The sequence below is a fragment of the Bosea beijingensis genome (assembly GCF_030758975.1).
Classification (GTDB): Bacteria; Pseudomonadota; Alphaproteobacteria; order Rhizobiales; family Beijerinckiaceae; genus Allobosea; species Allobosea beijingensis.
This window is the reverse complement of the sequence record NZ_CP132359.1, coordinates 4994969-5050100: the sequence shown is the minus strand read 5'-3', so window position 1 is coordinate 5050100 and position 55132 is coordinate 4994969. Positions and strand designations below refer to the sequence as shown.

The 55132-nt window shown below is 62.2% G+C and carries 59 protein-coding genes and 6 pseudogenes (2 of these 65 cut by a window edge); 30 read left to right on the top strand and 35 right to left on the bottom strand.

The features are described from left to right. The 4 genes in view from Q9235_RS24240 to Q9235_RS26935 are tightly spaced (at most 26 nt apart) and all read left to right on the top strand, a layout consistent with a single transcriptional unit that may run on beyond the window. Positions 1–543, top strand: the 3' portion of a protein-coding gene (locus Q9235_RS24240; protein ID WP_055727173.1) for an ABC transporter substrate-binding protein. Its footprint begins 423 nt before the window's first position; only the last 543 of its 966 coding nucleotides appear in the window; its start codon lies beyond the left edge, outside the window; its stop codon occupies positions 541–543. Positions 544–569: 26 nt separating this feature from the next. Continuing rightward, a complete protein-coding gene (locus Q9235_RS24235; protein WP_248308754.1) occupies positions 570–1385 on the top strand; it encodes an ABC transporter permease in 816 nt (271 codons plus the stop codon). Continuing rightward, entirely contained in the window at positions 1378–2334 is a 957-nt protein-coding gene (locus tag Q9235_RS24230) for a DMT family transporter (RefSeq protein ID WP_055727174.1), read from the top strand. Before Q9235_RS24235 ends, Q9235_RS24230 begins: the two co-directional genes overlap by 8 nt. A gap of 3 nt (positions 2335–2337) precedes the next feature. After that, a complete protein-coding gene (locus Q9235_RS26935) occupies positions 2338–3198 on the top strand; it encodes a CoA transferase subunit A (RefSeq protein WP_422678235.1) in 861 nt (286 codons plus the stop codon). On the opposite strand, the gene Q9235_RS26930 is transcribed toward Q9235_RS26935, so the two are convergent. From Q9235_RS26930 to Q9235_RS24205, 4 genes are all read right to left on the bottom strand, one after another. Continuing rightward, positions 3117–3437: an alpha/beta hydrolase family protein gene (locus Q9235_RS26930; protein WP_422678404.1), complete on the bottom strand. Its 321-nt coding sequence runs from the start codon at positions 3435–3437 to the stop codon at positions 3117–3119. The two genes, Q9235_RS26935 and Q9235_RS26930, sit on opposite strands and share 82 nt — an antisense overlap. Then, positions 3349–3735, bottom strand: a complete 387-nt coding sequence (locus Q9235_RS24215) for a dienelactone hydrolase family protein (protein ID WP_422678403.1) — start codon at positions 3733–3735, stop codon at positions 3349–3351. Before Q9235_RS24215 ends, Q9235_RS26930 begins: the two co-directional genes overlap by 89 nt. 170 nt (positions 3736–3905) lie before the next feature. Next, complete coding sequence (locus Q9235_RS24210) at positions 3906–4145, bottom strand: DUF2171 domain-containing protein (RefSeq protein WP_306224354.1); 240 nt, start codon at positions 4143–4145, stop codon at positions 3906–3908. 161 nt (positions 4146–4306) lie between these two features. Continuing rightward, positions 4307–4528 carry a hypothetical protein gene (locus tag Q9235_RS24205; RefSeq protein WP_306224353.1) on the bottom strand — a complete coding sequence of 74 codons (222 nt, stop codon included), beginning with the start codon at positions 4526–4528 and terminating at the stop codon, positions 4307–4309. A gap of 473 nt (positions 4529–5001) precedes the next feature. Here Q9235_RS24205 and Q9235_RS24200 point away from each other — a divergent pair, with 473 nt between their 5' ends. The 3 genes from Q9235_RS24200 (at position 5002) to Q9235_RS24190 (ending at position 8506) form a co-directional block, all read left to right on the top strand. Further along, the gene (locus Q9235_RS24200) at positions 5002–5514 is read left to right on the top strand and encodes a DUF1993 domain-containing protein (protein WP_306224352.1); all 513 of its coding nucleotides are present in this window, start codon (positions 5002–5004) and stop codon (positions 5512–5514) included. A gap of 201 nt (positions 5515–5715) precedes the next feature. Next, positions 5716–6573, top strand: a complete 858-nt coding sequence (locus Q9235_RS24195; RefSeq protein WP_306224351.1) for a hypothetical protein — start codon at positions 5716–5718, stop codon at positions 6571–6573. Positions 6574–7420: 847 nt separating this feature from the next. Continuing rightward, positions 7421–8506 (top strand): 5-(carboxyamino)imidazole ribonucleotide synthase, encoded by a 1086-nt coding sequence (locus tag Q9235_RS24190; RefSeq protein WP_306224350.1) that lies wholly within the window; start codon positions 7421–7423, stop codon positions 8504–8506. A 10-nt stretch (positions 8507–8516) separates the two neighbouring features. Here Q9235_RS24190 and Q9235_RS24185 read toward each other — a convergent pair whose 3' ends face one another. Further along, positions 8517–8762, bottom strand: coding sequence for a hypothetical protein (locus Q9235_RS24185; protein ID WP_306224349.1), 246 nt, complete (start codon positions 8760–8762; stop codon positions 8517–8519). 163 nt (positions 8763–8925) lie between these two features. Here Q9235_RS24185 and treZ point away from each other — a divergent pair, with 163 nt between their 5' ends. Both treZ and treY read left to right on the top strand, forming a co-directional pair. After that, positions 8926–10728, top strand: a complete 1803-nt coding sequence (gene treZ / locus Q9235_RS24180; RefSeq protein WP_306224348.1) for a malto-oligosyltrehalose trehalohydrolase — start codon at positions 8926–8928, stop codon at positions 10726–10728. After that, complete coding sequence (gene treY / locus Q9235_RS24175) at positions 10725–15596, top strand: malto-oligosyltrehalose synthase (RefSeq protein ID WP_306224347.1); 4872 nt, start codon at positions 10725–10727, stop codon at positions 15594–15596. The genes treZ and treY overlap by 4 nt, the downstream gene beginning before the upstream one ends. 30 nt (positions 15597–15626) lie before the next feature. Here treY and glgB read toward each other — a convergent pair whose 3' ends face one another. The 3 genes from glgB to Q9235_RS24160 form a co-directional block, all read right to left on the bottom strand. Then, a complete protein-coding gene (gene glgB / locus Q9235_RS24170; RefSeq protein WP_306224346.1) occupies positions 15627–17822 on the bottom strand; it encodes a 1,4-alpha-glucan branching protein GlgB in 2196 nt (731 codons plus the stop codon). After that, complete coding sequence (gene treS, locus Q9235_RS24165; protein ID WP_422678401.1) at positions 17815–21042, bottom strand: maltose alpha-D-glucosyltransferase; 3228 nt, start codon at positions 21040–21042, stop codon at positions 17815–17817. Before treS ends, glgB begins: the two co-directional genes overlap by 8 nt. A gap of 86 nt (positions 21043–21128) precedes the next feature. Beyond that, a complete protein-coding gene (locus Q9235_RS24160) occupies positions 21129–24341 on the bottom strand; it encodes a maltotransferase domain-containing protein (RefSeq protein ID WP_306224344.1) in 3213 nt (1070 codons plus the stop codon). A gap of 166 nt (positions 24342–24507) precedes the next feature. Here Q9235_RS24160 and Q9235_RS24155 point away from each other — a divergent pair, with 166 nt between their 5' ends. The 5 genes from Q9235_RS24155 to Q9235_RS24135 all read left to right on the top strand — a co-directional run bounded on the left by Q9235_RS24155 (position 24508) and on the right by Q9235_RS24135 (position 26436). Further along, positions 24508–24711: a DUF3606 domain-containing protein gene (locus Q9235_RS24155; protein WP_306224343.1), complete on the top strand. Its 204-nt coding sequence runs from the start codon at positions 24508–24510 to the stop codon at positions 24709–24711. Then, complete coding sequence (locus Q9235_RS24150; protein ID WP_306224342.1) at positions 24708–24923, top strand: hypothetical protein; 216 nt, start codon at positions 24708–24710, stop codon at positions 24921–24923. Before Q9235_RS24155 ends, Q9235_RS24150 begins: the two co-directional genes overlap by 4 nt. After that, entirely contained in the window at positions 24904–25110 is a 207-nt protein-coding gene (locus Q9235_RS24145) for a hypothetical protein (protein WP_306224341.1), read from the top strand. The genes Q9235_RS24150 and Q9235_RS24145 overlap by 20 nt, the downstream gene beginning before the upstream one ends. Positions 25111–25248: 138 nt before the next feature. Beyond that, positions 25249–25473, top strand: coding sequence for a hypothetical protein (locus Q9235_RS24140; RefSeq protein ID WP_306224340.1), 225 nt, complete (start codon positions 25249–25251; stop codon positions 25471–25473). A gap of 357 nt (positions 25474–25830) precedes the next feature. Then, a complete protein-coding gene (locus Q9235_RS24135; protein ID WP_306224339.1) occupies positions 25831–26436 on the top strand; it encodes a Clp protease/crotonase-like domain-containing protein in 606 nt (201 codons plus the stop codon). A 745-nt stretch (positions 26437–27181) separates the two neighbouring features. Here the strand turns inward: Q9235_RS24135 and Q9235_RS24130 are convergent. The 11 genes and pseudogenes from Q9235_RS24130 to Q9235_RS24085 form a co-directional block, all read right to left on the bottom strand. Then, positions 27182–27517 (bottom strand): antibiotic biosynthesis monooxygenase family protein, encoded by a 336-nt coding sequence (locus Q9235_RS24130; protein ID WP_306224338.1) that lies wholly within the window; start codon positions 27515–27517, stop codon positions 27182–27184. A 299-nt stretch (positions 27518–27816) separates the two neighbouring features. Beyond that, positions 27817–28434, bottom strand: a complete 618-nt coding sequence (locus Q9235_RS24125; RefSeq protein ID WP_306224337.1) for a hypothetical protein — start codon at positions 28432–28434, stop codon at positions 27817–27819. A gap of 579 nt (positions 28435–29013) precedes the next feature. Next, positions 29014–29238, bottom strand: coding sequence for a hypothetical protein (locus Q9235_RS26925; RefSeq protein ID WP_422678400.1), 225 nt, complete (start codon positions 29236–29238; stop codon positions 29014–29016). Continuing rightward, entirely contained in the window at positions 29141–29737 is a 597-nt protein-coding gene (locus Q9235_RS24120; protein WP_306224336.1) for a hypothetical protein, read from the bottom strand. The genes Q9235_RS26925 and Q9235_RS24120 overlap by 98 nt, the downstream gene beginning before the upstream one ends. A gap of 175 nt (positions 29738–29912) precedes the next feature. Beyond that, complete coding sequence (locus Q9235_RS26920; protein WP_422678234.1) at positions 29913–30026, bottom strand: phosphatase PAP2 family protein; 114 nt, start codon at positions 30024–30026, stop codon at positions 29913–29915. A gap of 26 nt (positions 30027–30052) precedes the next feature. Beyond that, positions 30053–30466, bottom strand: coding sequence for a phosphatase PAP2 family protein (locus tag Q9235_RS24110; RefSeq protein WP_306224334.1), 414 nt, complete (start codon positions 30464–30466; stop codon positions 30053–30055). Between the two features lie 261 nt (positions 30467–30727). After that, complete coding sequence (locus tag Q9235_RS24105) at positions 30728–30802, bottom strand: hypothetical protein (RefSeq protein WP_422678398.1); 75 nt, start codon at positions 30800–30802, stop codon at positions 30728–30730. Positions 30803–31056: 254 nt separating this feature from the next. Beyond that, on the bottom strand, positions 31057–31281 hold the full coding sequence (locus tag Q9235_RS24100; RefSeq protein ID WP_306224333.1) for a GFA family protein: 225 nt from the start codon (positions 31279–31281) through the stop codon (positions 31057–31059). Positions 31282–31683: 402 nt separating this feature from the next. Continuing rightward, positions 31684–32477: pseudogene (locus Q9235_RS24095) on the bottom strand (SDR family NAD(P)-dependent oxidoreductase). 10 nt (positions 32478–32487) lie between these two features. Further along, complete coding sequence (locus tag Q9235_RS24090) at positions 32488–33660, bottom strand: zinc-dependent alcohol dehydrogenase (RefSeq protein WP_306224332.1); 1173 nt, start codon at positions 33658–33660, stop codon at positions 32488–32490. Between the two features lie 242 nt (positions 33661–33902). Further along, positions 33903–34451, bottom strand: coding sequence for a cysteine hydrolase family protein (locus Q9235_RS24085; protein WP_422678397.1), 549 nt, complete (start codon positions 34449–34451; stop codon positions 33903–33905). A 229-nt stretch (positions 34452–34680) separates the two neighbouring features. Here Q9235_RS24085 and Q9235_RS24080 point away from each other — a divergent pair, with 229 nt between their 5' ends. Continuing rightward, positions 34681–35970 (top strand): GGDEF domain-containing protein, encoded by a 1290-nt coding sequence (locus Q9235_RS24080; protein ID WP_306224330.1) that lies wholly within the window; start codon positions 34681–34683, stop codon positions 35968–35970. A gap of 419 nt (positions 35971–36389) precedes the next feature. On the opposite strand, the gene Q9235_RS24075 is transcribed toward Q9235_RS24080, so the two are convergent. Continuing rightward, on the bottom strand, positions 36390–36719 hold the full coding sequence (locus Q9235_RS24075; protein WP_306224329.1) for a DUF6894 family protein: 330 nt from the start codon (positions 36717–36719) through the stop codon (positions 36390–36392). Positions 36720–36753: 34 nt separating this feature from the next. Between Q9235_RS24075 and Q9235_RS24070 the strand changes: the two genes are divergently transcribed. Further along, complete coding sequence (locus tag Q9235_RS24070; RefSeq protein WP_306224328.1) at positions 36754–37908, top strand: sensor histidine kinase; 1155 nt, start codon at positions 36754–36756, stop codon at positions 37906–37908. Between the two features lie 78 nt (positions 37909–37986). After that, positions 37987–38316 (top strand): hypothetical protein, encoded by a 330-nt coding sequence (locus Q9235_RS24065; RefSeq protein ID WP_306224327.1) that lies wholly within the window; start codon positions 37987–37989, stop codon positions 38314–38316. A gap of 50 nt (positions 38317–38366) precedes the next feature. On the opposite strand, the gene Q9235_RS24060 is transcribed toward Q9235_RS24065, so the two are convergent. The 3 genes from Q9235_RS24060 to Q9235_RS24050 all read right to left on the bottom strand — a co-directional run bounded on the left by Q9235_RS24060 (position 38367) and on the right by Q9235_RS24050 (position 39676). After that, positions 38367–38585, bottom strand: a complete 219-nt coding sequence (locus tag Q9235_RS24060; RefSeq protein WP_306224326.1) for a hypothetical protein — start codon at positions 38583–38585, stop codon at positions 38367–38369. A 185-nt stretch (positions 38586–38770) separates the two neighbouring features. Then, complete coding sequence (locus tag Q9235_RS24055) at positions 38771–39340, bottom strand: general stress protein (protein ID WP_306224325.1); 570 nt, start codon at positions 39338–39340, stop codon at positions 38771–38773. A gap of 36 nt (positions 39341–39376) precedes the next feature. Continuing rightward, positions 39377–39676 (bottom strand): PepSY domain-containing protein, encoded by a 300-nt coding sequence (locus Q9235_RS24050; protein ID WP_306224324.1) that lies wholly within the window; start codon positions 39674–39676, stop codon positions 39377–39379. Between the two features lie 206 nt (positions 39677–39882). On the opposite strand from Q9235_RS24050, the gene Q9235_RS24045 reads away from it, so the two are divergent. From Q9235_RS24045 to Q9235_RS24035, 3 genes are all read left to right on the top strand, one after another. After that, complete coding sequence (locus Q9235_RS24045; protein ID WP_306224323.1) at positions 39883–40284, top strand: response regulator; 402 nt, start codon at positions 39883–39885, stop codon at positions 40282–40284. Between the two features lie 73 nt (positions 40285–40357). Then, positions 40358–40861, top strand: a complete 504-nt coding sequence (locus Q9235_RS24040; RefSeq protein WP_306224322.1) for a YciE/YciF ferroxidase family protein — start codon at positions 40358–40360, stop codon at positions 40859–40861. Positions 40862–40863: 2 nt separating this feature from the next. Then, positions 40864–41325: a DUF3597 domain-containing protein gene (locus tag Q9235_RS24035; protein ID WP_306224321.1), complete on the top strand. Its 462-nt coding sequence runs from the start codon at positions 40864–40866 to the stop codon at positions 41323–41325. Between the two features lie 166 nt (positions 41326–41491). On the opposite strand, the pseudogene Q9235_RS24030 reads toward Q9235_RS24035, so the two are convergent. Both Q9235_RS24030 and Q9235_RS24025 read right to left on the bottom strand, forming a co-directional pair. Next, positions 41492–42143: pseudogene (locus tag Q9235_RS24030) on the bottom strand (SDR family oxidoreductase); the annotation flags it as partial. A gap of 115 nt (positions 42144–42258) precedes the next feature. After that, a complete protein-coding gene (locus Q9235_RS24025) occupies positions 42259–42675 on the bottom strand; it encodes a low affinity iron permease family protein (protein ID WP_306224320.1) in 417 nt (138 codons plus the stop codon). 42 nt (positions 42676–42717) lie between these two features. Between Q9235_RS24025 and Q9235_RS24020 the strand changes: the two genes are divergently transcribed. After that, entirely contained in the window at positions 42718–43134 is a 417-nt protein-coding gene (locus Q9235_RS24020; protein ID WP_306224319.1) for a low affinity iron permease family protein, read from the top strand. 287 nt (positions 43135–43421) lie between these two features. On the opposite strand, the pseudogene Q9235_RS24015 reads toward Q9235_RS24020, so the two are convergent. Further along, positions 43422–43712, bottom strand: a pseudogene (locus Q9235_RS24015) (integrase core domain-containing protein); the annotation flags it as partial. Between the two features lie 143 nt (positions 43713–43855). On the opposite strand from Q9235_RS24015, the pseudogene Q9235_RS24010 reads away from it, so the two are divergent. Beyond that, positions 43856–45119: pseudogene (locus tag Q9235_RS24010) on the top strand (IS110 family RNA-guided transposase); the annotation flags it as partial. Positions 45120–45365: 246 nt separating this feature from the next. Here the strand turns inward: Q9235_RS24010 and Q9235_RS24005 are convergent. Continuing rightward, positions 45366–46174, bottom strand: a pseudogene (locus Q9235_RS24005) (IS3 family transposase); the annotation flags it as partial. A gap of 450 nt (positions 46175–46624) precedes the next feature. On the opposite strand from Q9235_RS24005, the gene Q9235_RS23995 reads away from it, so the two are divergent. Together Q9235_RS23995 and Q9235_RS23990 are read left to right on the top strand one after the other, a co-directional pair. Next, the gene (locus Q9235_RS23995; RefSeq protein WP_306224317.1) at positions 46625–46921 is read left to right on the top strand and encodes a hypothetical protein; all 297 of its coding nucleotides are present in this window, start codon (positions 46625–46627) and stop codon (positions 46919–46921) included. Then, on the top strand, positions 46905–47255 hold the full coding sequence (locus Q9235_RS23990; RefSeq protein ID WP_306224316.1) for a hypothetical protein: 351 nt from the start codon (positions 46905–46907) through the stop codon (positions 47253–47255). Before Q9235_RS23995 ends, Q9235_RS23990 begins: the two co-directional genes overlap by 17 nt. 15 nt (positions 47256–47270) lie before the next feature. Here Q9235_RS23990 and Q9235_RS23985 read toward each other — a convergent pair whose 3' ends face one another. The 5 genes from Q9235_RS23985 to Q9235_RS23965 all read right to left on the bottom strand — a co-directional run bounded on the left by Q9235_RS23985 (position 47271) and on the right by Q9235_RS23965 (position 50612). Beyond that, a complete protein-coding gene (locus Q9235_RS23985) occupies positions 47271–47510 on the bottom strand; it encodes a DUF6894 family protein (RefSeq protein ID WP_306224315.1) in 240 nt (79 codons plus the stop codon). A gap of 5 nt (positions 47511–47515) precedes the next feature. Then, entirely contained in the window at positions 47516–48346 is an 831-nt protein-coding gene (locus tag Q9235_RS23980; protein WP_306224314.1) for a Crp/Fnr family transcriptional regulator, read from the bottom strand. 344 nt (positions 48347–48690) lie between these two features. After that, positions 48691–49200: a ferritin-like domain-containing protein gene (locus Q9235_RS23975; RefSeq protein WP_306224313.1), complete on the bottom strand. Its 510-nt coding sequence runs from the start codon at positions 49198–49200 to the stop codon at positions 48691–48693. A gap of 766 nt (positions 49201–49966) precedes the next feature. Then, complete coding sequence (locus Q9235_RS23970) at positions 49967–50284, bottom strand: DUF2934 domain-containing protein (RefSeq protein WP_306224312.1); 318 nt, start codon at positions 50282–50284, stop codon at positions 49967–49969. 19 nt (positions 50285–50303) lie between these two features. Further along, positions 50304–50612 (bottom strand): DUF982 domain-containing protein, encoded by a 309-nt coding sequence (locus tag Q9235_RS23965; protein WP_306224311.1) that lies wholly within the window; start codon positions 50610–50612, stop codon positions 50304–50306. Between the two features lie 192 nt (positions 50613–50804). Here Q9235_RS23965 and Q9235_RS23960 point away from each other — a divergent pair, with 192 nt between their 5' ends. From Q9235_RS23960 to Q9235_RS23950, 3 genes are all read left to right on the top strand, one after another. Then, entirely contained in the window at positions 50805–51101 is a 297-nt protein-coding gene (locus Q9235_RS23960) for a con-10 family general stress protein (RefSeq protein ID WP_306224310.1), read from the top strand. Positions 51102–51223: 122 nt separating this feature from the next. Further along, entirely contained in the window at positions 51224–51607 is a 384-nt protein-coding gene (locus Q9235_RS23955) for a hypothetical protein (RefSeq protein ID WP_306224309.1), read from the top strand. Between the two features lie 123 nt (positions 51608–51730). Then, positions 51731–52033 (top strand): hypothetical protein, encoded by a 303-nt coding sequence (locus Q9235_RS23950; protein WP_306224308.1) that lies wholly within the window; start codon positions 51731–51733, stop codon positions 52031–52033. Positions 52034–52397: 364 nt separating this feature from the next. Here the strand turns inward: Q9235_RS23950 and Q9235_RS23945 are convergent. Further along, positions 52398–52884: pseudogene (locus Q9235_RS23945) on the bottom strand (YciE/YciF ferroxidase family protein); the annotation flags it as partial. Beyond that, positions 52821–53018, bottom strand: coding sequence for a hypothetical protein (locus Q9235_RS23940; RefSeq protein WP_306224307.1), 198 nt, complete (start codon positions 53016–53018; stop codon positions 52821–52823). The gene Q9235_RS23940 and the pseudogene Q9235_RS23945, both read right to left, overlap by 64 nt. A gap of 160 nt (positions 53019–53178) precedes the next feature. Between Q9235_RS23940 and Q9235_RS23935 the strand changes: the two genes are divergently transcribed. The 3 genes from Q9235_RS23935 (at position 53179) to Q9235_RS23925 (ending at position 55094) form a co-directional block, all read left to right on the top strand. Beyond that, a complete protein-coding gene (locus tag Q9235_RS23935) occupies positions 53179–54288 on the top strand; it encodes a YihY/virulence factor BrkB family protein (protein WP_306224306.1) in 1110 nt (369 codons plus the stop codon). Positions 54289–54371: 83 nt separating this feature from the next. Then, positions 54372–54632 (top strand): hypothetical protein, encoded by a 261-nt coding sequence (locus tag Q9235_RS23930; RefSeq protein ID WP_306224305.1) that lies wholly within the window; start codon positions 54372–54374, stop codon positions 54630–54632. Positions 54633–54635: 3 nt separating this feature from the next. Continuing rightward, a complete protein-coding gene (locus Q9235_RS23925) occupies positions 54636–55094 on the top strand; it encodes a hypothetical protein (RefSeq protein WP_306224304.1) in 459 nt (152 codons plus the stop codon). Here the strand turns inward: Q9235_RS23925 and Q9235_RS23920 are convergent. Continuing rightward, a protein-coding gene (locus Q9235_RS23920) for an NAD(P)/FAD-dependent oxidoreductase (RefSeq protein WP_306224303.1) crosses the window boundary here: on the bottom strand, positions 55091–55132 show its end. The gene runs 870 nt beyond the window's last position; the window shows 42 of its 912 coding nt (coding positions 871–912); the start codon falls outside the window, past its right edge; the stop codon is at positions 55091–55093. The two genes, Q9235_RS23925 and Q9235_RS23920, sit on opposite strands and share 4 nt — an antisense overlap.

Here is a 55132-nt window from a genome sequence, read left to right as displayed (position 1 = left end):
GGGTCCTCGACGCATGGCGTCGTCAACGCCTTCGTCAAGGAAAACGGACTGAAGGCGAAATTGACCGCCACCGGGGGGCCGGCTCCGACGCTCACGCAGGTCATGTCGGGCCAGATCGACGTCGGCTGGGCGGCGCCGCCCTTCGGCCTCGAACAGCTCAGCAAGGGCGAAATCCGCGTCATCGCGACCGGAAACAACACCCAGGCATTCCGGGACCAGACCGTCCGTCTGCTGATCACGAACACGTCGGTGCTTCAGTCCAAGAAGGAGCAGCTCGATCGCTTCATGCTCGCCTACCGGGAAACCGTGGACGCAATGTATGCGAACGACGAGGCCCTCAAGGTCTATGCCGATTTCGTCGGCGTGCCTCTCGAGATCGCCAAGCGTACCCGTGATGAATTCTTTCCGAAGAAGGCGCTCGATCCCGATCGCATTGTCGGGCTGGACACCATCGTGCCGGACGCCGTGACGCTGAAGTACACCGCGCAGCCGCTCACCAAGGAACAGCTCGGCGAACTGATCCAGATTCCGCCGCGCCGCTGAGACCCCAAGTGACGAGAGTCCGAGCCATGAACCAGGCCGCCGGATCCATGCCGTCTCGTACGACGCCGTGGAAACGCCCTTCGGAAGGGCAAGCAGTCATGCTGACGCGCATCGCCATTGTGCTGGCGATCGTGATCGGATGGGAGAGCCTGGCCCGCTCGGGTCTGCTGTATCGCGACGTGGTGCCGCCGCTGCCGCTCATCGGCCGGGAGTTGGCGATGCTGCTGATCGATCGCGGCTTTTACCACAACCTCGCGGTGACCTTCTGCGAGGTTGCACTGGCCGTCGCCATCGGCGGCGGCGCGGGAGTTATTGTCGGCATTGTGCTGGGACGCGACCGCTTCCTCAGTTCAGCATACGAGCCGCTCCTGCATTATCTGGGTCCGACGCCGAAGATCATCTTCTTCCCGATCATGATCATGTGGTTCGGCGTCGGCCCCGGTTCCAAGGTCGCGATGGGTGCCCTGTCTTGCTTCTTCCCGGTGGCCGTCAGCGTAGCCGCGTCCATGCGCGAGATCGATCGGGTCCTGATCCGTGTGGGGATGACCTTCAGACTCACCTCGGCCCAGATGCTGACCAAGATCTATATTCCGGCGATGCGACTGCCGGTGATCAACGGCATCCGCATTGGCCTCGGCGTCGCCATCGTGGGTACGTTGCTGGCAGAGACCAAGCTCGCAAACCAGGGGCTCGGCTACGCCGTCATCCAGACTTACACGACTTTCAACATGCCCCGCATGTACGCATTGCTGCTGATCGTTTTTCTGCTGGCAGTTGGTGTCAACTCCGTACTCGGCCGCTACACCGAAGTGCGCATGGCGAAGAAGCGCAGCGATGGCTGAACTCGACAGGGGCAAGCCGGCCGCCTCCGCGGCAAGCCCCATCCCGCTGGCCTATGTCGTCGCCGCACTACCCCCGCTGTTCTGGGCAGGTAACTTCCTGATCGCGCGGCTGATGCGCGACGACATTCCGCCGATCCAGATGTCCTTTTGGCGGTGGGTGCTTGCTTTGGCTATCCTGCTACCCTTCGCCTGGTCCTCGCTGCGGCTCGATCGGTCGCGGCTGCGTGAGGAGTGGGCCTTCCTGGCCCTCCTAGGCGCAATCGGCGTGACCGCATTCAATTGCTTCATCTACACCGCGCTGCATCATACGACAGTCATCAATGCGGCCCTTGTGAACTCGCTCCTACCTGTCGCGACGATCCTTTTGGCCCGGCTTCTGTTGGGCGAGCGGATCGTTCCGCTCCGGGCACTCGGCATCGCCGTTTCGCTGATGGGTGCGGTCCTGGTCATCGCACGCGGCGACCTTTTCGCTCTCGGCAATCTCATGGTGGGACGGGGTGACATCCTCGTCGTCCTAGGGATGAGCTTTTGGGCGTTGTATACGGTTCTCGTTCGCCGCCGGCCGCTCGGCTTAAAGCCGCTGTCCTTGCTCGGAGCGACGACCGCCTTCGGCATCGTGTTTCACCTGCCCTTCGTGCTGATCGAGGCAACGCAGAGCAGAATCTTCGTGCCGACACTGAACAGCCTGCCGGCTCTGGTCTACTTCGCGGTTTTCCCGTCGATCCTGGCATACATCTTTTGGAACCGCTCGATCGCGACGCTCGGCCCGGCAACGACCGGCATGTTCATGCACCTCATGCCGATTTTTAGCGCCATTCTGGCCGCTGCATTCCTCGGCGAGCGACTCGCATGGTACCATCCGGTCGCTTTCGTCGTGATCGTGGGGGGTATCCTGCTCGCTACGCGGCGTCCGCCCTCAACACCTCATCCAAGTCACCAGAAGCGATAAAAGATGCGCAAGATCTATGACGGCCCGGCGGCGGCGCTGGAGGGCCTGCTTTTCGACGGCATGACGATCATGTCGGGCGGCTTCGGCCTGTCGGGCAATCCCGAGAGCCTGATCCCCGAGATTCGCGATTCCGGCGTGAAGGACCTGACCGTCATCTCGAACAATGCCGGCGCCGACGGCTTCGGCCTGTGGATGCTGCTGCAGACGCGGCAGATCAAGAAGATGATCGCGTCCTATGTCGGCGAGAACAAGCTGTTCGAGCAGCAATATCTCGCCGGCGAGCTGGAGCTGGAGCTCAACCCGCAGGGCCCGCTGGCCGAGCGCATCCGCGCCGGCGGCGCCGGCATCCCGGCCTTCTACACCAAGACCGGCGTCGGCACCGTCGTCGCCGAAGGCAAGCCGGTCGAGGAATTCGAAGGGCAGCTCTATGTGCGCGAAACCTGGCTCAGGGCCGATCTAGCCATCGTCAAGGCCTGGAAGGCCGACACAGCCGGTAACCTGATCTATCGCCGCACGGCGCGGAACTTCAACNCCGTCGTCGCCGAAGGCAAGCCGGTCGAGGAATTCGAAGGGCAGCTCTATGTGCGCGAAACCTGGCTCAGGGCCGATCTAGCCATCGTCAAGGCCTGGAAGGCCGACACAGCCGGTAACCTGATCTATCGCCGCACGGCGCGGAACTTCAACCCGAACATGGCGACCGCCGGCAAGGTGACCGTGGCCGAGGTCGAGGAGATCGTCCCGGTCGGCTCCTTCGATCCGGATACGATCCAGACGCCCGGCATCTATGTCGACCGCGTCATCGAGAGCACCATCAACGAGAAGCGCATCGAGAAGCTGACCGAGCGCAAGAGGGAGGCAGCCTGATGGAATGCTTGCGTCCTCGCGATCGCGTCGGGCCAGCTCGCCAAAGACAGGCGATGTCCTTCGCCGGGATAGATATGGCTCTGGACAGAGCCCCCACTGCTCTTGACCAGTCTCTCGATGGCTTCGGCGTTGGAGACTGGCACCACTCGGTCAGCATCCCCATGCAGAATAAGCGTAGGGGGCAGCGAAGCTCGCTCCAGGCCCGGCGGCAGAAATNACTGGCACCACTCGGTCAGCATCCCCATGCAGAATAAGCGTAGGGGGCAGCGAAGCTCGCTCCAGGCCCGGCGGCAGAAATCCGAAGAAGTCGACAACGGCTTTGATCCTGCGATCGCGCGCCGCCAGAGCCAAGGCCAATGCGCCGCCAAGCGAAAAGCCCACCACGGCGAAACGGGCCTGCTGATCGCCCGTGATCGTCTCGATCGCTTCCAGCCAGACCGGAAACTTGCTTTTGATTTCGCCGTAGCGGGCCCGCTGATCGCCGGTGGCCTCGAAGTACCGCGGTAGCAGGACGTTGTAGCCAGCTCCCGCGATCATGTTCGCGGCGAACTGATATCGGCCACTATTCGTCAAACCGTCCGAACCATGGAGGAGGATGACGCTGCCTCCGGAAACGCTCGGACCAAAGCGGTCGACTGTGACGCTCGCCTGAGCTGGCCCAGACACGATGGTCGCGCCAGCTCCAGCAACGAAATGGCGTCGGTCCATTACTCGGCCGCCTCCGACCATCTCTCTTTGGCTTCAGCCGCTGGGACGATCAGCTTGATCGTATCGTCATCGAGCGCAACGACGAGCGCGAGGTCGAGGTAATGATGGGCTCCCCCCGACTCGGGATCATTCTTCTTCAGCTTGATGAGCTGGCCGCTCAGAGCGTCGACGGTTCCGACATGCCCTCCATCGGAGCCGATGACGCGCTGGCCTTCCTTGATCTGCTCTACGAACATCATGGCTTGCTCTCCGTCCAGCCCCCCACTGATCGGCAACGGACCGTCAGGCGCCCAGGTTCCAGTCGGAATGGCGCCATGGTCGCACTGCACGATCTCGCGCCGCGATTGACGAAGAGGGGTCGCCCGACTTCGGGAATGATCGGTGTTGCAAAGGCGTCGCTTTAGGCGGCTACGTCACGCTCCAGCTGGAACAGGACGTTGCGGGTAAGATCATCCTCGTCGAGCGCGAGGGGAGCAAAGCCCGCTACCAAATAGGCAATTCTCTCGCGCTCCTTCTCGTGCTCGCTCGGCGGTACGGAAGCCTTCACCTGGCTCCAAACCGCTTCAAGCGAAGCAAAAGCCCGCGCTAAATCGGTCGGGTCGGTCAGAGATGAAAAGGGCATGCCATCGTCTCCTCGTTAGCTCCGGCAGAGGTTGATTTAGGTGAGCTTCGAGCCTCTGCAAGACTCCTTGAAAACGTCCGGCGTGCCTTCCTAAAACAGCCGGATTCAGGCGTCCGCGGGGGACCAGACTATGTTGCCACGAGGAAAATGTGGCTATGGCATTGACGGCGTCCGACGAATTCGAACGCCCCGGGTCATTCTGACCGGCCTTGGACATCCCATAACAATTCGCTCGGCTTGGAGGCTTGCATGTTCCTCGCGGATTGGCCGAATGTCGCAGCGAGACGCCGCACATGCTTTCGGATTAAAGCGAGTCCACCGGGTGTCTCTTGGCGGCTCGGCAACGAGCGTCTTTCTGGTTGGTCCAACGGTACCGTGGCCTTGCCGACTTACAGACGGTCCGAAGATCAGACGATCATCGGACGCCGACGGCGGTTGTGGCGCCGCCCGCAATGACATGCGATTGGTTGGCCATGTCATACGCTCGATCCGCGCACGTCACCTTCGCCAACATGCTCGGTACGCTCGACCATCTTGTCGACAGGGCTCAGGATGCTGGGATTGAGGACTCCATCTTGGGAGACAGGCTGACGGAGGACATGTTTACGCTGGAGTTGCAATTCCGCGTCGCCGTCAATCAAGTGTTGCTGGCCCTGAACCAGGTCGCCGGAATGTCGCTGTCCCTCGAGGAGTCGACTTACCGATCCTTCGCGGAGATACGTGAGCGAATCGCGACTGTACGCTCACATCTCGGTCAGTCGGACCCCGCAAAATGGGCACGCGCCGACGATCCCGTAGACCTCACTTTGCCCAACGGGGTGCGTTTCGTGATGTCTTCGGAAGAGGATATTCGAGACTGGATCATGCCGAACTTCTATTTTCACGTGACGATGGCCTATGCGCTTTTGCGCCACGCTGGTTTAGCCGTCGGCAAGATGGATTTCCTGCCTCACATGATGCGCCACCGCCGTGCTTCGGATTGTTGAACGCCGGCTTCGGGGAAATGTGGGTCATTCATCCCGTTAGCTCAGAGTGTACGCAAGCGGAACCCAACGACCGATCGGCCGTTACGCCCTCACTTTCGTGGATTTTAGGAGGGGCTGATGAACGGTGTCATTTATCTCGTAGGTCTGGTCGTGGTCGTTCTGGCGATCCTGTCGTTTCTCGGGCTTCGATAGGAACGCGCCATGTCCATGTCAGGATCGGACGTTGTCGTCGCTCCCGTGACCGTGAACAAGGAGAACCGCTCCTACGTTCAGTGGGGCCCCATCATTGGCGGTGCGGTCATCGCAACCGCGATCTCCACAATCATGACGGTCTTCGGATCGGCGATCGGCCTGTCGATGGTCTCAGCCGATTTCGAGAAGAGTTCGAGCTCCACCGCCCTGGCGGTAGCCGCGGGGCTTTGGGCGCTCTGGGTAATGGCTTCCGCCACAATGGCGGGCGGCTATCTCGCCGGACGCATGCGACAGCCGAGCTTCGATGCCAATGACGAGGAGCGCAAGGTTCGCGATGCGACCCACGGCCTGCTTGTCTGGGCGACCGGCGCGCTTCTGATAACCGTCGTCGCAACGTCGTCGCTGTTCGGCGCGGCCAGGACCGCGGTCAGCGGCGTCGCAAGCGCGAGCTCGGGCGTGGCGTCGCTGGTCTCGCAGAATGTCGATCCGCTCGCGATGGCGCTCGACAATGTCATGCGCGCCAACGGTCAGCAGCCGCCGACCGCTCAGGAGCGTGACGAGGCTTCCCGGATTTTCGTCAACGCGCTGAAGAACGGCAAGATCGAACAGGGCGACCGGGACTACCTTGCTTCGCGGCTCGCCGCGCGCTCCGGCATCAGCGAACAGGATGCTCAAAAGCGCATCGACGACGCTTATGCGAAGCTCTCGCAGGCCAAGGAAACCGCCAAGCAGGCGGCCGAGCGGGCGCGCAAGATCGCGGTTCTCACCGCCTTTCTGACAGCCGCTGCGCTGCTGGTGGGAGCGGCCGCGGCAGCCTGGGCGGCGACGCTGGGCGGTGAGCACCGCGACGAGAACCTGCGCGTTTGATCTAAGTTTCGACGTTTCAGGAGAAACACCCCGAGCCGGTCCGCTGAGCGGGCCGGCTCACCCTTGTCAATGAGCGTCAACTTCGACAGCCCAGGACGTGACGACGACACGACCCAGCTTGGTGGGCCTCCCTTGACTTACCTCTAGCAGGCCCTCGACCAGATGTGCGGTCCTCGAAGAGGTGTATAGGCTTTCGCCTAATTCTCGACCGGCTTGAGAATCGCGCGCACTGCCTTATGAAATTCGTGGGGGCCGACGCCAAAAGAACCCAGAGGCTTTTGACGTCGAGGTCGTTGGAGATGGGTTAGCCGCGCTTGAGGCGATACGGGCCCATAAACCGGACCTATTGCTAACCGACGTTGTAGCGATATTCATTGGCTTCAATTTAAACCACGCCCAAAGGCAGCGCGAAATGCAGTCGGGCGAGGTCAACCCAAGGGATGCTCCGAAATCCCCGACAGACCTACAAGCGCCACGGCCTTCTCAGAAATAGCCTCGTCCGATGCTCCGGTCGGTTCGATCTCTCGCCGGACCGTCGCCGCTCAAAGTCTAACGCGCGAACGCGACCGCGGCTCCGAGCGAAATGCCGCTGTGACGTCGAGGGCGTCCGCAGTCTTCCATCGAAATCCTAACGGCAGTCGCTCTGTGATCAAGCCGCGGTGCGATCGCTCCGGCCAACGTACTGGCCGCGGTTGCAATTCCGCGGCTTGACCGTGTCGACCACCGCGTTCTAGGCAGGCGAGATCAAGATGCGCTATCAGGCCTTGCCTTAGGCTAGCGTCGGGGACTGCCCCGCCCACCGCGGTCGTGTGTCTCTGCCTCGACAGGACAGGGCTAGAAGTTCGTGATGTTGGACAAGCGGGAAAGCCCCAGGGTCATCGGCATTCTAGGCGGGGGACAACTCGCCCGGATGATCGCCCAGGCAGCGGCTGATTACGGCATCCCTTGCCACGTTTTCACCCCGGAGGCGGATAGTCCAGCATCCCAGGTCGCAGCGCGGACGGTTGTGGGTGCCTACGAAGACGAAACCGCGTTGGCATCGTTCGCCAAGGACGTCGACGTCGTTACCTACGAGTTCGAGAACGTTCCCGCGGCGACTGCGCGATTCTTCGAAGACCGAGGAATGCTCCGCCCCGGCTCACGGGCATTGGCGATCACCCAGGATCGTTTGCTGGAAAAGGACTTTCTCGTTTCGCTTGGCCTTGCCGTTGCCCCCTACCGAAAAGTCGACTCGGTCGAAGATCTTTCGAACGCCGTCTCTGACTTGGGCTTGCCGGCGATCCTCAAAACCCGCCGGTTCGGCTACGACGGAAAGGGCCAAATCAAGATTTCGTCCCCGGAGGAGGTCCTTCCCGCCTTTGCAGCCATCGGACAGTCCCCAGCTATTCTGGAGGGTTTCGTTTCCTTCAGCGTCGAGGCTTCGGTGATAGCGGCGCGCGCGTTAGACGGGACGACATCCATTTTCGACGTTTGCGAGAACGAACATGCAAATCATATTCTCGACGTAACGCGTGTTCCCGCGCGAATCTCTGCCGGCGCGTCGGTTCAAGCGACGAACGCCGCCCGGCTCGTGGCCGCCGAACTTAAGTACGTGGGCGTGGTCACCGTGGAGGTCTTCATCGTTCGAGACGATAATGGCGACCGGGTCGTCGTGAACGAGATCGCGCCGCGAGTTCACAACTCCGGCCATTGGACGATCGAAGGCGCGGAGACGTCTCAGTTCCACCAGCACGTACGCGCGATTTGCGGCCTTCCTATGGGCTCCACGGCCCGGCGCGGTGAGATCGAGATGAGGAACCTCGTGGGCGACGACGTCGCAAGTTGGCGCGACGTGTTAGCGCAGGCAGGCGCCTATCTCCATCTTTATGGAAAGACCGAAGCTCGCCCCGGCCGCAAAATGGGTCATGTGACGCGAGTGACTTCGCACACTTGAAGATCAACCCTCAGGGATCGTCGAACGCGCGGTCTTTTCCCTGCCGGTCGGCTTCGGCCTGCAACGCGTTCGCAAAGAAGTCGGTCAGGGAGGGGAATTCCGCCTCGACTTCTTCCGGAGCGATACCTTGGTGAAGCGCAGCCGCAATGCACCTCCGCGCCAAATCCGATGCGCTCACCGCGGTGAACGCGAGTTCAGTTTCCTGAACGGTCTGATCCGCCCAACTCACGACAAAAGCCGCTGCTCGCCTGCTCATGATGGTGTCACAACTGTTTCCAGGCCGGAGACTGACCTTAGCCCTCGGCCAACCATGTCGCGTCCTCAAGGTTCCGAACTGTGCGGTTACGCATTTTTGGAAAGCCATGGAAACTCATTGTTGCTGAAACCGTTGACCGGTCGCCTACGACCCGGGACACGACATGCGCCGATCTCACAAAATGCCCTTCGGACCCCGCACTCTGCGAAACGGAGTAGAATTCCGCGTTTGGGCGCCGTCCGCTCCCAAGGTGCGCCTTTGGACCCCGCAGGGCGAGTTCGACATGGAGGAGGCCGAAGGTGGGTGGCATCGGCACATCCTCCAAGGTGCTGCGGCAGGCCAGCGATATAGATTTCGCGTGGGGGAGGATTTGCTCGTGCCCGACCCAGCCTCGCGGTTCCAGCCCGAAGATGTCGAGGGACCGAGCCTGGTAGTCGATCCGGAGGCCTACGCCTGGGCGGACGGCGAGTGGAAAGGACGCGCCTGGGAAGAGGCGGTGATCTACGAAGCTCATATGGGCAGTGTCACGCCCGAAGGAACCTTCGCCGCGTTTTCCGACAAGCTTGAACTGTTGCGCGACCTCGGGTTCACCGCGATCGAGCTGATGCCGCTCGCGGATTTCCCGGGCAAGCGGAACTGGGGGTACGACGGCGTGCTCCATTACGCACCGGATCACGCCTACGGAACGCCGGACGATCTCAAGGCACTGGTGGATCGGGCCCATGGTCTAGGGCTCATGATGATCCTCGACGTCGTCTACAACCACTTCGGACCGTCCGGAAACTACCTGCCGGCCTATGCTGGCGCATTCTTTACGGACAGGCACCAGACGCTTTGGGGCGCCGGCATCAACTATGACGGCCCCGGCGCAGAGACCGTGCGCGACTTCTTCGTCCACAACGCGCTCTACTGGCTGGAGGAGTATCATTTCGATGGCCTCCGCTTCGACGCCGTGCATGCCATCGCGGACGACAGCAGCCGGCATTTTATCGCCGAACTTGCGGAGAGGATACGGTCGGCGTCAGGCCAGCGGCAGGTCCATCTCATCCTGGAGAACGCCGATAACGGGGCCAGATGGCTCGGCCGCGCCGGGGAGGTGCCGAGCCTGCACACCGCGCAGTGGGCCGACGACGTGCACCACGCTTGGCATCGCCTGCTGACCGACGAGGACGACGGATATTATGCCGATTACGGCGATCCGATCGGTCATCTTGGACGCTGCCTCGCGGAAGGGTTCGCCTATCAGGGCGAGATGTCGACCCATGAGGGCAAGCCGCGCGGCGAGCCCTCCACCCACCTCCCTCCGTCGGCCTTTGTCGCGTTTCTCCAGAACCATGACCAGATCGGCAACCGGGCCTTCGGAGAGCGGCTTAGCCATCTCGCCGATCCAAGCAAGCTGGCGCTGGCACGCGCCTGTTTGCTGCTTAGCCCGCAGATCCCGCTGCTCTTCATGGGCGAGGAGTGGGCAGCGAGCACTCCTTTCCAGTACTTTGTGGATTTTCCGGACGAGGAGCTTTCCAAGGCTGTCCGAGAGGGGCGCCGGCGCGAGTTCGGAAGCTTCGGCCGCTTCAAAGACGAGGCGGCGCAGGAGCGCATTCCTGACCCGACGGCATCCGATACCCTCCTGGTCTCTTCGCTCGACTGGAGCGAGGCCAGCCGCCCGCCCCATAGCGAAGTGCTAGCCCAGACGCACGACCTTCTGCGCATTCGCCGCGAGACGGTCGTGCCGTTGACAAAGAGCACTTTCCGGGGTGCGCGATGGTCTAGGCCTACACCGGATGTGCTGGAAGTAACCTGGCGTTTTGCCGGCGGCAGTCTGCGGTTTATCGCCAACTTCGGAAGCGAATCTTTCACATATGGTGTCGCGCAGGACGAACATCCGATCTGGCCGGACGAAAACGCGCATAATCCGCGGTCGAGCAGACTGATGCCCTGGACCGGGGTGATGCTGGCGAGGCTGTCATGAGCTCGCACGACGACGCGGTCGCTAAACTGGCTGATCTGGCCGGCATCGCTACATCCTACATCGACGCAGCGGGCGCTCGTGTCGAGACTCCATCAGAGGTGCGTCGGGCGGTGTTGCATGGTCTCGGCATCGAAGTCGATACGGAAGCGCAAGCGCGCGAAGCCCTGGCCCGCCTCGAGCAACGCCGGGCGTCACCCCTGTCGCCGTTTTGCGTGGTGAGCACGGGCCTAATCGCACGGGTGCCGTGGTTTGGCCCGCAGGTGCCAGATGCCATCGATTTCGTGCTGACGGACGAAACCGGCGGCGCGCGCGAGGGCAGGGGGCGCATCCAATCGGATCGCTCCGGCCGGCATCTGGTCCTGCCGGCGCTGTCTTCCGGCTACTGGCAATTGCGTGTCGCTCCGGGTGCCACCGCGCACGAGAGCATGCTCATCAGCGCGCCGCCGCGATGCTACGAGCCCGCATCGGTGACACACGGGGCGAGGCGATGGGGTGTGACGGCGCAGGTTTATTCGCTCCGCTCACCGGACAATTTCGGGATTGGCGGCTACGGCGACCTCTCGGACCTGGCGGTGGGTGCGGCAGAACTGGGCGCCGATTTTCTGGGGTTGAATCCCGTCCATGCGTTGTTCACCGCGGACCTAACGAAAATCTCTCCTTACGCCCCGTCCTCGCGACGTTTCCTCGACGCACAACTTCTGGATCCGACCCAACTCCCCAGGTTTGCCGAAAGCGGGGCGCCGGCGCTGCTGGAGGAGGCCGAGCCGCAGGCCTCGATCGCCGCGTTGCGCGAGGCGGTGCTCGTTGACCGTGCCGGCATTTGGAGGGCCAAGCTGCCGCTGCTGGAAGCGGTTTGGGACGTGTCGCGCGGCGATGATCATCGCGACTTTGCAGAGTTCCGAGCCGCTGCCGGACAGAGCCTTATGATGCATGCGACCTTCGAGGCGCTGTCGGAGCATTTTGCTGCTGCCGGGGCGTCTTGGGTCGGCGAATGGCCCGACGCCTTCCGCCACGCCGAAAGCGAAGCCGTCAAGCAGTTCGCGGCTTCGCAGAGCGACAGGATCGCTTTTCATGCCTGGCTGCAATGGCAGGCGGACCACCAGCTCGGCGCGGCCCACCATGCGGCCCGGAAAGCGGGGATGGGAATCGGACTGTTCCGCGACCTTGCCGTCGGCGTCGACCCCGCCGGCTCGGATATCTGGTCGAACCCCACACATTTCGCGACGGGGCTGTCGATCGGTGCACCGCCCGATCTGCTCGGTCCAGATGGGCAGAATTGGGGCCTGCCGCCGTTCGATCCGCTGGAGATGGAGCGGACAGGTCTGTCGGCGTTCCGCGAGATGGTGGCCGCAAACATGCGCCATGCGGGCGCGATCCGCATCGACCACGCCTTCCAGCTGCGGCGGCTCTATCTCGTCCCGCAAGGCGCCCCGGCCACCGACGGCGCTTACGTCTCGATGCCGTTCGAGGCGCTGCTAGCGGTTCTCAGGCTTGAGAGCCACCGGGCGCGCTGCATGGTGATCGCGGAGGATCTCGGGACCAGCCCAGAGGGCTTTTCCGACGCTATTATGGCATCGGGCCTCTACAGCTATCGCGTCCTGCCATTCGAACGCGAAGCCAGCGGACGCTTCAAGCCGCCGGAGGCTTATCCCGAACGCGCGCTGGCTGTTCTGACGACCCACGATCTGCCCACGTTCAGGGGTTGGTGGCGCGGTCTCGACCTCGACATGAGACACGCCACCGGGCGCGTGTCGGCTTCGGAAGCGGAAAGGGCGCAAGAGGAGCGTGTCTTGGACCGCGCGAGGCTGACCGAGGCGCTCGTCTCCCAGTCCCTGCTCCCGGCGGGCGACCCGCCGGTCGATCCTCCTGTGGAAGCTGCAACCGTCTATCTCGGGCGCGCCCGGTCGGCCCTCACGGGAATCCAGCTGGAGGACGCGGCCGGCGAACTCAACCAGGCCAATCTCCCCGGTCCGAGCACGGGGCATCCAAACTGGCAACGCAAGCTCTCGCTCGACGTGCGGGAGCTTGTCGCGCCAGGCGGCAACCTGGCTCGGATGGGCGCGCTGCTTGCCGACGAAGGCCGCAGCGGCCGGCGACATGGCGGAATGGCGCTGGCGGCGCCGCCCCCGCGGGCCACATACCGCCTTCAGTTCCATGCCGGATTCACCTTCGACGATGCGTTGCCGATCCTGCCCTATCTGGATCGGCTGGGGATCAGCCATATCTATGCGTCCCCGATCCAGAAGGCCCGGCCTGGCTCGACACATGGGTACGACATCGTCGACCACGCCGAGATTAACCCGGAGCTCGGGGGTATGGACGGCTTCCTACGCTTCTCCGACGCGCTGAAGAGCCATGGCCTCGGTCTGCTGCTCGATATCGTTCCCAACCACATGGGGATCGGCGGCGAGGACAATGCGTGGTGGCTATCCGTGATCGAGTGGGGCCGGCTCTCCCCGCACGCCATCGCCTTCGACATCGACTGGGACAGGCTGGGAGCTGACGGAAAGCTGCTCCTGCCGTTCCTTGCGAAACGATATGGCGAAGCTTTGGAGGAAGGCGAACTCAGGCTGACCTTCGACGCCGAGCAGGGCGCCTTCAGCATACTTCATTTCGAGCATCGCTTTCCCGTTAACCCGCTTACCTATCCGATGCTCCTCGACCGCATCCTCATGGTAGTCGATGCCGCGGAACCGTCCTTCCGCGAGGTTCTGGCGATTTCGGCGCGGCTGAGAGTTCTCGCCGAGGCCGGAGCGGCGGTGCCGCCGCAATCGCTGATCGACGAGGGCGAAGCTCTGAAATGCCGGCTATCCGCAGCGTTCACCGCATCGGAAGCCTTCGGCCAGGCAGCCGCGCGAGCTGTGGACCTCATCAACGGCACGCGAGGCATCCCGGAAACCTTCGACACGCTGCATCGGCTGCTGGAGATGCAGAGCTATCGACTGGCCTATTGGCGGGTCGCTGCGAGCGACATCAACTACCGACGCTTCTTCGACATCAATACGTTGGCCGGCGTTCGCGTCGAAGACCCTGTCGTCTTCGACAGGACGCACGGCCTGATCCTCGACCTCGTCGAGGCCGGCCGCGTGCAAGGACTGCGCATCGACCATATCGATGGGCTGGCTGATCCCGAGGGCTACCTTCGCGCCCTGCAGGCGCGGGCGGGACCGGGTTTCTATGTCGTTGCCGAGAAGATACTCGGCCATGACGAAAGGCTACGGAGCTGGCCGATGTCGGGCACAACCGGCTACGACGCGCTCAATCAGCTCGACGGCGTCCTGCTCGATCGCTCCGCCGCTGCGGCTATCGAGGCGGCCTATGCGCAGGCAGGCGGCCCCCAGGAGGGATACGATGAAGCCCTGCGGCGGGCAAAGCGCGAGGTCCTAGAAGGCAGCTTCGCGAGCGAGCTCGAAGTCGTCGTCTCCGACCTCGCGCGGATCGCGGCGGGCGACAGGCGCACGCGGGACTACACAGTCAACGCCATGCGCCGCGCGCTCACGGAGATCATCGTCGAGTTCCCGGTCTATCGCAGCTATGTCGCGGAGAAAGCGACGTCCGAGGACAGGGCGTTAATTGAGGAAACCGTCGCCGCATCGGTCGCCCAGAGCGCACTGCCAGACCATACCGTTCACGCTTTCATCGCCGAGACGCTCCTCGGCGATCGTCAGGCCGAAGCGGACAGTCTCCTCGCAGAACAGATCGGCCGGTTCAGACGTCGCTTCCAGCAGCTGACCGGGCCGGTGACCGCCAAGAGCGTCGAGGACACGCTCTTCTATCGCCATGGCCCGCTTATCGCGCTGAACGAGGTCGGCGGCGAACCCGGCGCCTTTGGCTTGTCCATAGAAGCGTTTCACGCCGCCAATGTGGAACGCCAGCAATCCTGGCCGAATGCGATGATTGCCACCTCGACCCACGATACCAAGCGGGGCGAGGACGCGCGGGCGCGCTTGCTGGCGCTGAGTGAGATGCCATCCGAATGGGCACAGGCGGCGAGGGAGTGGCAGTCGCTCAGCACGCAACTGGGGGCCACTGGCCGCCCCGACTCGAACGATCGGCACCTGATCCTGCAGCAGATGCTGGCGGCCTGGCCCATGGAACTCCTCGATCGAGATGCTCCGGATGAACTCAATGGTTTCCGGGAGCGGATGCAAGGGTGGGCCGAAAAGGCCCTTCGGGAGGCGAAGCGCCATACAAGCTGGACCAATCCGCGGGCGGAATACGAGGATGCGGCCAAGGGGTTGATCGGCGCGGCCTTGATGCCGGGAAGCGAGTTCCTACGACGTTTTCGCTCCCTGGCTCAGGACATGGCGGCGCGCGGGATGGTGAAGAGCCTCGCTCGCACCGTTCTCAAGCTGACGCTGCCCGGCGTGCCCGATTTGTACCAGGGGACTGAGTTCTGGGATTTGTCGCTCGTCGATCCCGACAATCGCCGTCCCGTCGACTATGCCAATGCGCAAAGCCCAATCGCCGAGCCCCGCGGCGTCGGGGACCTGATGGCCACCTGGCGGGACGGCCGCGTGAAGCAACACATCGTGCAAGCGCTATTGATGGACAGACGTGAGGTACCCCGTCTTTACGCTGAGGGAGTGTACCGCCCGCTGGTCATCGAGGGGCACGCGGAGAGCTCAGTTCTGGCATTCGAGCGCCGCCTCGGGCCGCAGCGCCTGGTCGCCATCGTGACACGGCTCGGCGGCGGTCGGTCCGATGAAGCTCACGCACATCGTGCGCAACTGAGCACGACGCTGCCGACGCTCGCAGGCTCATGGCGAGATGTGCTCTCAGGCAACGAGCGAAAGTTCGACTGCCAGGGTGCTACACTTGGCGATGCCCTGGGCGAGTTGCCGGTCGCAGTTCTCCGCAGCGGGTAATCGGTCCCTTGGCCCTTGGATCGGCGTCGATCACTCGCCGGCGTCGTGAACGAGAATGACCGCGGCCAGCGGCGGCAGGACGAGTTCCATGGAGGCTACTTCGCCCCCGAACGGAATGTCCTGGGCGTCGATGTTTCCGCCGTTCCCGACCCCGGACCCGCCATACTCCCCGGCGTCGCTGTTGAGAACCTCTCGCCAACGGCCGCCATGGGGCGTTCCGATGCGATAATGCCGGCGGGGGAGAGGCGTCATGTTGATCGCGACGAGGACAGAGCGGCTGCCCGGCACGCTGCGGATGAAAGCGTAGACGCTGTTCTCGGAATCGTCCTGCACCGCCCATCGGAAACCGGCCGGCTCCGCGTCGTTCGCATGCAAAGCCGGAAGCTCCCGATAAATCCGGTTGAGGTCCGCGACGAGCCTCTGGACGCCGCGATGGCGCAGATCGGCCAGAAGATCCCAATCGATCTCGCCATCATGGTTCCATTCCCGGCGCTGCGCGATCTCGCCCCCCATGAACAGCAACTTCTTGCCGGGATGGGTCCACATGAATGACAGATACGCCCGAAGCCCTGCGAATCTCTGCCAGTCGTCACCAGGCATTTTGTCGAGCAGCGAGCCTTTTCCGTGGACCACCTCGTCATGGGATAGGGGCAGCACGAAGCGTTCGGAAAAGGCGTAGACAAGGCCGAAGGTCATCTCGTGGTGGTGATGACGCCGATGAATCGGATCGCGCTCCACGTAATGGAGCGTATCGTGCATCCAGCCCATGTTCCATTTGAACGCGAATCCAAGACCGCCTTCGGAGATAGCCCGCGTCACGCCAGGCCAGGCGGTCGATTCCTCGGCGATGACGATCGCACCAGGCTGGCGCTCGGTGATCACGGCGTTGAGGTGCCGGAGGAAGTCGACCGCCTCGAGGTTTTCCCGGCCTCCGTATCTGTTGGGCACCCACTCGCCGGGCTGGCGGCTATAGTCGCGGTAGAGCATGGATGCCACCGCATCGACCCGCAGGCCGTCGACATGGAAATGTTCGAGCCAGTAGAGGGCGCTGGCGATCAAGAAATTCGCGACTTCCCGCCGGCCGAAATTGTAGATCAGCGTGTTCCAGTCCTTGTGGAACCCCTCGCGCGGATCCTCGTGTTCGTAGAGCGCAGTGCCGTCGAAGCGGGCGAGGCCGTGGGCGTCCGAGGGGAAGTGCGCCGGGACCCAGTCGACGATCACGCCGATGCCCTCGGCATGACAGGCATCGACGAAGATCGCGAAATCCTCCGGTTCGCCGAAGCGTCGCGTCGGGGCGAACTGGCCCAGGGGCTGGTAGCCCCAAGAGCCTGAGAAGGGATGCTCAGCGATGGGCAACAATTCCACATGCGTGAAGCCCATCGCCTTGGCGTAGGGCACGAGCCTGTCTGCTAGGCCTCGCCAGTCGAGCATCCCGCCATCCGCGTCGCGGACCCAGGAACCGGCGTGGAGTTCGTAGACCGAGATGGGGGCCGACACGGCCTGCCGCTCCCCGCGCTGCGCCATCCAGGCACTGTCGCTCCATACATGCGACGGGTTGCGGGGGATGATGGACGCGGTGCCGGGGGGCAATTCGGCTGCGCGCGCGACGGGGTCGGCCTTTTGGGGCAAAAGCCGGCTGTCCCGGTCGACGATCTCGTATTTGTAAAGCTCCCCATGAGTGAGGCGCGGTACGAACAGCTCCCAAACCCCGCTTTCGCCACGACGACGCATCATATGTCGACGCCCGTCCCAGGCGTTGAATTGTCCAACGACCGATACGCGAGCGGCATTCGGCGCCCAGACGGCGAAGCGGACACCTGGCACCCCGTCCCGCTCGTCGAGATTGGCGCCAAGCGCCCGCGCCAGCTCGAAATGGCGACCCTCGCCGATGAGATGGAGATCAAGGTCGCCGAGCAGGGGACCGAACCCGTACGGGTCCTCGGTGACCTGCTCGCCGCCCGGCCAGGATATCCTCAGCCGGTACGATCCGGCCTCGATATCGCCGACGAACAGGCCGACCGGCTCCGCGGCGCGCAACCGAACCGTTCCCGCTCCTGTTTCGACCGCGACCGAGTTCGCACCCGGAACGAAGACACGCAGAAAGCGTCCCCGGGGGCCTTGATGGGGGCCGAGGATGGCGAAGGGATCTTGCAGTCGCCCGCTCTGCAAAGCTCCCGCGGTCGCGCCGTCGAGCGAGGGGACGCGATCGACCGATGCCTCATTCATCCTGATTTCCAGTCTCTATGGCTGCGCGTCCTAGCGTTTCCCGCAGGCGTTCGATGAGCGACGTCAGCCCAGCAAGAGGCACCGCAAGCCAATCAGGGCGGTTGGCGGCCTCGTAAGTGATTTCGTACGCGGCCTTTTCGATCATGAAGAGATCAAGCAGCTCATGCTCCCCCTCCGACAACGGGCCGGAGACCGCCTCGCGATAAGCCTGCAGCAATGCGGCCGGCATCGCCTCGCGAAAGGCCGAAGACATCCGCTCGTACCGCTCGTCCTGCCCTGAGGCGGCACCTTGGCGGCGCCCAGCCGCCAAGGCGTAATCTAGCGAGCGCAGGATGCCGGCCACGTCGCGCCAGCCGCTGTCCTTCGCCCGTCGCTCGGCCAGGGGCTGCGCCGGCTCGCCCTCGAAATCGATGATCATCACGTCCCCGCTCGACACGAGGACCTGGCCGAGATGAAAATCACCGTGCACGCGATGGAGCAGCGCACCCGCGCCGACCTCGCAGGATCTCTCCACGAACGCGAGCAGGTCGTCGCGCGCCGCCAAGACGGTTTCCGCCAAGGCGCGGTCAGGCTCCGGCAGGGAGTCAAGGCGAAGTGCGAGGTTGTCACACGCCGCTTCCACCCGACCGCTTACGCGATCCAGCCAACGCGAGACCTGGTCGGCATCAGCGCGGACAGGGCTGAAAGCTTCGTCCTCGCTCGGCTGCGCCAACACGACGTGCATTTCGCCGAGGCGCTGCCCTAAGGTCCGCGCGAAGGCCTCGTAAGGGGTCAGAAGCTCTCCCAGGTCGGCGTCCTCGCGGGACATCTCATCCAGGACGCGATGGATCAAGGACGCCGTCCATTCCCAGGCGTCGCCTTCGCCCGGAATGTAGGCCTGGACGACGACTATCGACTCCTCTTCCCCTTCCGAGGGGCGATGCACGATCTCGCCCAGCAGCGTCGGGGCGTTCGGGAAGCCGCGCTCGGTCAGCGCGCGCGACATTTCCGCCTCGGGATGGCGACCCGGCGCCAGCCGCCGGAACAGCTTCAGCATCAGCTTGTGATCGACGATCACCGACGAATTGGATTGCTCGGCGGAAAGCCAGCGGATCGGATCCTCGGGCAACAGGGCGATTTCGTCGAAGCGGTCCGTCGGCCGGAAGACGATCTCGCCCGCACTCGTCCTCACCGACGAGCCGTGCTTCAGCAGCGAAAGAAGCTCCTGGATGAAGCCAGGGAGGGTGAACGCATCGGTCAGGAAACCGGTGCGGCGCCCGCGCCGGACGCGCGCCAGGGCGAGCTGTTGGGGGAGAGCGGTCGCGACTTCGTCGTCCCAGCCGATGCCGATGGGAAGCAGGTATCGCTCGCTGCCCTTCCCATTCACGGCCTCGATCGCGACCAGCGCGATCTCGCGTCCCGCGCCCAACCGGGCGGTGTAGGCGATGGACGCGCTTTCCAGTTTCTGGTCCTTGGCCGCGAACCAGCGACGCTTGACCAGATAGGGGGGCAGGATGTTGGTCTCGAATTCCCGACGGTACTGCGGGGTGATCATCTCGTCGGGGCCCCCGCGAAGCACGAACGTCAGATAGTCCGGCATGGGTTCCGGAGCCTGGGTGTGCCACGAAGGGGCCTGCGCGTCCTTGGCCAGCACGAACCAATAGAAGCCATACGGCGGGAGGGTTAGCAGGTAGGTGAGCTGGCCGATGGCCGGGAAGATCGCGTTGCCCAGCATTTCGACGGGATAGCGACCCGCGAATTCTGCGAGGTCGAGTTCGAAAGCCTGCGCTGACCGCGAGAGGTTCGCGACGCACAGGATTGTCTCGCCGTCATATTCGCGCAAATAGGCGAAGGCTTTGCGGTTCATCGGATAGAGGAATCGCAGCGTCCCGCGCCCGAAGGCCTTGTGCTCCTTGCGCACCGCCAGGATACGACGCGTCCAGTTGAGCAGGGAATGGACGTCGCGCGTCTGGGCCTCGACGTTGACGGCATCGAAGCCGTAGAGCGGATCCATGATGGGAGGGAGGACGAGACTCGCCGGGTCCGCTTTCGAAAAACCGCCGTTGCGATCGGGCGACCACTGCATCGGCGTGCGTACGCCGTCGCGGTCACCAAGGAAAATGTTGTCGCCCATGCCGATCTCGTCGCCGTAATAGATCACAGGCGTGCCGGGCATCGAAAGCAGCAGGCTGTTCATCAACTCGATGCGACGGCGGTCACGCTCCAGCAGCGGCGCGAGTCTGCGGCGGATGCCGAGGTTTATCCGGGCGCGTCGGTCGGTGGCATAGGTGTTCCAGAGGTAGTCACGCTCCTTGTCCGTGACCATCTCAAGCGTCAGCTCATCATGGTTGCGAAGGAAGATCGCCCATTGGCAGCTTTCGGGAATGTCCGGCGTCTGGCGCATGATGTCGGTGATCGGGAAGCGGTCCTCCTGCGCGATCGCCATGTACATGCGCGGCATCAGGGGAAAGTGGAACGCCATGTGGCATTCGTCGCCCTCGCCGAAATAGGCTTGGGTATCCTCCGGCCACATGTTGGCTTCGGCGAGCAGCATCCGGTCCGAGTAGGTCCGGTCGAGTTCTGCGCGAATTTTCTTCAGGACCGCGTGGGTCTCCGGGAGGTTTTCGTTCGACGTCCCGTCCCGTTCGATGAGGTAGGGGATCGCATCGAGCCGCAGACCATCGACGCCCATCTCAAGCCAGAAATGCATGACGCCGAGCACAGCCTTCAGCACCGCGGGATTGTCGAAGTTCAGGTCGGGCTGGTGGGAGTAGAAGCGATGCCAGTAATACGCGCCTGCTGTGGCATCCCACGTCCAGTTCGAGCGCTCGGTATCGAGGAAGATGATGCGTGTGCCCGAATAGAGCTGGTCGTTGTCCGACCAGACATAGAAGTTCCGATGAGCAGATCCGGGTTTGGACAGCCGCGCCCGCTGGAACCATGGGTGCTGGTCGGAGGTGTGGTTGATGACGAGCTCGGTGACGACCCTCAAGCCCCGCTCATGGGCGGCCCTGATGAAACGCTTGACGTCGGCGACCGTACCGTAGTCGGGGTGCACCGCCTTGTAGGCCGAAATGTCGTAACCGTCGTCGAGGCGAGGCGAAGGGTAGAACGGGAGCAGCCACAGCACGTTGACGCCGAGGCTGACGATATAGTCCAGCTTGGAAAGAAGGCCGGCGAAATCCCCGATACCGTCTCCGTTTCCATCAAAGAACGACTTTACGTGGAGCTGGTAGATGATCGCGTCCTTGTACCATTGCGGGTCTCGGTCATGCGGTTGATGCGTAGCGGAGCGTTCGGACGGCTGTTCCGAAGGGAGGGGCGCGTTCACTGAACATCTCCCGTAAACGGCGAGATGCGCCAGATCGCAAAGGGCGAGACATGCGGATCAAGATGGATCGGCTGGTTTTTTCCCTGCCACGCGAAACGATGCCCCTGCATCAGATCCTCCACGGAAACCGACGCGTTATCGGGTAGGCCGAATTCCCAGAGCGGCACTTCGATTTGTGCCAATCGGGCGTTGTGTGGATCGAGATTGACCGCGACGAGGATGATCGCGTCGGCCTCCCCGGCCCGCTTACCAAAGTACAGGACGTCGTCGTTGAAGGCGTTGTAGAAGGTCAGGCCGAGATGGCTTTGCAGCGCAGGATGGTTGCGCCTGATCCGGTTGAGGGCGGTGATTTCCGCGATGATGTTGCCCGGACTTTGCCAGTCGCGCGGCTTGATCTCGTATTTCTCACTGTCGAGATATTCTTCCTTGCCGGGGATCGGCGCACTCTCGCAGAGCTCGAAGCCCGAATAGACGCCCCAGAGACCCGACAGCGTCGCCGCGAGCACGGCTCGGATGAGGAAACCCGGCCGTCCCGATGTATGCAGGAAGACGGGATTGATGTCGGGGGTGTTGACGAAGAAATGGGGACGGTAGACATCGCGCGCCGGCGCCTCGTTGAGTTCGGTGAGATACTCCGTGAGTTCGGCCTTTGTGTTCCGCCACGTGAAGTAGGTGTACGACTGGGAGAAGCCGACCTTGCCCAGTCGATACATCACCTTGGGCCGGGTGAAGGCCTCGGCGAGGAACAGAACCCGCGGATCACGAGCCCGGATGTCCGCGATCAACCATTGCCAGAACGGGAAAGGCTTAGTGTGGGGGTTGTCGACGCGAAAGATGCGTACGCCACGATCGACCCAGAATTGAACCGCATCACGCAAGGCGAGCCAAAGGTCGGGGATCGCGCCGGAGGCATAGAAGTCGACGTTGACGATATCCTGATACTTCTTCGGCGGGTTCTCGGCGTACCGCATCGAACCGTCCGGGCGCCAGTTAAACCAGTCCGGATGGTCGCGTAGCCACGGATGGTCGGGGGAGCACTGGATGGCGAAGTCGAGCGCGATCTCAAGACCGTGAGCCGCCGCTTCCTCAATCAGTCGTTCGAAATCTTCGAGAGTGCCGAGCAGTGGATGGATCGCGTCGTGGCCGCCTTCCGCCGAACCGATCGCGTAAGGGCTTCCCGGATCGTCCGGACCCGGCGTCAACGTGTTGTTTCGACCCTTGCGGTTCGTTCGCCCAATAGGATGGATGGGCGGGAAGTACAGTACGTCGAAGCCCATGTTCCGGATGGCCGGCAGCCGGCCGATGACGTCTTGAAACGTCCCGTGGCGGGCGGCGCTATCCGTGATCGATCGAGGAAACAACTCATACCAGCTCGCGAAGGTAGCGCCTTCGCGGTCGGCCTCGATCTCGTAGATCTGGCTGCTCCCCGTCGCATGGGGCCTAGGATCCGCCGCGGCCATGGCATGGGCAAGGTCGTCTGATAGGAGGACGTCAATGCATTCATCCTGGTCAGGGCCCAGACAGTTGACGTGCCTCTCGATCACCCCCCGCGCGTCGGATGCGGTTGAGCGAGCGAATTTTTCGAGAAGAAGTCGCCCCTCGTGGATTTCCAGCGCAAGATCCAGCCCCGCGTCGCGCTTCTTGGCGAAGTCGCGCCGAAACGTACCGAACTCGCTCCACCATGCCTCGACCGCAAACGCGTGCCGCCCCATGACGAGGATCGGGGATGTCGCCTGCCATCGGTCGTTCGAAAGATGCCGCATCGGGCGGCGCTCCCATTCGGCTCTCCCCGGGGGGCGCCAAAGCAGCTCGACCTCGATGACGTCGTGACCGTCGCCGAATATGTCCGCCGAGACTGCGACGAGGTCCCCGGCACTACGCTTCACCGGGAACCTTCCCTCGTCGGCGACGGGCGCCACGTTTTCGATAGCGATGCGCCCCGAGACGAGATCGTTCCGATCCGGAAGGGGTACCATGTCTGGCTTTGCGGACGCGGGCGGTCTCAAAACTGTGACACGGCCCGACGCCGGCGCGATCGCATCGATCTCCCGCTCGGTCCACGATGAAACGGAAAGTCTCGCGATGTACTGAGACGATCGGGAGGCAACGTACTCCACTAGGTCGCGGTTTATCTCGACCAGACTGGCGACCTTCCCAAAACGACGAAGGATGATGGTCGACCTTGAGTCCAACGAGAGCGGGCGCATCGAACGATTTGTCGTCCCGTTCTCGCCGAACGCCTCCGCCTGCTCATTCACCGATTGGATCGAGGCTTCCACGTTCAACGGTTGCGCTCGGGCGATCGAGTAGTCCTCGCTTTTCGCGGCTGCGAAAGAGGCATCCATGCCGTACTCGTAGCCCATCGGTAAGAGCCATCCGTCAGCAAGCAGCGCCGCGTCCGCCACTCGCCTTGCACTTTGTCTCGCGTCATCGACGGCGCCGCCCCGGGCAGGCAGCCGACTGGCGAAAGGGTCGGCGGGAAACCCGATCAAACGGCCGTTGCCCGCGATCGCATTGTACTCGTCGAAGAGCCAGGTTTCCGTACCGGTCCACCAAGACGTCGAAGACGGTACGAAATCGAAGACGCGACAAGCGTCGGCCTTCGCTTGCCAAGAGGCTTCAGGAAGCCACCCGAACGACTGGAAGCACGGGTCGTTGACCTTCGCGCCGCTAAGAATTCCGTCCCAGACTTCAAGCGGGATGGCCGAGGCATTGTGGCAGCGCACCCCGGAGACCCCAAGCGACTGCCAGTCCCCGAGCGCCCTTTGCCAAAAATGCGCAAAATCTGGATGAGTCACCGCGAAGAGCTGCTCGGACGTGTTGATCGTCCTTGGATCTAGAAATTGGCGCTCGGCCTGCCGGTACAATTCGGGGGCACAGGAAGCGAGTTTGCCGCCACCAGCGATGCGATCTAGTGAGAGGTCTATCCAAAGACGCATCCCTCGGGTGGCGCACTGTCTAGCCAACCGCTGCAGTGCTTCCTGGACTTGTACACCTCCAGCCACATCCAATTGCCGGGTTCCAAAAAGATCGGTCTCGGACCCAAAAGGCCACCCGAGCAGAAGGTGCGTAAAACCCAGCGCAGACGCGCGATCAACGGTGGCCGGCCACGAAGCGAAGTTTTCTAGCCACGGATGCAAGTAGTAAATTCGGGGGGGGCGCGACGAGCAACGGTGCGGATAAGGATCCATAGGCGCACCGGTTTTCATGGCGAGTTATTCCTCGAACCTTCAGTCGTTCGCACAGTCAACCGGCGCCGGTTAGCCTAGTTCCGTGTCCTCCGGTTTTGTAACGATCGTCGACCATGGTCAGCGAGGAAGGCACCTCGGAACTCGACGCGCTCCTGTCGATTGAAGTGTGAGACGGGAGAGACAGATGGCAGACGACAAGACAAATCGAGGTCCTCAGGACCGGTCGCGGATCAATCTGAGCGAGGACTACGAGGTTCGCTTTTGGACCGATAGGTTCGGGGTTTCGAAAGCTCAGCTTGAGGCCGCTGTGCGCGAGGTTGGCGCTTCTTCAGATGCGGTTGAGACCGAGCTTCGCCGGTCGACGCTCGCGGGCGGATCGAAGCAATGAGCACGGCAATCGAGATTCGCCGCGACGGCGACGAGTGGATCGTCGATGACGGCTCGGCTCGCCTTCTTTTGACCAAGCCCGGTGCCGGCATCGTCCAGGGCTGCGTCGACCAATGGGGCCATGAAAACCGCTTGCGTCCCGACGCAGCTCGATCCGTGTCGCTTGAACGGCCGGACGACGGAAGGGAGGGTCATGACGGAGAGGACGCATAGTTTCGAGGTTCTTGAAATCACCAAGCTTGTTGTCAGCCCGGACGGAGCGGATGGGGCTGTCATCGCTATGCATTGCGCCGGCGGCCAACGTGTGCAGCTAGTCCTGGCTCCCCAGCAGCTCGCTCAACTCGAAGGTCTGCTCGACCGCGCGAACTTAGAGCAAATGGAGCACCAGCAAATTCACTGAGGTCGCCGACGAAAGGGGGACTGCCGCCAACCCCTCCGCAGTGTTTTCGGCGCGACACTGAAGGGGCGGCGTACATCTTCGGAACGGTAGCGGCATGAATGAAGTTCTTCAGTGAATTGGCGCCGCTAGGAGCATTGAATGGATCCCTCCGAACCGATCACGAATGGTCGTGAGCTCGCGCTTCGCATGAATGCGGCTTTCCCCGGTCGCGACTGGATAGCGATGCTGATGGATTGCTCCGGTTGTCCTCGCGATTACGTCGAATGGCATCTCCAAGAGGAGATGGTTCCTCCAGAAGCGATACTGACGGCAGCAGGGCAGCTTCTTGCGCAGGCTGAGGTCGATCGCGACGGAGCGCTTTAGCCCGTTGTGCTCGATGTGCACGATGAGCACATTCGAGGATCTCGCCCAAGCGCTAAAGCGCTTCGAAGAGCTTTCGGTGCTGCCGAGGGCTCGGTCGAAGCAGGCGAACTCCGCGAGATTCGAGTAGCCTCAAGTCGTTTGATGGCCGGGTTGCAGCCCGGATTGCAGCGCGGACAGCCTGCCTCGCAACTGCCCCCTCCCAGCTAATCTGCCCTAGGGGCCCGATGCGGGCCGGTGCAACTGCTTGTTCGGCTTTTTGGCTTGCACACATGCCCGTCATCGGAGGGTTACTCAGGCGCATGGAACCGCCAAGCGGAGCGTCGAGTTTGCTCGCATTCATACAGCCAAGGTTGAACCATGAGCCTGCCATCGAACTCGAATGATGCCCAGTCCGATCTTTTCCGGCCGTTGCAGCCGCGTGATTTCTTGAACCCGCCGATCCTGCTGGCGGGGACCGTGGATAACGTCATGTACGCGTTCTTTCGCGACCGACTTATGACCTCGCCATTGGAAGGATTGGTCGTAATCGAACTCAGCACCCTGGGCGGCGACCCCGAGGTTGCGCGCATGATGGGAGAGGATATCCGATTCCACAGTGAGCAGGAGCCGAACCGGCGCTTCGTCTTGCTCGGAAAGGCTGCCATCTACTCCGCGGGTGCGACCTTCATGAGTTTCTTCGCCCGGCCAAACCGATACCTTACACGCGGCACCCGGCTTATGATCCACGAGCGGAAACTGCAGGCGAGCGTGATGCTGGATGGCCCGCTGACGGCGTGCATTGCCAATTTGAAAGCCAAGCTCAACGAGATCGAGCATTCGATCCAGATTCAGAACGAAGGTTTCGAAAACCTCATCGCAGGATCATCGGTGACCATGGAGCAGGTGCTGAAGCTTGCACCAGAAAACTGGTATATCGAAGCGAATGAAGCGCAAAGCCTCGGGCTTATTGAAGGCGTTATTTAATCCGACCGATCTATAGGCGTCGGGCCGTGAGCCGCAATGCTGCTGCCAGGAGACAGGCAGGTACAATAGCGTCGCTGTTCAAGCACCAGCGGACGTAGCCGGTTGATCGGCCCATTTCCCGAGCTAACATTGCGTCAGGCTCGTCACTCGGCAGAAAGGCCGCTAAAGCCACCCTCATTTGGTGCCCAGTAGGGGCCGTGAGCCCCAGTTCCGAATGACGATGGATAATCGAACGCGGGGTGGAACATAACTGGCTCCGCAGTTGGCGGATCGGAACGCGTCTAGCGAGCAAAAGGTTTCACCTCGCTAGATCCTGTCGCCCTCAGCAGGGAGAAGCGGGCGCCGTTAGTTGCAACCCGGGAGATACGGCGACGACAGCCTGCTGCATGTCTCGTTTTTTTTAGGTGGATCGGTTCACCTTTGTCGCCTGTGCAGCGTCTCCAATTGCAAAGCCCACTCGGCATAGGGCGTGTTCTTTACGAGATGGCGATTGAAGTCCGGCGCGCCATCAGTCCACCAAACAGGCCCGCGTTCACCGAGCTTCACCTTGGCGGAGTCGACACGCGAGCGAGCGGCTTCCAAATCGCCTTTGCCGCGCTTGGCATCTTTGACAGCTCGCCGAGCATCCATGAGCTCGGCGACAAGTTGATGTCGGCGCTCCTCCGGAAGCGCTGGATTGGTCGCGCGCCAGAGCCGGCCTCCAACCAAAAAATATCTGCCGTCCGATGTGGTGGGACAGGTGGACCTATCCGTCATGGCGAGCGTCGACTACCACCTCGAAATGCGTCACGAATTCCGGCTTGGAGAGCAGAAAGCGGTCGTCATCGGGATAGTAGCGGGCCGTCTTATAGTCCTCGCCAGAGAATGCTCTGATAGCCTCCTCGGATTCCCACCAGCTGAGCGTTTGAATCTCGGTGGTTCCGTCCGGAATATCCCGAAGCAGCATTTGGAAGCCCAGGCTGCCGGGCGTTCTTTTGTAGTCGTCGCCGCCTGTAGCCTGGACGTATGCGACATAGGCGTCGCGGTCCTGGGTTCGGATGCTGGATGCCCAACGCCTGAGTATCACTTCTTCGTCCCTCACGTTCCAGTTCGCTTAACGAACCGCTTGAAGAAGAGTTCGTTGAGGGAGAAGCACAGGCTAAAAAAGGCCGGCTTCCCAGAGGAGCCGACCAAGGAGAAGCTATGGCGCGACGCCAAAAGCCTCGAGGGGAACGGAGCAACCAGAACTGACGGGAGGGAGCCGGAGCGGTCAGCGAACCGTTCGCTCGACATGTGCCGCCCAAGGAAATCAACCGGAAACACCTTTGGCTGATTGAAACCGCGAGCTGGCAGCTCATTCGACGTGTGATCGCCGTCGCTCTTCGCGCCGCCACTGGAGCGCTAGCGAAGCAGTCCCTCAGCATCGAATTCATCCCAGCCGGCTAGGTCCGGCGGGACTTCATCGTTCAGGCTGCTAACGGCCTTCCGCGGTTTGCCAGACCGTTTGCCCGCGCGGGTCTGCGCCGCCTTTCCCGCGGCACGCCGCCTGTTCTCAGCTGCAGCGGCGATATCCTCTTCCCGCCAGATCTCTGTCAGTCCGGAATCAAGGACATGCTCAATGAAGCGAGGCTCGAATACATGGAAGGTAACGGCCTTGGCGCGGCCGCGCAGCTTGACCGTTTTGGTCCCTACACTCTGAAGGCGACCGTCGTTGAGCCATTTGTGGCGCTCGCGAGACGAGATGGCGAGAATATCCTCGGCTTCGCTCGGGAGGACAGGCAACGCGGCGATACCGCCCAACGCGTCACGGACGATCGCCGACAACGCGTCGAATTCCGCCGCGTCGGGGCCCGACGCATCGAGTGTCACCTTGCCGGCTTCGACCTTGAGGCATTTCCTCCATGCCCAAGGTAGTCGACGCTTGATTTCGCGTTCGATCCCCTTGGCGCGAACGGAGGACCCCAGGGTGACGGATGATGGAAGAGGCCACTCGGCGAGCTGCGTTACGGTGCGCTTCATGTGGTGCTCAGCTCAGGATCGCCGCCTGCAGTTCAATCGCCCGTGCGGTCCCAAGTCCCCGAGCGTCTGCCACGAATGCGACCCTTCGAGCCCCGAGACCCGAAGCGGTGCTCTGAGGCAGTTCCGCGAGGGTCCGAGTTCTCGCAACCTCTCCCTCATCTTCGCCTTTCCATTACGCGAAACGCGTGAACGATCCGTCTTTGGTCAAGTTCGCTTTGCCCTCGATGCCCAAGAGGTGCTGGCTCGCCAACCAGACTCTAGTCGCCTGAGAGGGTAGGCCAACCTGACCCTGACCTAAATTTCTTGGACGGGCGGGAGTGACCGTCTTCTTTCGAGATCGAACGGACGGAGTAAGGTCGTGTTCCATTTGCTTTGGTACAGCGTTCGACCCGTTCGCGACCGACCACGAGGCCGCTCACAGAGAACGACAGTCCCCACGCGAAGCGCGTCAAGCGATGGCGCACGCCAAGAGCCCGCATTGCCTAGATCTCGCCGCCGTCGCGAAACACGCCGTCTGAGATCGCGGCAGCGACGCTTGCGGCTTGTGCCGCCACTTTTGGCGGTGGCGCGACTCGCGGCTCAGGCCGATCCGCGACGCAACCAAGGCCAAAGATGCCAAAGGCCGAGGAGGACAGCGGCCACCACGACAGCGCTCGATATCGCTAGCCATGCCTCATCGGCGATCTTGGAAACCACAAGGTAGGTATCAGTAGCGAGGCCCAGCGCAAGAAACACGGTTGCGATCAGAAGCAGACGGCTTGCCAGCCGGTGGAATTCCGGCTCGTTGTGACCGGCATATACCAGGCGGTGGTACGCGGCGGGTGCAATCAGGAGTGCCGTTGAGAGTGCAATCAAGGCCAGGGCCAGCGCCGTGTGTCATCTTTAAGTTCGACGACAACTGCTGGAAGCCGTTAGTGAGGACGATCGCGAGCTGAAATCCGAGGAGCGCTTGGGCTCCCGGGAGGACGACCCGAGCTTCCGTCAAGACATAGTCGATCTTGGCGTCGATAGGGGTTTTCTTGTCGGAGGTCGACATGTCTTCATCCTCGTGCGGATGGTGAAAGAGCAGCGGCCCGAACCAGATTGCCAGCGGCAACACAACGCCGAGGAAGGCGCCGGCGATCCCGGCGGCAACGCCGCCGATCCGCATTCCCGCGATGCCCAGATCGAGCCCGATCGCGATGGCGAAGATCGGCAGGGTGGATAGGGATACACGGGTGAGAAATCGTATGAACTGGTGACTGGCCTCGCCGTCTTCAGCAATTCGATGATGAGCGCTGGGAGCGATGAGCAGCCCAACCACGAGTATGATCAATCCGAGAACGGCAACCTCGGTTGTCTTCTCGGTGCAGGAAATGGGGGAAGCCGTCCTGGAAGGGCGCCTGGAACTGGAAGCCGAGAAGAACCTGCGCACCCAGCATCAACATGCGGGATTCATCGAGGGCGGTCTTCGTCCGATCCGCGAGCGCCATGACGCCCTACGCCTCCGGCGATCGATCGATGGCGCGCAGGAGGTTCTCGATCGCGATCCCGAGGGTCTCCCCCACCACGACGTCACTGAGCCAGTGAGCCAGCAGGACAACCCGGGTCATCGCGAGGGACGTCGTCAGCCCCCAGATTAGAACCCGGTGACGCGGGCCAGCCGGGAGAGCGCGGAAGCGAGGGCTCCCATGTGGACCGCATGTCCCGACGCAAATGCATCGTATGCCTTTCCGGAGCGCGGAACGCCATGGCGATCCCCGTGGATTTCGCGGCGGTCCGGTCGCTCCTGATCGACGATTCCCTTCAGGAGATGAGGCAGGATCGCCGTCGTCGCCATCGTCAGGAGAATGTGGTTGGCCCGGCGGGCCCTGGCCCCTCCGCCGCCGCTCGAAAGCAGCCAATAGAGCGATGCGGCCGGAAGAAGCAGGCGCTCATCCGCTCCGAGGGTCAGCCATTGCAACGGTCTTTCGAACCGTCGGGATCTGTTTTTCGCTATGAACCTGGCTACTTGGCGATCAATGGTGGGAGCTGAAAGGCGCAGATGCTTCATATCATTCACCTTGGATGGAGCGTGAACGAAGCTGAAGGGACAAAGTTCGATCTGTCTGTGAGGTTGGAGGGCAAGCGATCCGATCTAGTCAGAGCGCTAACCGCGATTGCGCACGCCGCATTAGATCGAGGAGATAGGTGGCAGCTGGCGTAAGCGGCAAGTCCGCGCGCTTGATGAGGACAAGAGGCGGCGCCGTCAGCTCTTCTGCGACAACAATCCGAGCACATCTCTCTTCGGATCAAGGCCTCCGAAGCGTCGACGTCACTGGGGCCGGAACTCGCCGCTGACCGTGTTAAGGTTGGCCGGGTTAATCAGGTCTTTGTGAGCGGCGGTGATGCGGACCAGCTTGCCGTCAAGCTTGGCCTCCCAAAAGGCGAGGAACTATTTGAGATCGGGAAAGCGCGGAGAGAGCCGAGCATTTCGCTGTGAGTTTGGAAACCTGGCGTCGCCTGCGCTCAATCAGCTGGCTGTCGCAGCTGCAGTGGCTTTGGCCTTGCACCATCTCGGTGATGAAAGCGTCTGTCTCGCGCTCTAATCTCTGCGGCATCCCGATTGCCTACGAATTGTTTCGTTCCAGGCAGCGGGGATAATCAATGTTCTCGCCGGGGCACCCACAGTTCGTACTGGGGAGAAAGCATGCTCGGGGCATTGTCGAGCGAGCCGATCCGAATCTCGATTTCGTTGCTATCGTCGCTTGTCGCGAAGAGTGTGAATCCACAGCTCGGGCAAAATGCCCGATGATCGGTCGAACTCGTCCATTGCAGCGTTTCGCCTTCCACCTTAACCGCGTCCCGCGGCCAGACAGCGAAGGCCATGAACGCAGACCCGGTCTCACGCCGGCATGTTTGGCAATGATACCTGTCCTGAGCGGAGCGCCCGTGATGCGATAGCGCACGGCCCGGCAGTTGCACCGTCCGACCAGTTCGTTCACGGAGCCTCCTCGGGCTTCTTGACTGGGCGGCTCGGGTCGATGGGGCTCCAAGACGCAGAAGGCTTTCGGTCACCGGCCGCCGACGGCCGAGACGCCCCTGACGAGTCGTCGGGCTTTCCCTGCGGGGTTCCCGAGCTTGGGCGCGGCCGACTGTCAGTAGCGCGCCTCGGTTGGCCGGCCGTATCGTCCTCGGGCTTGGGCATGGCAAATCTCCTTTTGGCGAATGAGAACATAGCACCGCGCCTTTCGGTTCCGCGGTTGGAGGGAAAGCCTCCACGTGATCCGTTTATCGGTCGCCTGATCCGGGTTCGGCCATCTTGCGATGCTGCTGCGCCAGAACAGCGGAGGGCGTGACGTTCGCGATCGATGACTGGAGCTTGTCTTCCAACCGCTCACGACATCGCCTTCTCCATCGAGCATCGCCTGATAACCGGCCTTCGCGACGTCGGCGGGATCGTCCTTTTCGTCCTGGCCGATCTTTGTGTCGAGAAGCCCGGCACGCTCAAAGAAACGAGTTTCTGTCGCGCCTGGCATCAAACACGTGATCGTTACGCCTGTCTCCCGAAGCTCTTCCCGCAAGGCGAAGGAGAACGAGTCGATGAAGGCCTTCGTCCCATTATAGACGGCCTGGAATGTCCCCGGCATGAACCCGGCGATCGATCCCGTGATCAGGATCCTCCCCTGGCCTCGATCGCGCATGTCGCGGCCGATCTTCTTGATGAGCTGAAGCGTCCCGACGATATTGGTGTCGATGACGCGAAGCCATTCGGCATCATCCTGGTCGAGGAAGCCGTGCCCAAGCCCGCGCCCCGCGTTGGCGAACAGAACATCGACCGGCTGGCCCGCGTCCGCGATCGCCGCACAAAGCTCGCCAACGCCTTCCTCTCCGGAAAGGTCGGCTACGAGCGAGACGACCATGCCCCCTTTCGCACGGAGATGCTCGGCAGCATCGTGGATATCGGTTTCATCCGCAGGGATGATCAGGTCGAACCCGTCGGCAATTGCGAGCTTGGCGAGTTCGAAGCCGATACCGCTCGATGCCCCGGTTACGACGGCGAGTTTTTGCTGAAGAGTTTCCAAGGCTGCCTCCTTAGGGCTTGAGCACGACCTTGATGCAGCCGTCCTCCTTGTCCCGGAACGTCTGATAGAGGCCCGGGCCATCCTCGAGGCCTGCCGTGTGCGTGATCACGAAAGATGGATCGATCTCCCCGGAAGTGACCTTTTCGAGGAGCGGAGCCAGGTAGCGGTGGGTATGCGTCTGGCCCGTCTTGAGCGTCAGGCCCTTGTTCATGAAGGCACCCATCGGGATCTTGTCGAGATAGCCGAAATAAACGCCGGGCATAGAGATCGTCCCGCCTTTGCGGCAGCACATGATCGCCTCGCGGAGCGCATGGGGACGATCCGTCGCGAGGTAGGTCGCAGCCTTGATCTTATCGATGACGGCGTCGAACGAGCCGCTGCCATGGGCTTCGGCTCCGACCGCATCGATGCAGCGATCGGGCCCGCGGCCGCCCGTCATCTCCATCAATCTGTCGTAGACCGGGCCGTCATCGAAATTGATGGTTTCAACACGGCCGCTGCTGGCCGCGAGCGCAAGTCGCTCAGGCACGTTGTCGATCGCAATCACCCGCCCGGCGCCGAACATCCAGGCTGACTGGATCGCGAACTGGCCAACGGGCCCGCAACCCCAGATGGCGACCGTGTCGCCGTCTTCGATCTCGGCGTTCTCCGCCGCCATGTAGCCGGTCGGGAAGATGTCCGAGAGAAACAGGACCTGCTCATCCGGGATCCCGTCCGGGACCTTTATGGGACCGACATCCGCATAGGGTACGCGCAGGTACTCCGCCTGCCCGCCGGGAAAGCCTCCGAGCATGTGAGAGTAGCCGAACAGGCCGGAGGGTGACTGGCCCATCGCCTTCTTCGCCTGGTCGGCATTGGGATTGGAACGGTCACACAGCGAGAAAAGCTGCTTCTTGCAGAAGAAGCATTCGCCGCAGGCGATGTTGAAGGGGACGACGACCCGATCGCCAACCTTCAGATTTCGAACGTCCCGCCCGACCTCGACGACCTCTCCCATTGTCTCGTGACCCAACACATCGCCGGCTTCCATGGTCGGTGTGTAGCCGTCGTAGACATGGAGGTCAGAGCCGCAGATAGCGCAGGATGTCACCTTAATAACGACATCGCCGCCATCCTGGATTTGCGGGTCGGGGACGGTCTCGCAACGAATGTCGCCTTTTCCGTGCCAGCACAGAGCTTTCATCGTTGTTCTCCGGATAACCCCGCCTGCCGACAAACATCCCCGAAAGGATGGGGTTCCATATCGAGCGCCAACGCAGCGACAATGCATTCGCAGGAGACATCGGTCGTCCGATAGCAAACAGCTGGCGAAGCGTTGAGTTTGTTGAGCGGACAGCCAGCAAGAAGCTAGGAAACGCTGTGGGGCGGTTAGAGGCGGGCTCGTACGAGGTGGGACCTCCAAGACAGCGAGGGGGCGTGCAAACGTTACGCTTGCCACCTGTCGATGATCTCATCGACAGTCGCCGTTACAATCTGCTGGCTGAAGCGCTCCCTGAACAGCGAAAGCAGATTGTCGTGACCGACGTCTGAAAAGCTGCACACCGCGTCGGAGGCGACTATGACTCGATACCCGTGGTCGACGGCTCCGAGCGCCGTGGAGAGCACGCAAACGTCGGTTTCGGCTCCTGACAGGACCAGCGTGTCCACGCGGCGTTCGGCCAAAAATGCGGGCAGTTTGGTTCCCGCGAACGCTGAGTAGACAGGTTTGTCGAATACAGGTGCAGGTGGCGCAAACCGCGCGAGCGCCGGAACGATGTTGATCATCGAAGGATCCAGCCGTTCGCGAGTGGTCTGCGGCCACCGCCTATAGAAATCTTGCCAGGCGCCATGGGCGGCATCGGCGGTAATAGGAGTGACGAACCGCGTGAATATTGTTGCGTCTGGCCGATGCTCGGTGAGGGCTACGCATCGAGGTAGAACTCGCGGCATCCATGGGGTTGCCCAGAGCCCGTCCGTGTCGAATATCTTTTGCATATCCACGCAAATGTGGACGGTTCCCTCACCAAGCGTCGGAAGGTGCTTGTTCATGCCGTCGATCCCGACCGCGGTGCACTCGACTTCAGACGATTGCATCGTCGATCGAACCCGATCCCGCGTTTTGGGTTCCGCCAGGGCGCTGTTGATCCGACATTGCCGCTGCTAAGAGCAGCGATACGGCCTCCCCTTTACGATGGGTTAATCGCTTGTCCCTATCGAAACGGCGATGCTCCGTTCGACCCTCGGCGAACTGCTTGATACCATCGAGGTCGCGTACAGCGAGTTCGACGAGCACCTTTGTGCTCTTGCCTGGAATGCGACTTTTCTGGCCTTCTTCCCGGAGCATACCGGGAAGGTCCATGTAGGAGAGCCGTACGCGGAGAACCTCCGGCGCTTTTACGAGTGCAGACTCCCTGACGATGAAATTCCGCATATCGGGCGTTACATCGCAGAGGGGCTAACTCGCCATCGGCAGCAGATGATGCCCTTCGAATTCACCCATAGAGGTCGGAAACTGAGAGCATCCTCCTTACCGCTACCCGGCGGTGGCCGCGTCCGGGTCTGGAAACAAGTCGGCGCGTTGTCCGCAGAGGTCCGATCAAATGCGATGCCGCCGTTCGATGCTTTGGACAATATAGCAGACGGAGCATGCGTTGCCCGCGAAGACGGTGGCATCCTAGCAGCGAACGCCCGATTTCGAGAATTATACGATGTTCCACGAGACCGAGGAATCGTGGGTTTGCCGCTCGAAAAAATTATAGCGGAGGCTTGGGCCATGGGGGCGGCCCAGGCTACCTCGCTTGCCACCATACGAAACCGACTGAGATATGATGGAGCGCCATTCGAGGTTGAGCTTCCGGGTGACCGATGGCGCCGAGTGATCACGCAACATACTGACGATGGCCACGCCTACACCATCCATGCCGATATCACCGTAGCCAAGCGGGAGCATCGAGACCTGTTGGCGGCGCAAGAGACCCTAAAGGTCGCCATCCGAGAACTCGATAATCTAGCCCGCCGAGATCCTTTGACTGGTCTTCCCAACAGACGAATTTTCGACGCAGAGCTAGCCGCATCGGGCGAGAGCGCGTGCGTTCTGATGATCGATGTGGATCGCTTCAAAGACGTGAACGACCGCTTTGGGCATGGTGTGGGGGATGCTTGTCTGAAACGAGTGGCGAGTATCATCGAGCGATCGGTGGCGTCGATCTCAGCGATGCCTGCCCGGATCGGAGGTGAGGAATTCGCAGTTCTGGTACGAGATGGCGACAGAACAGAGGCTGTAAGGCTTGCGGAGAGAATCTGCACGGACGTTGCAGACGCGAATTTCGAGGACTTAATCCAAGCCACCAATGTCACGGTCAGCATCGGGGTCGGCGTTCAACACTCGACCGCCTCGATGCGACACGAGACCGCCGATCGCGCGCTTTATCGCGCCAAAGCGGCTGGCCGAAACACCGTGTGCGTAGAAGCGGAAAGCGCTCATAGGATCATCGACCTCCAAAGACGAGGTTAGGCGAAATCTCCGCCGGCGATCGAAGTCGCCGGTCGACCGTCCCCTTCCTGCTGTTAACCGAGACGAGCCGACGCCGCCGGCGATCCGTACGCAGCGCGCCCTGGCCCTCTACTTAATCGACCTGGCCGACGCCGGCGACAACTGCCGCCAGAAATTGGCCGCGCTGCGGGAGCGTGAAGTGAGCGGAATCGGACGGGGTCGACCACTTCAACGCTGTCCGCGGCCTGCTCGACGGCAAGACGCTGCGCGCAGCGGACGAAATCGCTGGAGAGATCCTGGACGGCCTGCCGCCGGCGGGTGGACGGTGGGACGGGCTCCTGAGCCGCCGCTATGCAGGCTGGTGCTGACCGTGCTGCCCGATGGAAGCCAATCGAGACGCTGGCGCTCTCGCTGCGCTCCGTATCGGTAGCTAACGAGAGTTAGCTACTCTCGCGCTTCTTCTGCTCGCGAGCCTTGGCGTCGCGTTCCACCTCTTCGCCGGCCTCGGCCTTGAAATCGAGCGAAGCGCGGTAAATCCGCTTTCCCTTCTCGTCCTCGATTTCCACGCCGAACCGCGCGCGCTCGCCGTTCGGCATCCGGTCGCGCGCCATCTCCGTCAGCGCAATCTGAGCGTCGTCGGCGGCCGCCTTGGCGTCGGGAAACTCGATTCGCTCGTCGGAATCGTCGCGGCCGTGATCGCTTTCGGTCGTGATCTTGTAGTTAGGCATCGTTCGTCGTCCCGTTGGCCCCCCTCGAACCCGGAACGGCAACGGCCGCCCGCCTGTTCCCGCCGCCTGTCTTTCGATGTCGTCGCGTCGCGGGCAGCGTGTTACTGCTACGCTTATGGACATGGGGCACGACGTTGAATTGAACTACGAAGCTCGTGAGTTGAGACGGCTTGCCGCGCTGGCCGACTACGACGTGCTCGATACGCCGTCTGAGCGCGACTTCGACGAAGTCGCGGAGCTCGCCTCGGAGATTTGCGAGACGCCGATCGCGGTCGTGAACCTGATCGCTGAGGGCCGCCAATTCTTCAAGGCCGAGGTCGGCCTCGGCGTGCGCGAGACGCCGCTCGATTCCTCTTTCTGCGCGAAGGCCATCCTCGAAGAGGATTTCCTCGTCGTCCCCGACGCGACCAAGGACCCCCGCTTCGACTGCAACCCGCTCGTTACGGGCGAACCCGGCCTGCGCTTCTATGCCGGGGCCCTGTTGAAATCCCGCGACGGCTATCCGATCGGCACCGTATGCGTGCTCGACTACAAGCCGCGCCCTCTCACCGCGATGCAGGAGAAAACGCTCCGGGTGCTAGCCCGGCAGGTCATGCGGCAACTGGAGCTGCGCCGGACCGTGCGCGAGCGTGACGAGGCGCAGGCGCAGCAGGACATCCTCAACCGTGAGATCCTACACCGCATGAAAAATACGCTCGCGATGGTCCAAGCCATCGCGAACCAAACCCTGCGTGGGGTGACCGAGCAAGAGGCCGTGGAAGCGCTGACCCAGCGGATCGCGGCGCTCGGAACGGCGAGTGACCAGCTCATGAAGGAGAACTGGAGCGCCGCGCCGCTGCGCCGGATCGTTCGTCTGCTGCTGGATCTCCATGGCTACGGCGGCCGCATCGAGACAAGCGGGCCGGACATTGATTTGGGCCCCAAGGCGACGCTCTCGATATCGCTCTTGCTGCACGAACTGGCCACCAACGCCGCCAAGTACGGCTCGCTGTCGGTGCCGGAGGGCTGCGTGACGCTAACCTGGCGAATCGAGGAAGGCGACGAGCCGATGATGGTGATGAATTGGGAGGAGCGCGACGGACCGACGATCGAGGAGCCGAAGTCGCGCAGCTTCGGGACACGCTTGATCCGGCTCGGTCTCGTCGGCAAGGGCGGCGTCGAGAAGAGCTATCCGCCGACCGGCTTCGTGGCGGAGTTCCGGGCTTCCATGGATGACATCCACGCTCTCTAGAGGTGGCGTTCGTTTCTCAGATTCTCGGCTCGGAGAATCGACATCGGTTCAAGTCGAAGCGGTGGACGGAGACGACACATGTCGGGCACGAAGGGCAGATGGGGCAACGGCGACGCGGCCGAGAAGGCCGTCGCCGAGGTCAAGCTGGAGGCTGGCACCGAAGCGGAGCTGCCGACAGTGCGTTCACGATCAGCATCCCGCCGCCGTCGCGGTCCGGAGCGTGGGCTCGTTATCCGGCTGCTCAGGCCCGCCGGTAGCCTCTGCGCGCTCGCTTCAGCAGTCGAGCTGGTCCTCGAAGATCGCGATACGGCAGTCCAGCAGCGATGCGACCGGCAGGGTAGGGTCTGCGACATTGAAGATGGCGTCCAGGGCTATACTGGACGCCAGTCAACCGGGCCGGGAATCTGAGAAACGAAGGGAGGACGCCTCGGCTCCTGAGAGCCGAGGCGAGCCTTGCCTTACTTGTCGTTCTTGTGGCTCTGCTGGCCAGCCTTCACGTGCTGCTCATGGGACCCGCCACGCTGGCCGCCGACCTGGCTGTCGCCCGAGCCGCCTTGAGTCTTCGAGCTGCCATCGTTCTTATGGCTCTGCTCGCCTGCCTTCACATGCTGCTCATGAGAGCCGCCACGCTGGCCGCTGCCGCTCTGGCTTCCGTGGGAACCGCTTTGATTTGCCATAGTCCGCTCCTTTAGATGAGACGGAGACGCTGATCGTCTCGGCGGACTAACGGACCCCGCGCAGCTCTGGCTCCAAAGTCCGCGTGAAGGGTACGGAATGGTACTGAAGCAGGGAGAGCGCTCATCGGCGGCGTACAAGAAAACGGCCCCGGTTCCCCGAGGCCGTCGTTCGCAATGCGGTGCGGTCAGATGACCGACGACGGCGGCACGCGCCCGGTAGCGGTGGCGTCGCGGACGTACGGATCCGCGTTCTCATCGAAGCGGGACCAGCCGCCGGCGCGATAATCGGCTTCACGGGTGGTGCGATCGATCGGCGTCGCGCCGTCGAGGATCGCCTGGACAGTGGCCTCGTGCTCGGGAGCGGTGCGGACGGAGACCACCGAGCCGCCGCGGCGAACCGTCTCGGCATAGTAGTTGGCCTCGTCCTCGTCGTGGCCTTCTTTCACGAAGGAGCCAACCAGGCCGCCGGCAGCGGCACCGGCAACGGCGCCCGCGGCGGTCGAGGCAAGCCAGCCCGCGGCGACGACCGGGCCGATGCCGGGTATGGCGAGCATTCCAAGGCCGGCGAGCAGACCGGCGGCGCCGCCGACGCCCGCGCCGATTCCGGCACCTTCGGACGCGTTGGTCTCGCTGGTGTCGCCGTCGCGGCCGACGACGCTGATGTCGCTGCTCGAAACGCCGGCGGCCTCAAGCCGCTCGACGACGGAGCGGGCGGTGGAGTAGCTGTCGTAGGAGCGGGTGATGGTACGGGTCATTTCGTTCTCCAGTTTGAGGGGTGCAAGCGGCACGGATCAGTTGCGGGTGATGTTGCCGCGGTAGTCGACGGAGACGTTGACCTCCTTGCCCGAGTGCGTAGCCTTGCCCTTCCAGACGCCGTTGTCGTCCTTCTTCAGGGCGCCGACGTTGGAATAGCCGTTGGCTTCCAGCCGGCTCTTGGCCTGGCCTTCGGTGAAGCTGTTGGCTCCCGGGAGCGGGGCGTTCTTGTCCGCGTCGGCCTTCGGAGCGGGCATCGGGGAGGTCGTCGACGTCTGCGCCATGGCACTGAACGAGGTCGCGGAGCCGATCAAGGTGGCGATGAGCAGCTTCTTCATTGGTAGGTCTCCTGTCGTCGGGCGGTCGCGCCGCGGTGCCGTCCAAAACGGCAGGAGTCCTCGATATGTTCCGCGCCTTGTCGCTCCCTCCGCATCGCGAACCGATCCGCTGGCGCGAAAATTCGGTCCGCCGAGTTGCAGCGCATTAGCGGGAACCATTCCATTCCCTCGTAGTTTGCGACCGTTAGACCTTGGGAATTGCGTAGATGTCAGCAGCCGCGTTGTTACTCGTTGTCGAGGACGAGCCCCTCATCCTCATGGAACTGGAAACCGCGCTCGAAGACGCAGGATTCCAGGTTCTCTCCGCTCACGACGCCAAGACGGCGATGAGGCTCTATGGAGAGCGCAGCGCGGATGTCCGGGCCGTGCTGACCGACATCCGGCTCGGGAACGGACCGACGGGCTGGGATGTCGCCCGCCACGCCCGCGAAGCCGTTCCGACGATGCCGGTCGTCTACGTCAGCGGTGACAGCGCAGGCGACTGGGCGGTGCAAGGTGTGCCCAACAGCGTCATGATCCCAAAGCCCTACGCGTTTGCTCAGATCGTCACCGCTGTCTCGACGCTGATGAACGCTCCCGACCAGCTTCTGACGCAGCCGCAGAATTGATCGCGGCGCCGTGAGGAACCGCGCGGAGGATAGCAGGTTGAAAGGCCATTCCACTCTTACCCTGGAGGACCACATGGCCACCGAACCCAAGGCGCTCGAAGACCTGTTCCACGATACCCTCAAGGACGTCTACTACGCCGAGAAGCAAATCCTGAAGACGCTGCCGAAGATGGTCAAGGCGGCCAAGTCGCCCGAGCTGAAGCAGGCGTTCGAACTGCACCGCACCGAGACGGAAGGCCAGATCGAGCGTCTCACCGACGTCTTCGAGATCCTGGGAAAGGCCCCGCGCGGCAAGACCTGCGACGCCATCCTCGGCATCATCGAGGAAGGCAAGGAGATCATGGAGGAGTACGCCGACAGCCCCGCGCTGGACGCCGGCCTCACCGCCGCCGCGCAGGCTGTCGAGCACTACGAGATCTCCCGCTACGGGACGCTCAAGGCCTGGGCCGACCAGCTTGGCCTCAAGGACGCCTCCAAGCTCCTGGCCGAGACCCTCGCCGAGGAAGAGAAGACGGACAAGACGCTGTCCTCGCTCGGCAAGGCGGTCAACGCCGCCGCGACGAAGAAGGCAGCCTGATAGTGGGCATCTTCGACAGCATCAAGAAAGCCATCTTCGGCGAGGCCAAGGCCGACACGGTGGCTGCTCCGACGGCGACTCCCGTTCCAGGCGCCGTTGCCTCGCCTTCGTCCACCTCGACCTCTCCTGCGGCCACACCGGCGGGCACTGCCGCCGGCGAATCGGCGACGGGTGCCGGTCCAGCGCCGATGTGGTCGGCGATGCAGCAGGTCGACGTCGCGCCTATCCTGGACAAGGCCGTGAAGGACAGCGGCCAGCAGCTGAACTGGAAGACGTCCATCGTCGACCTGCTCAAGGCGCTTAAGATCGACAGCAGCCTCACTGCGCGCAAGGAACTGGCGCAGGAGCTCGGCTACACCGGGGACACCAACGACTCCGCGACGATGAACCTCTGGCTCCACAAGGCGGTCATCAAGAAGCTCTCGGAGAACGGCGGGAAGGTCCCGGCCGACCTGCTCGACTGAGCGGATCGCCCGGCCTGGAAAATGGGAAACTCCGGTGCGCCGCGCCGGGGTCTCTTTTTTGTCTGGTGCAGGAGCACGCGCTGCGCATCACTGCGCATCAGCCTTCCATAGCCGCGCGCACTACACTTCGTAACATTCAAGGTTCTCGACGGGCGCAGAGAGCTCGCTTAATAGCGTCAGCTATATCATCCGGTGTGCCGACACGGCCGACCGGCAAGCGGTTGGCCATTCCGGCGAGAATCTCCGCCTTCTTCTCGCCCGCGACCGCCTGCCATATAGGCGTATCGACCCAACCCGGCGAAACTGCATTAACCCGTCTTGGGGCCAGCTCGACGGCAAGCGCCCGGACGAGGCCTTCGAGCGCGGCATTGATGGTGGCGACAACGGTTCCCCGTGCCATCGGGCGGTAGGCCGCAATTCCGGACGTGAACGTCAGCGATCCGCCTGACGTCAGCTTGGGAGCGCCATACTTTGCAAGCAGGATTGGACCTATGACCTTACTTTCGATGGCACGCCGAGTGGCTTCGAGATCAAGGCTTGGAAGCAGCTCGTAGGCGCCAGTGAAATCCGCGGCCGTGCAAACGATGTGACCAAACGCATCGCTGCTTTCGAGCAGCTCCGTCATTTCGCGCTCAGAATGTCCGCCGCGCGGCTGGAGAGAAAAAAGGGGACTCTCCCAAATCGCGCCGCGCTTGATCTAACCGGCCCCTGTCCCGTCCCACGATCAGTATCTGGTTTCCGGCAGCCAGCTGCCGATGCGCTAGCGCGAGCCCCATGCCTGAGCTGCCACCAACGATGAGAACGCGGCGCGGGTTCATTGTGTCATGGGTATCTTCGTTTCCGACCCCACCACTGATCCAGCGTTCCGAAGCGCTTTTGAAGCGGAAATACCCGATGGTCGTACCGGCAACGCCGATAGATGGAATGCGGGGTCTAGCTTCCGGGGCGCGGCTCGTCATGAGCGCGATTGCCTTCGGTTCGCCGGACTTGTTCGATCTCCTCGTCGCTACGCTCTTCCACTCCGATCAGTGAGTTCCGGGCCTGCTCGTGGACCAGGATCAATTCGTCGATCTTAGCTTGAAGGGCGGCTCCATCGCGGTTCTGCGTGGCTTGAAGAATGGGTAACAACAGCAGCGTCACCGTGCTGATCGCAAGGCTCGCGCCTCCGAGAAAGTGATCGCTACCGGAGAGAAACGCTACAAGGCCCAAGACGGATAGCCCGGCCGCGATGAGCAGCATCGCTGGCCGGCCGGCAAAACGGGCGCAGCCAGTCGAGAGGTCATTGAACCATTTCATGGGTGTGTTCCCCGCTTCTTCTTCTCGGAACTCCACAGCACCGAAGCGGTTCATAATGCCGCCGGCCAGCCACAGGGGCCGGGAGCGAGGTGCATCATGTCGAGCAGCGATCCCATCATCCACAAGTCCAACAAAACGTCGTTGTTCACTCGTATGGCGCAAGCCGTTGCAAGCTGGACGGGGAAGCCCATCACGTTTTTCGTGGCTGTCGCGATAATCGTTGTCTGGGCCGCCTCGGGTCCGGTCTTCGGCTTCAATGATACCTGGCAGCTCGTGATCAACACCTCTACGACAATTATCACCTTCCTGATGGTATTCATCATTCAAAACAGCCAGAACCGCGATACTGCGGCCATGCAGATCAAGCTCGACGAGCTTATTATCCGACTTGACGGCGCCCGCGAGGAGCTCCTGGATTTGGAGGAGCTCGATGAGAACGACCTGGTGGTCATTCGCCGCGATTTTTGCAAGCGAGCGTCGGCTGCGCGACGAAAGGCGGACGAAAAGGCGTAACAAGCGCGAACAAATCTATCCGATGCTGGAACAGCCCGACGGCTGCCCGGTTACGGCCGGAGTGGCGGAGGCTGATTATGAAATCGTGCGTATTAGTCGTCGAAGACGACGTCTTTATCCGATTAGACGTGATCGACATCCTCGAAGACGCGGGTTTCGATGTGCTAGAGGCGGGCAACGCCGATGAGGCAATACGTGTTCTTGAAAGCCGCTCTGGTATTGATGCGGTGACCTGAGACCCTTTTCTCCTCCGGTCTGAGGGAGAGTCCTGGGTTTCATTTCTGGCCTCAGGCGGCCTGTTTTTCCAGCATGGATTTGAGGGCGAACTCGGCGGGCGTGAGGTTGCCGAGGGCCGAGTGGGGTCGGTGCCGGTTGTAATCCTCCTTCCATGAGGTGATGGCGCTGCGGGCCTCGACGAGCGTCGAGAACAGCGTGTCGTTGAGGCACTCGTCCCGGAAGCGTCCGTTGAAGCTCTCGACGAAGGCATTCTGCGTCGGCTTGCCGGGAGCGATGTAGTGCCATTCGACGCCGGTATCCTGGCACCAGCGCAGGATCGCCATCGAGGTGAACTCGGTGCCGTAGCACATTGGGAAGGGGCTCAACCGTTGGCTGACGGCGCGCGAAGCCTTGCGTAGCGCAGCGTGCCGTCACGGCGGTCATGGCCGACCAGCAGGTCTCTAAAGTGAGGTTGTCGAGACAACACTTTGGAGCGAGGCCGACCATGACCAAGCGCTTTTCTACTCCCACCGGCGCCGTGCTGGTAGCGATCGACATGTCCAAGCACCGTCAGGAGGTCCTGATCGAACGACCTGAAGGCGGTCGACGCCGGCGGATGACCGTGTTGGCGACCAGGCCGGATTACGACCGCCTGGCTGCTGAGCTTTCCGCGATCGGACGACCGATCCTCGTCGGCTTCGAGGCGACCGGCAACTATCATCGCACGCTCGCTTACCGGCTTCTGACGGCAGGCTTCGAGCTGCGGCTGATCTCCTCGGTCGCGCTGGCCCGAACCCGGGAGGCGCTGCACAACGGTTGGGACAAGAACGATCCCAAGGACGCACAGGTCATCCTGCACATGCTGCGGATCGGCGCGACGCAGGCCTATGTTGACCCGTTGGCCGCCGGCATCAACGATCTCCAGGAGCTGTCGAAGACGCACGAGACGATCTCGAAGGCCAAGACGCAGACGTGGCACCGCATCCTGACGCATTATCTGCCGCTGTACTTTCCGGAGATCGGCCGCTTCGCCGGCAATAGCCGCTCGGATTGGTTCCTGGCGCTGATCGAGCGCTTCCCCACCCCCGGCAGTATCACCGCACTGGAGCGGGAAGCGTTTTCGGCCGAGGCCTGGCCTCTGGTCGGCCGCAAGGTCTCCAAGGCGCGGCTGATCAACGATATCTACGAGACGGCCTGCTCATCGATTGCATTGCCCGTGCCGGAGGAGAGCACCGCGATCACGATGTTCCGGATGATCATTGCCCAAGCGCGGGGCCTGATCCGGGAGCGCAACCGGATCGAGGAGATCGCGCAGGTTACGCTGGCCGATCATCACGATTACCAGTTGCTGCGGCGGATTCCGGGAATCGGGCCGATCAACGCTCTGACAATCCTTGCCGAGGCCGGAGACTTGCGACGGTTCGGCCACCACCGCCAGTTCCTGAAGTTTTGCGGCCTCGACCTCGCTACCTGCCAATCCGGCACATTCCGCGGTCGGACCAAGCTGTCGAAGTACGGCAATGCCCGCCTGCGCCGAACGTTCTGGATGGCGGCGCAGGTTGCCGCACGCCAATGTGACAACAGCTTCCGCGACAAACTCAGCCGCTATGTTGCCGGCCACGCGGACGATGCCGATCGCCGTCGCAAGGCGATGACCGCGCTCACCGCCAAGATGGCGCGGGTGGCGCATGCCGTCGTCAAGACGGGGACAGAATACCGGCCGTTCCTGGAGCGGTCGGATGCCAGGTGGAAGGACCCCTCTCTGCAAGTGCCGTGAGGGCGCCGGAGGCGACCCTGTAGATAATGTTCGGGCCTTCCACCTGGGTGCGTATCTCGTCTTGAGGACGGTGAGGACCACGGCCGCATCAATGCCGCTGGATCCTGTGTTTGCTATGGCTGGGAGCGATCCCGTTGACGGTGGAAACCATCTGGATCAGCTTACTGCCGACGTCGGCGATCTGCCGGCGCGATGAGACCTGTTGGCCAAAGCCCAAAGCTGCTTCCTGACATAGGACGTTGTCGGAGACGATCGTCCCCGGCCGACCGCGCAGGCGAATGACGCCATCCAGTTCGCGAGCCACGCGCAGGCCCGAGAGTGAGGTGTCGGCGACGAGTGCCAGGCACTCGCGCGTATAGTCGTCGACGATGGCGAGCACCCTGAAGCGGCGACCGTCCGAGATCGTGTCGGACAGAAAATCAAGGCTCCAGCGTGCGTTGGCCCGATCAGGCACCAGCATAGGCCTGCGCGTGCCCAGTGCCCGTTTGCGGCCGCCACGCCGGCGCACCTGCAACTTCTCCTCGCGATAGAGCCGTCGCAGCTTCTTCTGGTTCATCACGATGCCTTGGCGGTCCAGCATGATGTGGATCCTGCGATAGCCGAACCGCCGGCGCTCCGCCGCCACGGCCTTCATCGCCTCGCGCAACAGGGCATCGTCCGGCCGGGTGCTCATGTAGCGCACCGTCGAGCGGTCGATCGTCAAGGCCAGGCACGCCCGACGCTGGCTCACTGCATGCACCGTGCAAGCATGAGCCACCGCCTTCCGCTTCGCATCGGGCGTCACCATTTTTTTGCGGCGACATCCTTCAGGATCGCGTTGTCGAGCATCTGTTCGGCCAGCAGCTTCTTGAGGCGGGCGTTCTCATCCTCGAGGGTCTTCAGCCGGCGCGCATCAGACACGTCCATCCCGCCATACTTCGCCTTGAACTTGTAGAAGGTCGCCGAGGAGATGCCATGCTTGCGGCAGACATCCGCCGTCGCAGCTCCGGCCTCCTGCTCCTTCAGCATCCCAATAATCTGCTCTTCCGTGAATCGTGAGCGCCGCATCGTCCGTCTCCGTGAGTGACGGACTCTACTCAAATCTGGAGGAAGATCAGGGGCTCAGATCAGCGGTTCTGACCGATATCGAAATGCCGGGATCCATGGATGGAATCCGTCTCGCTCATGTTGTGAGAGACCGGTGGCCGCCTGTCCACCTAGTTGTGGCTTCCGGACACGAGCTTCCTCCAACGAGCCAGCTTCCCGACGGCGCTCGCTTCCTAAGCAAGCCTTTCCGACCGCGCGAGATCGCGAAAGCGCTTCGCGCGTAGAGCTAACACAGAAGCGAAGTCGCGCAGACATGACTTTGGAAGCGAGCGGAAAGGTCACCTACCGCGGCCGCTTTCCTTCGATACCGACGACCGGAACTAACTCGACGCGCCGGTGCCTATTTGCTACCTCACGGAACAGATAGAGCGTCTGTATCGTTTGGCGACATTAAGTCGGAAAAATTCCATCATGCAGGTGCTAACGGTATGCCGTTATGATGCCGGTTGGGCGTTCCGTGATGTGACGGGCGAAGCCTATGGCCGGTCTCCTGACATCAGGAATGCCTACGAGGCAGCCCAGAAAATGGCTCGTAACATCGGTGCCCGTATCGAGTTTTCGAAAGAGGCCGAGATCCACTATCAGGCCGTAATGGCCGCCCCCGCTATTGACTCGGGCGGCGACCCTTCGCCTAATCCCCCCATCGCTTTGAGCGTGCGATTAGCACGGTTCTTTGGTTGGGGCAGGAGCGATGAAACCCACAGTTGAGGCTTATACGGTTGCGTTGCCCTGGTATGAGCGCGAGGACTACCAGCGCCTCTGGGAACTCGCCCATGACCATGATGAAATGCCAGGCGACTACGAGGTTTGGCACGCCGCTGCGTTGCACGTCATAAACGCGTGGCTCGCTCGCGGCAGGGCGCTCCAGATCGTCACGATCAAGCCCGAAGAATTTCTGTCGTGGCTGGAGGAGGAAGGCTTGCAAAACACTGCTGCTGCACGGCTCAAATATGTTGAGGGCAAGGCGGTCGGAGCGGGCAGTGAGACTGGTGGTCTGGGCGTAGCGGCGGACCCGTGCGTGCGATTCAATTCCGATGCGTAGCTTTACGTTGGTCGCTTAACCTGCTTCCTGCAAAGCAACCATCGTGCAGGCTGCCGAGAAGACGATGCTGCCAAGCTCGTTTCTGACCGAGACCGTCACTTTTCCAACCCGGCCCGAGTAGCTCATATCTCGCACGATATCCCCTAGGCCGCGCTTGGCCTCGGCCGCGGCAGCGCGGTCATTTGGAAGATCCATGCCCTCCTCGTCGACCACCGAAAAGTCCGGGTCCTTTGTGTCGAAGTAGTAGTGCGGCATGCCGCCTATACGTCTGACCCGGTCCGTCGTTTCAAACTCAGATAGCTTGGTTCGAAACCGCACATTTCGGCCAACTGCTCTCTTGCGAGGGTTACGTGCTGGCCTTGCCAGTTGACCAGCCCTGTTTTGCGGAGCGCTTGGAGGCTACGGTTCATGTGGACCGCAGACAGGCCCAGCAGATCGCCAAGCGTGGCCTGCGAGATTGGCAGTTCGAAGGAAACATCGTCCGCGAACCCCTGTGACTTTATCCTCGCATGCTGCTCACACAGGAAATGGGCCAACCGGTATTGAGCCTGACGCCGAGCCATTGAGGCCAGCCAGTTTCGCTGGATTGCGGCGTCGACAGCGATGAGCCGCCAGAGCAATCGGTTAATGTTCGGATGGAGAATCGACTCGGTGATATCGTGGTGCGGTACGAAGGCGACGGCTACGTCGGTGAGCGCAACGACGTCGTGCTCAAGCTGGTTCAGCAGGTAGGCGTGGAGGTCGACAAAATCCCCTCGAATGTAGATGCCGACCATTTGGCGAGCGCCTCGCGGCAGCACCATCTCGCGGCTAGCGGTGCCCTTCAGAACAAAGCAGCTGTCTTGCGGGCCAGTACAGCCCCGGACGACCTTCTCGCCCCTTTGAACTTGTGCGCGCGATACCTGAACGCCCCGATCGCGGCTTGCTCTATTGCGCTGAGCGGGCCGTGGAGAGCAAGGGTTGCGAGCAGAATCTTGGCGGGCAATTCGAATGACATTGGACGCTGGCGCCCCTCCAGGCGCCGTAGGCCCCGAGTTCCAGATTGCGCTCGCCTGAGTTTGACTGGCGAACGGCTCGGAAAGTTGGGCCACCGTAAGAAAAGCCCGGCGCCGCTAAGCGGGCCGGGCCTCTCACCTGGGCGAACGCACGCTGGGCAGCGACGGGCTCAACCCGGCAAGCTTGGTCGTCAGTCGAAGTAATCGCTTCCCCAGCCGCCGCCAGTCGGGGCGGGCAAGAAATTGTCATTGACGGCCCTACGCTTGTAACAGGCGGGCCGCCTCATTATACGCTTCGATGATCCGCCACAGAGCATCGGTCTGCGCGGCCGTTCGCCCGGTTCTACCAAGGCGCCGGATTGCTTCATCCCGCGCTCGTCTGTTGCCGCAGCTCAGCCATTGCTGCATCGCTCCGCCTCCTGCCGCTCGCAGCGCGGACATCAGCGTTTAGCGCTAGCATCGTCGCGCTCATCAAGGGAAAGGAACCTCTGGGTGACTGGCCCGAGGTTCTCGCCGAGCCACGTTGCCATTGCGGTTTCCTCGTTGAGGATGCGCTGGCAAACGGCGACCGTCTCTACGTCTCCGCAGGCCTCAGCTGTCGCGATGAGAACCTCGTAGGCCGCAATCTCCATGTGCTCGAACGTGTAGCTCGCCATCGAGCCCTTAATGACCTCGTCATCCATGACGGCGCCGCCGAGCCCTTGGCCCATCGCGGCGAACCGGCCCATCAGGTCCTTGAGGGTCGAGATGTCACCGCCGCGTCGCTCGATGCAGGACTGAAGCATATCCGCTTGCCGCCGAGTCTCAGCCAGATGCTCCTCTATCTTCTGCTTCAGCTCGGGGTAGCTAACGATACGGCTGGCCTGCGCTGACAGCATGGCCTCCGCTTGCTTCTCCATAGCGTGAGCGTCGCGAAGCCACTGAAGCAGTCGGTCCTCTTTGGTCGTCATGGATTCCTCCTCTGATATCGCCCCGCAACACCTCCCGCTGTCGTTAAGTTCCAAAATGAATCGGAACTCACGGCTGCTGGGCGTTAGGCGAGTCTCGCGATGTAACCAGTGGTAGGTCTAATGTCGCTTAGCCGCCTCCGCACTGCGAGCAGAGCGCGAATTTTTCATCCGACATCGGTTTTCGCGACACTTGACGATCATTCGCCGGCCCCTGAGCTTCGAATCCGTCGGCCCATCAACAGCACGAGTTCCCGGATGGTTCGGCATTGCTGCATCGCTTCGTCCGGCATCATGTCGCAATCAAACTCGCGTTCGACCGCATTGCCGATCAATGTGAGGTCGTCGATCGTGAACCCGATCTCGTCGCCTTCGCATGCGAATCCAAAAACTCGGGTTTGATCACACCTTCCGCTGCGATGATCTCAAGCAAGCGGACAACCAAACCCTCAGGGTCGCCGCCCGTCCACTTTTCTTCGCTATTGTCTGACATCAGGTCGCTCGGGATGACCGCAGGCATACAAGGCGTGGCCAATACGAGCCTTTAGCGCTCGCTTGAGCACAGCCACTACCGCATGAAGAACCAAAGGAGGATGATGATCGGGATCGGCACGCCGACGAGCCACAGAAGGATGGAACGCCCTTATGAACGGTACCAAGGCAACGCTCAGAATTTCACGAAGGTTCCTGGCGCTATGTTCATTAGCGAGCTTCGAACTCGCTGACCTTTGGCCACTGCAGCTACGCCGTATGCATTGAGGAAGGTCCGTCACGCGGGTTTGCTGCGGCGCCGCGGAGCTTTAACCGGGCCGTTCCGATCGCTCAACGCGGGGGCGACCGCCTGCCCTTCGATTGAGAATGGGGGCTCGCCCGCCTCAGGCCCGGCGAAAGCTTCATACCCACGCGCAACCGCTGGCCCGGGCATTAGCGTCGGGTCGTCGCTCGAAGCTGCCAACTCACGCTTAGCGAGGATTTCCCGTGCCGCATCCCAATGGCGGAGTTCGGCACCTAAAGGCCGACCGTCACCTTCCCATAGCTCGTAAGCAATAGTGCGCAGTTGGGCTTCTCGGTCGCGCTCGTCAGTCATTTCTTGCTCCGAATCCGTCCTACGCCGTCACTGCCAGCCGATTGCCCGAGCCTGCCGTTTGCTGGCGGGGGACTTCCAGCAAGGCTGGGGCAAGGATGTCGTTCTGGTCGCACCAAGAAGCGAAGAGCGCGCGCGCCAGACGGAGATCTCCGTCGCCGCGGATGGATGCCAGGCAGGTCTCCATGACGAACCGATGGGAGGCGTCCTGTTTGCAAACGCGCCAGTCGGCCAGAAACATGTAGGCTTCCATGCTGGACGAAACGGTCGTGGGATGGCCGAGGCCTGTCAAAATGATAACGGGCTGTTCGAAACGTTCCGCAATTGCCATTGCCAGTTCCTCCAACTACACGGCGGCCGCGGTGCTAACGAGCCTCGATGGCTGGAGTTCCCGAAAGTTGAAACCGGCATCGGACGGTGCGGAAGCGCACCGAAGTTAGAGAACTCGAACTGCTCTTCTCCCCGCCGTTCGATTGACGAGCCCTCGGGTTCATTCCTGAAATAGAGCGAACGGAGGTTTGCCATGGCAAACAATAATGACAAGCGCGGCTTTGACTCCATGGACGACGACAATCAGCGCGATATCGCCTCCAAGGGCGGCCAGAGCGTACCTGCCGAGAAGCGCAGCTTCTCCCAGGATCACGCCCTCGCTGCTGAGGCGGGACGGAAGGGTGGCGAGAACAGCCACGGCGGCAACAATCAGCAGCAGGCCAGCAGCGGTGACCGTGGCCAGCGGGGTGGCGAGCGCGGCGGCTCCGGCAACTTCGCCAATGACCGTGAACGCGCCTCCGATGCTGGCAGGAAAGGCGGGCGGAAATAATCTGCGACGGCCGCCGCGCGTTGCTGGGGCGGCCTGCCCGCCGTCCGCGGGTTTCGATCCTAAAACACGAGCTTACTCGGAGGATCGCCATGGCGGAGCGACCGGGAATTGAGGAGCGGTCCGTGGCTGCGGCGGCCCTAGCCGGACGCGATCGCGACGTTTCACTCGGCGGCAAGGCTCGCGAGCTTGCGGAGAAACACACCTCCGAAGAGCTGCGCGAAATGGCAACTTCGGAAGCCGCCGCAGAAGCGAGACGGAATAGCGCGGTTTTCGGAGTAAAACATGATCTACTGCTAGGGATGAGCCCGAAACCTGATTATTTCCGGGCATCGCGTCGCCACCGGCGAACCTTTGAAAACAGTGCCGACGTTCGCCGAAATCAAGTGGTCCTGATACAGTTTAGATGGCTTGGTCGGCTACCCGGACCGGGGCTGATTCGGTCAATCAACTATTTCCACGCCGAACCCGCGCTTTCGAGGCTCGTCCCGTTTCGATTGCTCGACTGAGCGAGGCACCTCTTGCTTACGCTCAGGTGGTGGGCTCCCACGCGCTTGGTATGGCTTAGGAATGCTCTATCATACCAGGCGCAAGCTGATTGATCGAGCCGACCTGGTGCTTTAGGGGCGGCGATGGAGGAACAACAGCACATCTACGTGGTTGCGAGCCAAACAGGAGAATCCGCCATGGGGAAAGACCAGCCTGAGGCTCTCGCGACCTTTGCAGCCAGTGCCCGCAACCACGGGCAGAAGCCCAAAGATATTGGCCTTCACGCCACGGACGAAACCAAGGCCATTCCAACCGATCCGAAGAGAAAAGCCGATGCTGCGACGAAGGTCCTTCGTGAGGGCGTCCTGCATGAGGACCAAGGCGCCGACGAGGCAGTCGATACGCTTCCTGATCGGACTCGAGACGCCGCTAAGCGTGACAAGTAAGAAGAGGGTGCGCCATGAGGCATGGAAACGGAAACCCAATGACGCCCGAGCAAGAGGCGGACATCCGATCGCGCGAGCCGGCGAAGAAAGACGCCGCTGGCCAGTATGCGGCATCTCAGGCCGAACCGAATGCCGGCGGCCTTGTAAGCGCGAACCCTGTCGTCCTATCCGGCGACGGCGACGCTACGCCGGGCAATGGGCATGGGCGGGACCGGGACGATGAAGGGTCTAAGTCGGGATAACGGTATCAAGCTACCCTTAAGCGCACCGGGATTGGTCCTGCCGTGCGCCGATTCGAAAGACATTCCTGCCCGCCACGCGGGCTCAAGCGAAGTCAGCTCATCTAGGGATTACGGCGTATTCGTTAGGCAGCGCTCTTGGCCTGAGCCTTGCTATTGGCTGAAGCCGTTCCGATCTGCGACAGCAGCTTGTCCGTCTTGGTTTGCTCCGCCAGCGTCTGATATAGCAGGGCAACGGCATCCTTCGGGCCGAGCTGCTGCGCCCACGCCTTCAATGTACCATAGCGTGCTCATAATGCTCGACCGCTTGCGCGGCGGCGACGAGGCCCGCGCCCAAGGCGGGTGCTGCCTCGAACTCGTCCATGATGCTCTTGCCTTCCTCGATGATGCCCAGGATGGCATCGCAGATCTTGGCGCGCGGCGCCTTCCCGACGATTTCGAACACTTTGGTCAGCCGCTCGACATGGCCTCCGTTTCGTCGCGATGCATCTCGAAGGCCTTCCTCACCTCGGGCGAAGTCGCGGCTTTCGCCATCTTCGGGAGCGCCTTCAGGATCTGCTTTTCGGCGTAATAAACAGGTCGTCCAGGGTCTTGAGCTCGGTCGCCATAGGTGCCTCCTGCACATCTATGATCGCGATCAGCTTGGCGATTAGGCCAGCGCTAAAGGCGGCGGCTAGGAAGACACCCGAATAGTCGATCGCGATGCCGCAGGCTTTGGGCGTGCCGAACACCTGCTGGATTGCCACAAACGGTCTAGCTACGCGGGCACAAAGCGAACTGGCCCGAGCAGGGTGAGCCGTCGCAGCTGCTGCGCTGATCGTCGCGGCTGGAACTGCGCGACTCTTCGCATTCCTTCCTGCAACCTTTCCCGCGCGCCCCGGGTTACAGATCTTTGGGGCGAGGCACGTGCGCATTCCATTTCTTGTTAAGCAGGCGTCGTTCTCGGCCCTGGCCGGTTTGGCGGCATCGCTAGCGGCCGTACAGCTGTACTCGCTCCTCGCGGACCGTCCTCGCACAGGCACCGGGCGTGTCAGCTCCGCCGCTACTGATGGAGCTGATGCCGACGCGCCTACCGAAATCCCCTCGTCGGGCTGGCGCGATATCTTCTTGCGGACATATGGCGAAGTCGGCAGGGACAGGGTGCTCGCGGTCGCGGCCGGTGTGACCTTCTACGGGCTGCTTGCGATTTTCCCAGCGATTGCGGCCTTCGTATCGCTGTACGGTCTGGTAGCCGATCCGGGAACAGTCGCTGAGCAGCTCTCGGCAGCAGACGGCATGCTTCCTGGTGGCGCGATCGAGGTCGTGCGCGATCAGATCATGCGCATCTCGACGGGAAACGAGACCAAGCTCGGCTTCGCTTTCGTCATCGGTCTAGGGCTATCGGCGTGGAGTGCGAATGCAGGAGTGAAAGCTGTCTTCGACGCGCTCAACGTCGCCTATGGCGAAGAGGAGAAGCGCAGCTTCATCCGACTAAACCTGACCTCGCTCGTTTTCACGCTCGGCATTCTTGTGTTCGCCGTGCTTGCAATCGGCGCGGTGGCCGCCATCCCTGTCGTCCTTGATTACCTCTACCTTGGAGGCGTCGCGGAATGGCTGATATGGCTCGGCCGGTGGCCCGTCTTGGTCGCCATCATGATGATCGGGCTAGCGGCGCTGTACCGCTTCGGGCCGAGCCGTGACGATGCCCAATGGAAATGGGTCAGCCCCGGAGCAATTTTCGCAAGCGTCGCGTGGTTGCTCGGATCGGTTCTGTTCTCTTGGTATGTCGCCAGCTTCGAGGATTACAACAAAACGTACGGCGCGCTTGGCGCCGTGATCGCTCTCCTAATGTGGATGTGGTTGTCAGCGACGATCATTTTGGTCGGTGCCGAACTGAATTCTGAAGCCGAGCGTCAGACCCTCCGCGACACCACCAAAGGCTCACCGCGACCAATCGGGCTTCGCGGCGCAGACGCTGCTGACAACAAGTCCGGTGGCGACCGCCGGTCGGATAGAAACCAGTCCACTCAACGGTGATGCGGCGAACGCGGAAACCCAGGAACCGTTGGCGCAGGTGCCCGTTGAAAGCTCATCATAACTGCAAGCTTTAGGAGCGCACGATGGCAGATGAGAACGAATTCGGCCAGACAGGTGGCGATGGCAAGCGCTCGCAAATGCAGGCAGCCCAAGCCGCAGCGAGCGAAGTTTCCGAAAACCTTAAATCGGTTGGCATCGACACGGATCGCATGACGGAGGCAGCAGGTGAACAGGTCAGCGAGCTGCAGAGCTTGCTGATGGCCGAAATCAGAGCCCAGCCGCTACGCGCCCTTGCCTGGGCTGCGGCGGCCGGAGTGATCTTCGGCTTCTGGGCGGCGAAATAGGCCATGGGCGGCCTCGTCGCCCGGTTAGTCTCTGTAGTGACGGCGGCGCTCAAGCGCCAATTGATCGTGTATGTCCTCTGGGTTGCCAGCGGGCTTTTGGCGGTCTTCGCGGCCGGATACGCGCTTAGTGCACTTCATGCGGCGCTCATGTTCCGCTGGGGCTCGATAACGGCGAGCCTCATCGTCGCTGGTGGTTTGTTGCTATTCGCAGTAGGCCTCATCGTCGCCGGATACGTTCTCTCACAAACCCGGTCGCCGTCGCTCTACCAGCGCCTGCAAGACTCTCCGGCGATCGCGCGAACCGCGAAGGTTCTGATACGGCCAAAGCGGACGATGGCGCCGGCCGTTGCTGGGGCAATCGCGGGTGCCGTCGCGGTCGGAACGCTGGCATTCTTGAGGAGGCGCAGGGGCGCCGTTCAAGAGCTCACTGCGGAGAGGCTCCACCGCGACCGGTTCGATTAGCGCAGCATCGGCTTGGCCGTAGCCAAGTCATTGCGGAT

Coding starts and splice junctions, on each gene's coding strand:
- Q9235_RS24160 (WP_306224344.1), bottom strand. CDS start 24,341: ATGAAAACCGGTGCGCCTATGGATCCTTATCCGCACCGTTGCTCGTCG.
- glgB (WP_306224346.1), bottom strand. CDS start 17,822: ATGAATGAGGCATCGGTCGATCGCGTCCCCTCGCTCGACGGCGCGACC.
- Q9235_RS24065 (WP_306224327.1), top strand. CDS start 37,987: ATGTCGGGCACGAAGGGCAGATGGGGCAACGGCGACGCGGCCGAGAAG.
- Q9235_RS24070 (WP_306224328.1), top strand. CDS start 36,754: ATGTCGTCGCGTCGCGGGCAGCGTGTTACTGCTACGCTTATGGACATG.
- Q9235_RS24190 (WP_306224350.1), top strand. CDS start 7,421: ATGTTGGACAAGCGGGAAAGCCCCAGGGTCATCGGCATTCTAGGCGGG.
- Q9235_RS24210 (WP_306224354.1), bottom strand. CDS start 4,145: ATGATGTTCGTAGAGCAGATCAAGGAAGGCCAGCGCGTCATCGGCTCC.
- Q9235_RS23930 (WP_306224305.1), top strand. CDS start 54,372: ATGGCAGATGAGAACGAATTCGGCCAGACAGGTGGCGATGGCAAGCGC.
- Q9235_RS23975 (WP_306224313.1), bottom strand. CDS start 49,200: ATGACGACCAAAGAGGACCGACTGCTTCAGTGGCTTCGCGACGCTCAC.
- Q9235_RS24235 (WP_248308754.1), top strand. CDS start 570: ATGAACCAGGCCGCCGGATCCATGCCGTCTCGTACGACGCCGTGGAAA.
- Q9235_RS24060 (WP_306224326.1), bottom strand. CDS start 38,585: ATGGCAAATCAAAGCGGTTCCCACGGAAGCCAGAGCGGCAGCGGCCAG.
- Q9235_RS24100 (WP_306224333.1), bottom strand. CDS start 31,281: ATGGCCTTCGCTGTCTGGCCGCGGGACGCGGTTAAGGTGGAAGGCGAA.
- Q9235_RS24230 (WP_055727174.1), top strand. CDS start 1,378: ATGGCTGAACTCGACAGGGGCAAGCCGGCCGCCTCCGCGGCAAGCCCC.
- Q9235_RS24155 (WP_306224343.1), top strand. CDS start 24,508: ATGGCAGACGACAAGACAAATCGAGGTCCTCAGGACCGGTCGCGGATC.
- Q9235_RS24140 (WP_306224340.1), top strand. CDS start 25,249: ATGGATCCCTCCGAACCGATCACGAATGGTCGTGAGCTCGCGCTTCGC.
- Q9235_RS24090 (WP_306224332.1), bottom strand. CDS start 33,660: ATGAAAGCTCTGTGCTGGCACGGAAAAGGCGACATTCGTTGCGAGACC.
- Q9235_RS24195 (WP_306224351.1), top strand. CDS start 5,716: ATGTCCATGTCAGGATCGGACGTTGTCGTCGCTCCCGTGACCGTGAAC.
- Q9235_RS23985 (WP_306224315.1), bottom strand. CDS start 47,510: ATGCCGCACTACTACTTCGACACAAAGGACCCGGACTTTTCGGTGGTC.
- Q9235_RS23925 (WP_306224304.1), top strand. CDS start 54,636: ATGGGCGGCCTCGTCGCCCGGTTAGTCTCTGTAGTGACGGCGGCGCTC.
- Q9235_RS23970 (WP_306224312.1), bottom strand. CDS start 50,284: ATGACTGACGAGCGCGACCGAGAAGCCCAACTGCGCACTATTGCTTAC.
- Q9235_RS24135 (WP_306224339.1), top strand. CDS start 25,831: ATGAGCCTGCCATCGAACTCGAATGATGCCCAGTCCGATCTTTTCCGG.
- Q9235_RS23990 (WP_306224316.1), top strand. CDS start 46,905: ATGAAACCCACAGTTGAGGCTTATACGGTTGCGTTGCCCTGGTATGAG.
- Q9235_RS24080 (WP_306224330.1), top strand. CDS start 34,681: ATGCTCCGTTCGACCCTCGGCGAACTGCTTGATACCATCGAGGTCGCG.
- Q9235_RS24050 (WP_306224324.1), bottom strand. CDS start 39,676: ATGAAGAAGCTGCTCATCGCCACCTTGATCGGCTCCGCGACCTCGTTC.
- Q9235_RS24205 (WP_306224353.1), bottom strand. CDS start 4,528: ATGCCCTTTTCATCTCTGACCGACCCGACCGATTTAGCGCGGGCTTTT.
- Q9235_RS24185 (WP_306224349.1), bottom strand. CDS start 8,762: ATGAGCAGGCGAGCAGCGGCTTTTGTCGTGAGTTGGGCGGATCAGACC.
- Q9235_RS24045 (WP_306224323.1), top strand. CDS start 39,883: ATGTCAGCAGCCGCGTTGTTACTCGTTGTCGAGGACGAGCCCCTCATC.
- Q9235_RS26920 (WP_422678234.1), bottom strand. CDS start 30,026: ATGACCCGGGTTGTCCTGCTGGCTCACTGGCTCAGTGACGTCGTGGTG.
- Q9235_RS23965 (WP_306224311.1), bottom strand. CDS start 50,612: ATGGCAATTGCGGAACGTTTCGAACAGCCCGTTATCATTTTGACAGGC.
- Q9235_RS24040 (WP_306224322.1), top strand. CDS start 40,358: ATGGCCACCGAACCCAAGGCGCTCGAAGACCTGTTCCACGATACCCTC.
- Q9235_RS23995 (WP_306224317.1), top strand. CDS start 46,625: ATGCAGGTGCTAACGGTATGCCGTTATGATGCCGGTTGGGCGTTCCGT.
- Q9235_RS24025 (WP_306224320.1), bottom strand. CDS start 42,675: ATGAACCGCTTCGGTGCTGTGGAGTTCCGAGAAGAAGAAGCGGGGAAC.
- Q9235_RS24200 (WP_306224352.1), top strand. CDS start 5,002: ATGTCATACGCTCGATCCGCGCACGTCACCTTCGCCAACATGCTCGGT.
- Q9235_RS24055 (WP_306224325.1), bottom strand. CDS start 39,340: ATGACCCGTACCATCACCCGCTCCTACGACAGCTACTCCACCGCCCGC.
- treY (WP_306224347.1), top strand. CDS start 10,725: ATGAGCTCGCACGACGACGCGGTCGCTAAACTGGCTGATCTGGCCGGC.
- treZ (WP_306224348.1), top strand. CDS start 8,926: ATGCGCCGATCTCACAAAATGCCCTTCGGACCCCGCACTCTGCGAAAC.
- Q9235_RS24020 (WP_306224319.1), top strand. CDS start 42,718: ATGTCGAGCAGCGATCCCATCATCCACAAGTCCAACAAAACGTCGTTG.
- Q9235_RS24150 (WP_306224342.1), top strand. CDS start 24,708: ATGAGCACGGCAATCGAGATTCGCCGCGACGGCGACGAGTGGATCGTC.
- Q9235_RS24085 (WP_422678397.1), bottom strand. CDS start 34,451: ATGCAAAAGATATTCGACACGGACGGGCTCTGGGCAACCCCATGGATG.
- Q9235_RS24145 (WP_306224341.1), top strand. CDS start 24,904: ATGACGGAGAGGACGCATAGTTTCGAGGTTCTTGAAATCACCAAGCTT.
- Q9235_RS24125 (WP_306224337.1), bottom strand. CDS start 28,434: ATGAAGCGCACCGTAACGCAGCTCGCCGAGTGGCCTCTTCCATCATCC.
- Q9235_RS23960 (WP_306224310.1), top strand. CDS start 50,805: ATGGCAAACAATAATGACAAGCGCGGCTTTGACTCCATGGACGACGAC.
- Q9235_RS24110 (WP_306224334.1), bottom strand. CDS start 30,466: ATGAAGCATCTGCGCCTTTCAGCTCCCACCATTGATCGCCAAGTAGCC.
- Q9235_RS23950 (WP_306224308.1), top strand. CDS start 51,731: ATGGAGGAACAACAGCACATCTACGTGGTTGCGAGCCAAACAGGAGAA.